Below are 57,671 nucleotides of genomic sequence, written 5' to 3' on the forward strand. Positions count from 1 at the left end.
AGAAAAACCGTGCGGCCATCCGTGCATCACCAAGTTCAGGCCTGCCCGAATTGCAGGTGAGCTTTGGAAGGTGGAGGGCGGCTGGGTGATCAACTTCATTTGCACCTTGGGCCTTAAGCTAATGATCATTCTTGGATATGATAGGCGCGATTTGCTGGCCGCCAATGGCCCGCATTCTCACTTATTTTCCAGGTCCAGGCCATACAGCTGGCAAACGCTCCCCCGAGCCGCCGGCTTCTGAGCTTTTCCAACACAGTTAGTGGAGAGATCACCTTGGTAGAGTACGTAGTTTCCCTCGATAAGCTCGGCGTCCATGATGTAGAGCACGTAGGGGGCAAGAACGCATCCCTGGGCGAGATGATCAGTAACCTTGCAGGTGCCGGTGTATCGGTGCCCGGTGGCTTCGCCACGACAGCTCAGGCTTATCGTGATTTTCTGGAACTGAGCGGCCTGAACGATCAGATCCACGCCGCCCTCGACGCCCTGGACGTCGATGATGTCAACGCCCTGGCCAAGACCGGCGCCCAGATCCGCAAATGGATCATGGAAGCCGAATTCCCCGAGAAGCTCAACGCCGAGATCCGTACCGCGTTCGCCACGCTGTCGGCCGGCAACCCTGACATGGCCGTGGCCGTGCGCTCTTCCGCTACCGCCGAAGACCTGCCGGACGCTTCTTTCGCCGGTCAGCAGGAAACCTTCCTGAACATCCGTGGTGTCGAAAACGTCATTCGCGCCGCCAAAGAGGTGTTCGCCTCACTGTTTAACGATCGCGCGATTTCCTACCGCGTGCATCAGGGCTTCGACCACAAGTTGGTAGCCCTGTCGGCCGGCGTACAGCGCATGGTCCGCTCCGAAACCGGCACTGCCGGCGTGATGTTCACCCTCGATACCGAATCGGGTTTCCGTGACGTGGTGTTTATCACCGGCGCCTACGGCCTGGGTGAAACCGTCGTTCAGGGCGCGGTGAACCCCGACGAATTCTACGTCCACAAGCACACACTGGCCGCTGGCCGTCCGGCGATCCTGCGTCGCAACCTGGGCAGCAAAGCCATCAAGATGATCTACGGCGAAGTCGCCACGGCCGGTAAATCGGTCAAGACCATCGACGTCGACAAGGCCGATCGCGCACGTTTCTGCCTGAGCGACGCCGAAGTCAGCGAACTGGCCAAACAAGCGATGATCATCGAAAAGCACTACAAGTGCCCGATGGACATCGAATGGGCCAAAGATGGCGACGACGGCAAGCTCTACATCGTTCAGGCCCGTCCTGAAACCGTGAAAAGCCGCACCCAGGCCAACGTCATGGAACGTTACCTGTTGAAAGAAACCGGCACCGTGCTGGTTGAAGGTCGCGCCATCGGCCAGCGCATCGGCGCCGGCAAGGTCCGCATCATCAAGGACGTGTCCGAGATGGACAAAGTCCAGCCGGGCGACGTGCTGGTATCCGACATGACCGACCCGGACTGGGAACCGGTCATGAAGCGCGCGAGCGCCATCGTCACCAACCGTGGCGGCCGTACGTGCCACGCGGCGATCATCGCTCGCGAGCTGGGCATCCCGGCCGTGGTCGGTTGCGGCAACGCGACCCAGCTGTTGAAAGACGGCCAGGGCGTGACCGTGTCCTGCGCCGAAGGCGACACCGGCTACATCTTCGAAGGCGAACTGGGCTTCGACATCAAGAAGAACTCCGTGGACGCGATGCCTGATCTGCCGTTCAAGATCATGATGAACGTCGGCAACCCGGACCGCGCCTTCGACTTCGCGCAACTGCCGAACGCCGGTGTGGGCCTGGCCCGTCTGGAATTCATCATCAACCGCATGATCGGTGTTCACCCCAAGGCGCTGTTGAATTACGACGGCCTGCCGCAGGACATCAAGGACAGCGTCGACAAGCGCATTGCCGGTTACAACGACCCGGTCGGCTTCTACGTCGAGAAACTGGTCGAAGGCATCAGCACCCTGGCAGCAGCGTTCTACCCGAAAAAGGTCATCGTGCGTCTGTCGGACTTCAAGTCCAACGAATACGCGAACCTGATCGGCGGCAAGCTCTACGAGCCGGAAGAAGAAAACCCGATGCTGGGTTTCCGTGGCGCGTCGCGTTACATCAGCGAATCGTTCCGTGACTGCTTCGAACTCGAGTGCCGCGCCCTCAAGCGCGTGCGCAACGAGATGGGCCTGACCAACGTTGAAATCATGGTGCCGTTCGTTCGCACCCTGGGCGAAGCGAGCCAGGTCGTCGACCTGCTGGCCGAAAACGGTCTGGCCCGTGGTGACAACGGTCTGCGCGTGATCATGATGTGCGAACTGCCGTCCAACGCGATCCTGGCGGAAGAATTCCTCGAATTCTTCGACGGCTTCTCCATCGGTTCCAACGACCTGACTCAGCTGACGCTGGGCCTGGACCGTGACTCCGGGATCATCGCGCACTTGTTCGACGAGCGTAATCCAGCGGTCAAGAAGCTGTTGGCCAACGCGATTCAGGCGTGCAACAAGGCAGGCAAGTACATCGGCATTTGCGGTCAGGGCCCTTCGGACCACCCGGACCTGGCCAAATGGCTGATGGAACAGGGCATCGAAAGCGTGTCGTTGAACCCGGATTCCGTGCTGGAAACCTGGTTCTTCCTGGCCGAAGGTCAGGCTCAGGCTTGATCGGTGAGTGAAGGGGCCGGTCACTGACCGACCCCTTTTGATTCATGTAGGGCGGGCTCCTCTGGATGCCGCCCTTTTTTGTGCAAGAGCATTATGCAAAGCAGCAGCAACCTATTTCCTGTCGCCCTGATCAGCGCCGAACGACGCGGTGATCTGAGCGAAGATGTTTACCGTTTGAAACCGGGCAACAGTCCTGACGGCACCGTCGAGCTGGCCGTCACGCGCCTGGGCATGGCGGACGGCTCCGAGGCGCGCGGCGTTCCGGTCATTTTGCTTCACGGCAGTTTCTCCAATCGCCGTTTCTGGTTCTCCCCGAAAGGGCTGGGGCTGGGCGCCTACCTGACGCGGTTGGGATTCGATGTGTGGATTCCGGAAATGCGCGGTCATGGCCTGTCCCAGCGCAATCAGAATTACCGCAAGAATCGCGTTGCCGACTACGCTCGTTACGACCTGCCGGCCATTGGCGCGTTCGTGCGTGAGCAGAGCGGCCAGATCCCGCACTGGCTCGGCCACTCGCTGGGCGGGATTACGCTGGCGGCGGCATTGGGCGGCGAATACATCGGCGAGCCAGTGGTGGCGTCTGCGGCATTCTTCGGCACGCAGGTCAGCCGCACCTATTGGCCGCTGAAGATTCCGCCGGTGGAATGGAGCGGACGCTTCATTCTCAAGCGCTTTGCGCAGCTGTCGGGTACACGACTCAAGCGCGGCCCGGAGGACGAGCCGATTGGCCTGGCCCTGGAAAGCATGCGCTGGTACGGCCTGTTCGGGCGTTTTGGCGATGCCGACAAGGATTGGTGGGCGGGTTTGGCCAACGTCCAGATGCCGATTCTGGCGGTGAGTGCGGTCGGCGATCATCAGGATCCAGCGTGGGCGTGCCGCAAGTTGTTCGATCAGCTCGGCTCCGAGCACAAGCAATTCATCAACCTGGGCCGCGAACGGGGCTTTGGCGATAATTTCGGCCACGTGGAAATGCTGGTCAGCAAAGCCGCGCAAACGGACGTCTGGCCGTTGGTGGCGCGTTGGCTGGCCGATCAGCAAACGCCGCTGCTGGGAGAAAACCCGGATTTGGCGGCAGCCGTCTGAGCGCGATGCCCTGACAAGGGCATTTCGCTCTGATCGGCATGCGGCTAAGATATGACGCCTTGAGCTGTTCTGGTCACTTTGCGACACACTCGATTGTCTTCCTCTTTACAGGAGTTTCTCGATGAATCATTACCTCACGCCTGACCTGTGCGACGCCTATCCGGAGCTGGTGCAGGTGCTGGAACCGATGTTCAGCAATTTCGGCGGCCGTGATTCGTTCGGCGGCGAAATCGTGACCATCAAGTGCTTCGAAGACAACTCACTGGTCAAGGAGCAAGTCGAGCTCAAAGGTGACGGCAAGGTACTGGTCGTCGACGGCGGCGGTTCATTGCGCCGGGCGTTGCTGGGCGACATGCTCGCCGAGAAAGCGGCGAAAAACGGTTGGGAAGGGCTGGTGATTTACGGTTGCATTCGCGACGTCGACGTCATCGCGCAAACCGACCTCGGCGTTCAGGCGCTGGCCAGCCATCCGATGAAAACCGACAAGCGCGGCATCGGCGATCTCAACGTCGCCGTGACCTTTGCCGGCGTGACGTTCCACCCGGGCCACTACATCTATGCGGACAACAATGGCGTGATCATCTCGCCCAGCCCGCTGAAAATGCCTGAATAAGCGATAACCGACCAAGGGATGCGGATGTTCGAGGAAGAAAACGCGCAGTGGGGCCTGGTGCATGCCCTGGTGCTGGACGGTAGCGGCGGTGCGCGTTCGATAGCCCGGACTGAACTCGATGACTTGCAGCTACAGGCGCATGAAAGCCTGTGGCTGCACTGGGATCGCAGTCATCCACAAACCCAGACCTGGCTGCGTAAATCCAGCGGTCTGAGCGAATTTAGTTGCGACCTGCTGCTCGAAGAAAACACCCGTCCGCGACTTTTACAGCTTTCGGACAGCGAACTGCTGCTATTTTTGCGCGGGGTGAATTTGAATCCGGGTGCAGAACCGGAAGACATGGTCTCGGTGCGGATTTTCGCGTCGGCGCAGCGGGTTATTTCCCTGCGTTTGCGTCCGTTGCGTGCCACCGATGAATTGCTGGTGCAGCTTGAGGCCGGAAAAGGGCCGAAAACGGCTTCCGAACTCATCCTTTACATGGCGCAGAACCTCACCAACAAGGTGCAGGATCTGATCACTTGCCTCTCGGAAATCGTCGACGAGGAAGAAGAAAAGCTGGATGCCGACGAACGGTATACACCGGAGCATGGCGCCATTTTGCAGATCCGTCGCAGGGCGGCAGCGTTGAAACGTTTTCTGGCGCCGCAGCGGGAAATTTTCGGACAACTGACGCGGATAAAACTGCCCTGGTTTGTCGATGACGATGGTGATTACTGGAACGAATTGAACAACAGCCTGACCCGCTATCTCGAAGAGCTGGAATTGACGCGGGAGCGGGTGGGGTTGGTCCTCGAGGCCGAAGACAGACGTTTGAGCGTGCGCATGAACCGCACGATGTACCGCTTCGGAATTATCACCGGGATCTTTTTGCCGATGAGTTTTCTGACCGGTCTTCTGGGGATAAACGTGGGGGGGATTCCATTCTCTGCCAGCCCGTATGGCTTCCTGATTGCGTGCCTGATGATGGTCTCGGTGGCGCTCGGGCAGTGGTGGTTATTCCGACGTTTGCGTTGGGTCTGACAATGCGCCATGTGACCCGGGCAAAATTTGCCGCGTCTTTCACAGACATCACGAGAGGTGCGTATGCACGATCCGTTTGAACAGTCTTTGCGTGACATGCTGAACGCCTCGCCGTCCACCCGCGACGACGATGCCTGTTTGGGGCGTGTCCTGAAAACCGCCAACCGTCAGGTCGGCGCTGGTGATCTGTTCAGCCTGCTGGGCCGCTGGTTGCCCGCGCTGATGATTGCCTTGAATAACGGATCGGCCCATGTCTCGCCGGTTTCCCGTCACCGTAAACCTACCGTTCGCACTGCTGATAAGGCTGATTGAATATGGAACTTGATCTCTGGACACAGAGCCTCGTCACTGCAATGACTGCGTTATGGACAAAGGTTGCGAATTTCATCCCGAACCTGTTCGGCGCACTGGTGGTGCTGCTGTTGGGTTTTGTGGTGGCGAAACTTCTGGACACTTTGCTGTCGAAGTTGCTCGCCAAGCTGGGCCTTGATCGCCTGATGGGTGGCACCGGTCTGACCAAATTGCTGTCCCGTGCCGGCCTGCAAGTCCCGATCTCGACCCTGATCGGCAAAATCGTCTATTGGTTCGTCCTGCTGATTTTTCTGGTTTCGGCCGCAGAATCCCTTGGGCTCGAACGAGTTTCAGCTACGCTGGATATGCTTGCGCTGTATTTGCCGAAAGTATTTGGCGCCGCGCTGGTGTTGTTGGTGGGCGTGTTGCTCGCGCAATTGGCCAATGGCCTGGTGCGCGGGGCCGCCGAAGGGGTAGGGCTGGATTATGCGTCGGGTCTGGGGCGAATCGCCCAGGGCCTGGTGATCATCATCAGTATTTCGGTCGCGATCAGCCAGTTGGAGGTCAAGACTGATCTGCTCAACCACGTGATCGTCATCGTATTGATTACCGTTGGTCTGGCGGTTGCGCTGGCCATGGGGTTGGGAAGCCGGGAAATTGCCGGTCAGATTCTCGCGGGAATCTATGTGCGTGAGCTGTATGAGGTTGGGCAACAAGTGCGTGTTGGTGAGGTCGAAGGTCAGATCGAGGAGATCGGCACGGTTAAAACCACATTGCTGACCGATGAGGGTGAGCTAGTCTCTCTTTCCAATCGGATCCTGCTGGAACAGCATGTGAGTAGCCGCTAATCCGGCAAACCCTGCTAATGTATGCCGCCGCAAAATGCCCTGAAAGGGCTGCGGCGGACATTGACCTGACTGTCGGCCCGACTTGTTTTGAATAAAGCTCAATCGCTCTCCACGCGCTACGACCCCCGCGAGCTCTCTGATGAGGAGTTGGTCGCGCGCTCGCATACCGAGCTGTTTCACGTGACGCGTGCCTATGAAGAACTGATGCGGCGTTACCAGCGAACATTATTTAACGTCTGCGCGAGATATCTTGGGAACGATCGCGATGCAGACGATGTCTGTCAAGAAGTGATGCTTAAGGTGTTGTATGGCTTGAAGAACTTCGAGGGGAAATCGAAGTTCAAGACATGGCTATACAGCATCACGTACAACGAATGCATCACGCAGTATCGGAAGGAACGGCGAAAGCGTCGCTTGATGGACGCTTTGAGTCTGGACCCCCTCGAGGAAGCGTCCGAAGAAAAGACGCCGAAGCCCGAGGACAAGGGTGGACTCGATCGCTGGCTGGTGTATGTGAACCCGATTGACCGTGAAATCCTGGTGCTACGATTTGTCGCAGAACTGGAATTTCAAGAGATCGCGGATATCATGCATATGGGTTTGAGTGCGACAAAAATGCGTTACAAACGTGCTCTTGATAAATTGCGTGAGAAATTTGCAGGCATTGCTGAAACTTAGTTCGGCGCAAATATCTCTTACGTGTAGGCAAGTTCTGATAGACTTGCCGCCGAGTTGTCCCCCGGTTTGCGGGACTGCTTCACAATCACCAGATGGGGATTTAACGGATGAAACTGAAAAACACCTTGGGCTTGGCCATTGGTTCTCTTATTGCCGCTACTTCGGTCGGCGCATTGGCACAAGGCCAAGGCGCAGTTGAAGGCGAGCTGTTCTACCAGAAGAAGTACAACGACAGCGTAAAGCACGTTGAAGACGGTCAGAACCCTGGCGCCCGTATCGGTTACTTCATTACCGACGACGTGCTGGTCGGTCTGGGCTACGACAAAGGCAACTACACCCGTTCGAACGACGGTACCGGTAGCCAGAAGATCAAGAGCGATAACTTCAAACTGTTCTCCCAGTACCACTTCAACAACCCAGGCGACATGCTGCGTCCATACGTTGAAGGTAGCGTTGGCCACAAGAGCATGACCAACGTTGAGGCCGACGGTCACAGCGGTCGTGATCAGTCGACCTTCGTAGGCGTTGGCGCTGGCGCCAAGCTGTACTTCACTGACAACTTCTACGCCCGTGCTGGCGTTGAAGCTGACTACAAACTGGACAACGGCAAGTGGGACTACGCTCCTACCGTCGGTCTTGGTGTGAACTTCGGTGGCGGCTCCAAGCCTGCTGCTGCACCAGTTCCAGCTCCGGCTGAAGTCTGCTCCGACAGCGACAACGATGGCGTGTGCGACAACGTTGACAAGTGCCCAGACACCCCAGCCAACGTAACTGTTGACGCTGATGGCTGCCCGGCAGTTGCTGAAGTTGTTCGTGTTGAGCTGGACGTGAAATTCGACTTCGACAAGTCGGTAGTCAAGCCTAACAGCTACGGCGACATCAAAAACCTCGCTGACTTCATGAAGCAGTACCCATCGACCACCACTACTGTTGAAGGTCACACCGACAACGTCGGTCCTGACGCTTACAACCAGAAACTGTCTGAGCGTCGTGCAAACGCCGTTAAACAAGTTCTGACCAACCAGTACGGTGTTCAACCTTCCCGCGTTCAGTCTGTTGGCTACGGCGAATCCCGCCCAGTTGCTGACAACAAAACTGAAGCTGGTCGCGCTGTTAACCGTCGCGTAGAAGCGCAGGTTGAAGCTCAAGCTAAGTAATTAGCCCGCAGCTCTGAGAAAAGCCCGGCCTAGGCCGGGCTTTTCTTTGTCTGCGATTTGCTAACCAGAGCCGCATCAGAGCCGTTCAGGCCGATTGATCGACCGTCATCGCGGGCAAGCCACGCTCCCACAGGGGGAAGCGGCGCAAGCCAGCACCGCGCCAATCTCCAGGATCGTCGGGCTCTTGAGTTCGAAGCTGCCATCGCTCGCTGATTTTGCCGCGCGCCTCGCTTGCACCGCCGATGCCCGGCTATAATCGCCGCCTCTTTTTACGCCAATCGAGTCAAAACCGCCCATGTACACCCTGGCCCGTCAGCTGCTGTTCAAACTCTCCCCGGAAACCTCCCACGATCTGTCTCTGGACCTGATCGGCGCGGGCGGGCGTTTGGGCCTCAACGGGTTGCTGTGCAAAGCTCCGGCGAAAATGCCGGTGAGCGTCATGGGTCTCGAGTTTCCGAACCCGGTAGGGTTGGCGGCCGGCCTGGACAAGAACGGCGCGGCCATCGACGGTTTTGCGCAGCTGGGTTTTGGTTTTGTCGAAATCGGCACCATTACCCCGCGTCCGCAGCCGGGCAATCCGAAACCACGGATTTTCCGCCTGCCGGAAGCCGAGGCGATCATCAATCGCATGGGCTTCAACAACCTTGGCGTCGATCACCTGCTGGCCCGCGTGGCGGCGGCCAAGTACAAGGGCGTGCTGGGTATCAACATTGGCAAGAACTTCGACACGCCGGTTGAGCGCGCGGTCGACGATTACCTGATCTGCCTGGACAAGGTTTACGCCCACGCCAGCTACGTGACGGTCAACGTCAGCTCGCCCAACACGCCGGGCCTGCGCAGCCTGCAATTTGGTGATTCGCTCAAGCAATTGCTGGCCGACCTGGCGACCCGTCGTGCCGAACTGGCGTTGCGACACGGCAAACATGTGCCGCTGGCGATCAAGATCGCACCGGACATGACCGATGAAGAAACCGCCCAGGTCGCGCAAGCATTGATCGACACCGGGATGGACGCGGTCATCGCCACCAACACCACCCTCAGCCGCGTAGGCGTCGAAGGCATGGAGCACGGTGACGAGGCGGGCGGTTTGTCCGGCGCGCCGGTGCGTGACAAGAGCACCCACACCGTCAAGGTGCTGGCCTCGGAGCTGGCGGGTCGTTTGCCGATCATTGCTGTGGGCGGCATCACGGAAGGCAAGCACGCGGCTGAGAAAATCGCTGCGGGCGCGAGCCTGGTGCAACTGTATTCGGGCTTCATCTACAAGGGCCCGGCGCTGATTCGTGAGTCCGTCGACGCCATAGCTGCCTTGCGCTAAACCGCTGTGGCAGCGGGCTTTGGAGGCAGGGAGGCTTTTGTTGCCAGGGGCCTTTTGTGGTGAGGGGGCTTGCCCCCGTTCGACGGCGAAGCCGTCGCAAAACCTGTGTGCGAGTTATGCCTGAAGGAATCCATGGGGCGGCTTCGCCACCCAACGGGGGCAAGCCCCCTCGCCACAGGGGTTCAGCGTACGTTTCACGGCCATAAAAAAGGGCACCTCGAAGGTGCCCCTGGGCCGGAGCCCGCCGCCCGGATGGGACGTGCGTGGTTAATTCATGCAGCCATCAGATTGTCGTGTCGGAGTGTGTTAGCCCTTTCATTAGCCGACGGCGTGAAGTTCGTTGAGTCTGTGGATTCCCGCAGTGCCGGTCATACCGTCCCAGTTGTCGCCGCGTCCTTCTCGCCAGCCGTTAATCCAGGCTTGGCGTACCGACGGTAGAGTAAATGGGCAAAGCTCACGGGATTTGCCACCAACGCCATATTGATATCCGCGCAAAAATGCTCTTTCCAACGGATCACGCTTAAGTCTTCTCATAGGGTGTTGCCCTCACTTGTTGACTGTATTTATCGCGTTGACCTCAATCGAGGCCAAGCAGAAAAAAACTTCTGCTGTTGGGGCTCGCTGCCGGCGTCGCGAGCCAAGGTGTTGACGCCGTTGCGGCGTCAACCTGTGTTGATTTCTAACCAATGCGTCACATCGAGGGAATGATCGTTTTGTCATAAGGACGTAACCATAAAGATGCTATGGCCATAAGTAACGCGATGTAAGTCCCGTATTTATTGGTCAAAGCCCTGTATGATCAGCCCCCCGCAGGATGATGGGGTTAATCCTTTAGTGAGAATGCCTCGCGTTGTAGCGGTGCATTATTCGACGAAGGGTCGAGTTATGACATTTTGTGACATCAACTTTTTTATCTGCCCGTGCATCTAAGCTCTTCTGACCTGAGCAGCACGGGTGGGACGGCACACCTTCGTGCCACGCGGGCGCTCTCTTAGAAAAGCGCCTGATTGAAAACCGGGCCGGCAATGCGTTGTCGGTTCACTTAGCCAAAGGCTCTGAAATTCCCATGTCCGATCAATTCGAAATCTTCCTCACTTGCCCCAAAGGCCTCGAAGGCCTGCTGATCGAGGAAGCCGTCGGGCTTGGCCTTGAAGAAGCACGTGAGCACACCTCTGCCGTGCGCGGCATGGCGACCATGGAAACCGCTTATCGCCTGTGCCTGTGGTCGCGTCTGGCGAACCGGGTGCTGCTGGTGCTCAAGCGTTTCCCGATGAAGGACGCCGAAGATCTGTACCACGGCGTGCTCGACATCGAGTGGCAAGACCACATGCTCAACGACGGCACCCTGGCCGTCGAGTTCAGCGGCCACGGCTCGGGCATCGATAACACCCACTTCGGCGCATTGAAAGTCAAAGACGCCATCGTCGACAAACTGCGCACGCCGCAAGGCGACCGTCCGTCCATCGACAAACTCAACCCGGACCTGCGCATCCACCTGCGCCTGGACCGTGGCGAAGCCATTCTCTCCCTCGACTTGTCGGGCCACAGCTTGCACCAGCGCGGCTATCGCTTGCAGCAGGGCGCCGCGCCGCTCAAGGAAAACCTCGCGGCGGCGATCCTGATCCGCTCCGGCTGGCCACGTATCGCGGCCGATGGCGGCGCACTGGCTGACCCGATGTGCGGTGTCGGTACGTTCCTCGTCGAAGCCGCGATGATCGCCGCCGATATGGCGCCGAACCTGCGTCGCGAGCAATGGGGCTTTACCGCTTGGCTCGGCCACGTCCCGGCGCTGTGGAAAAAACTCCACGAAGAAGCCACCGAGCGCGCCGCTGCCGGTCTGGCCAAGCCACCGCTGTGGATTCGCGGCTACGAAGCCGACCCACGCCTGATTCAACCGGGCCGCAACAACGTTGAACGCGCCGGCCTGAGCGAGTGGATCAAGATCTACCAGGGCGAGGTCGGTACGTTTGAGCCGCGCCCGGACCAGAACCAAAAGGGCCTGGTCATCTGCAACCCGCCCTATGGCGAGCGTCTGGGCGACGAGGCGAGCTTGCTCTACCTCTACCAGAACCTGGGCGAGCGTCTGCGTCAGGCGTGCTTGAACTGGGAAGCCGCGGTGTTCACCGGCGCCCCGGACCTGGGCAAGCGCATGGGCATTCGCAGCCACAAGCAGTATTCGTTCTGGAACGGCGCGCTGCCGTGCAAGTTGCTGCTGATCAAAGTCACGCCGGACCAGTTCGTCACCGGCGAACGTCGCACCCCCGAACAGCGGCAGGTCGAGCGTGAACAAGCTGAAGTCGAAGTCACCGACAACGACGTCGCACCGGGTAAATACGAGAAGTACAACAAGAACGGCAACCCGATCAAACCGGCTCCGGTGGTAATCGAACAACCGCGCTTGAGCGAAGGCGGGCAGATGTTTGCCAACCGTCTGCAAAAAAACCTCAAGGCGCTGGGCAAGTGGGTCAAGCGTGAAGGCATCGACTGCTATCGCGTGTATGACGCCGACATGCCGGAATACTCGATGGCCATCGACCTGTACCAGGACTGGGTTCACGTCCAGGAATACGCCGCGCCGAAATCCATCGACCCGGAAAAAGCCTCGGCCCGCATGTTTGATGCCCTGGCCGCGATTCCGCAAGCCTTGAACATCGATAAGAGCCGCGTGGTGGTCAAGCGCCGCGAGCGTCAGAGCGGCACCAAGCAGTACGAACGCCAGGCCGCACAGGGCAAGTTCGTCGAGGTCAACGAGGGCGGCGTGAAGCTGCTGGTCAACCTGACTGATTACCTCGACACCGGCCTGTTCCTCGATCACCGCCCGATGCGCATGCGCATCCAGAAAGAGGCGGCCGGCAAGCGCTTCCTCAACCTCTATTGCTACACCGCGACCGCCAGCGTTCACGCGGCCAAGGGCGGTGCGCGCAGCACCACCAGCGTCGACTTGTCGAAAACCTACCTCGACTGGGCGCGGCGCAACCTGTCGCTGAACGGTTTCTCCGACAAGAACCGTCTGGAGCAGAGTGACGTAATGGTCTGGCTGGACGCCTGCCGTGACGAGTTCGACCTGATCTTCATCGACCCGCCGACGTTCTCCAACTCCAAGCGCATGGAAGGGATCTTCGATGTGCAGCGCGATCAGGTGCAGTTGATTGACCTGGCCATGGCGCGGCTGGCGCCGGGCGGCGTGCTGTACTTCTCCAACAACTTCCGCAAGTTCGAACTGGAGGAAAACCTGACCACGCGTTACGCCGTTGAAGAGATCACCGCTCAGACCCTCGATCCGGATTTCGCCCGTAACGGCAAGATCCACCGCGCCTGGAAAATCACGGCCCGTTGACCTTTGAGGCGATTGGATCCACAGAGCCTTGATTTTTAAGGCTCGTGGCTCCTTTCTCTGCTAGCCAAATTAGTGGCTAATGGCTATAACTCAACCATGGCCAATGGGCTTTTCCGGCACCTGGCATTTTGAGTTGCCTCTATGTCGTTACCGCCCGTGCGCCCCAAGATTTTGGGTTTTATCAGTGAAGATGCGTCGGCCTGGCTGGTCGCGCTGCTGGTATTGCTCGTCGGCGGGATTCTCACCGGATTGCTGGCCTGGTCGACGCTTGATGTGTTCCACCATCAGTTGCGCCAACGTTTTCAACTGCTCGCCAGTGAACGTTACAGCCGTATCGAAGAACGTTTCGAAGATCAGGAGCAGCGCCTCGACGGTCTGCGGCGGTTCTTTGCCAATTCCGATTCGGTCTCCCGCAAGGAGTTCGACGGCTACACCAAACCTCTGCTGTTGCGCACCCAGGCGTATTCATTCGCGCCGCGAGTGACGAACGCCGAGCGCGCGCAGTTCGAGCGCAAGGTGCAAGCCGAGGGCCTGAGCAACTTCACCCTTCGCGAACTGAATGCCGACGGTGAGTTGCAACTGGCTGCCGAACGGGACGAGTACGTGCCCGTGCTGTACAGCCAGACGCAAAGCCGACTCGGCTCGCCGCTGGGTTACGACTTGCTGGCCCAGCCGATGCGCCGTTCCACCCTTGAGCGAGCAGATAAACTCGGCAGCCTGGCGGTGTCGCAGCCAATGTACCTGGTCGGCATCGAGCCGGCTTATGCGCGCGGTGTGTTGCTGGTGGCGCCGGTGATGCCGCGTGATACACCGATGACGGCGGGGGCCAAGCCTTCGGGCTATGTCATGGCGGTGATCAGCATGCGCCAGTTGCTGGCGGACGGCCTGCCGGAAGCCGATTACGACTACCTCACGGTGCGCATTCTCGATTTGTCCATCGACGATCAGCATGAGGTGCTTTACGAATCCTTCAATGGCGCCGCCAAAAGCGATCTGTCCGCGACCCGGTTGCTGCGCATGGCCGACCACGATTATCAGGTCGACATCACGCCGAGCGAAGCTTTCGTGCAAGCCAACCATTCTTCGGTGACCACGTTGGTGGTGCTCGGTGGCCTGCTCAGCCTGCTGTTGAGTGCGTTGCTCTACGTGCTGGTCAGCCAGCGCCAGCGTGCGCTGAAAATGGTCGAGCAGCGCACACAGGAGCTGCATGCCCGTGAGCAAGAGTTGCGCGGCACCCACGGCCAGTTGCGCGGCGTACTGAACGCTGCGACTCAGGTCGCGATCATTGCGACCGATCTGCGCGGGGTCATCAGCACCTTCAACGCCGGGGCCGAACAGATGTTGGGCTACGCCGCGGTTGAGGTGGTGGGCCACATGACCCTGGAAAACCTGCACTTCCCCCGTGAACTCGCCGCCCGCTCGGCGGAGTTGAGCGCACGGTACGGCAAGCCGATACCCACCTGCCAGGCGATGCTGGTCGAAGGCGGCGAGCAGGGCGGCAACGAGGCGCGGGAATGGACACTGGTGCGTCAGGACGGCAGCCATTTAACGGTGAACATGCTCGCGACCCCGGTCCTCGACGAGCAAGGTTTGTGGGTCGGGCACCTGGCGATCTGCATCGACATCACCGAGCGCAAACGCGTCTACGAAGCGCTGGCGGCGCGGGACCTGTTGCTGAAAAAACTCAGCGCCCATGTGCCCGGCGGCATCTATCAATTCAAGATGGAGTTCGACGGCCGCTTCAGCGTGATCTACGCCAGTGACGGCATTCGCGAGATCTACGAACTCGAACCGGACGTTTTGCTGCTCAACGCGGAAGCGATTTTCACGCGGATTCATCCACAGGACACGACGCGGGTTCGCGCCTCGATTCGGGCATCGGCGGACACCCTCAGCCCGTGGCGTGAGGAATACCGGGTGCTACTGCCTCAGCGCGGCCTGCGCTGGGTGCGCGGCGAGGCCACGCCCGAAGAATTGCCGGGCGGCGGCGTGCTGTGGCATGGCTACATCTCGGACATTTCCGACCTCAAGCGCGTGGAAGAAGAACTGCGCGCGCTGTCGGTGACCGATTCCCTGACTGGCATTCACAATCGCCGCTATTTCCAGGAGCGCCTGACCACCGAAATGGCGCGGGTCGAGCGCGGCGGCGGCGAGTTGTCGGTGATCATGCTCGATATCGACCACTTCAAGCGCATCAATGACCTGCATGGCCATGCCGTCGGCGATCGGGTGCTGCAAGCCGTGTGCGAGCGTATTGGCCACCGTTTGCGGCGCACGGATGTGTTTTGTCGACTGGGCGGCGAGGAATTCATGGTGCTCTGCCCGGACATCGACGGCGAACAGGCGCATGTGCTGGCCTTGCAGCTGTGGCAAGGACTGCGCAGTTCACCGATCGAAGGCGTGGGGACGGTGACCGCCAGTTTCGGGATTGCCAGTTGGCAAGTCGGGGAGGGCGCGGACGCGCTGTTGCTGCGGGCGGATTCTGGCGTGTATGCGGCGAAACAGGCGGGCCGTGATCGGGTAGAGGTGCAGAAGCTCTAAGCCCGACGCGGTCTCTTGTGGGAGCGGGCTTGCTCGCGAATGCGCTGGGTCAGTTATACAAGTGTTGACTGATCCACTGCATTCGCGAGCAAGCCCGCTCCCACATTTGAGTTTCGGTGAGCTGTAGATCGGGTTACAGCGCCGACGCCGTATCCGGCAGTTTCGGCTGGCGATACAGATCCAGCAGCACCTGATCCAGCACCGACGACGCGCCAAACGGTGCCTTGTCGTTGAGAATCGCCACCACTGCCCAGGTGTTGCCGTTGACATCGCGGCTGAAGCCGGAGATTGCGCGCACGGTGTTCAGGGTGCCGGTCTTGACGTGGGCTTCGCCGCGCATCGCGGTGGTCTTCAGGCGTTTGCGCATGGTGCCGTCGGTGCCGGCAATCGGCATCGAACTGATGAACTCGGCCGCGTATGGGCTGTGCCATGCGGCTTGCAGCATCGCCGCCATTTCACGGGCGCTGACACGTTCGGCGCGCGACAGCCCGGAGCCGTTCTCCATCACCAGGTGCGGCGCGGTGATGCCTTTCTTCGCCAGCCACTGACGCACCACGCGTTGGGCGGCTTTGGCGTCGTCACCGTCGGCATCGGTGCGGAACTTCTGGCCCAGGCTCAGGAACAGCTGCTGCGCCATGGTGTTGTTGCTGTACTTGTTGATGTCGCGAATGATTTCCGCCAGATCCGGCGAATAGGCGCGGGCCAGCAACTTGGCGTTGCTCGGCGTTGGGGCGAGACGGTCCTTGCCCTGGATGCTGCCGCCCAATTCTTTCCAGATCGCCCGTACGGCGCCGGCGGTGTAGGTCGCGTGGTCGAGCAGCGACAGGTAGGTCTGCGAACTGCAGCCGTCACCCAACTGGCCGCCGACCGTGACGGTCACGCTGCCGTCGGCCTGAGTCACCGGGTTGTAGCGCACGCCGCCGGTGCATTGCTTGGAGTTGATCGCCTTGACCTGGTTTTCGATGTTGATGCTGGCAATCGGCGGTTCAACGGAGATCAACACCCGACCGTTGTCATTGCGCGCCACAAAGCGCAGGGCCTTGAGGTTGACCATCAGCGAATCGGGTTTGACCAGGAATGGTTTGTTCTCGTCATTGCCGTCATCGTTGAACTCGGGCAATTGCGGCTGCACGAAGAAACTGCGATCCAGCACCAGGTCGCCGGTGATTTGCGTCACGCCGTTGGCGCGCAGGTCGCGCATCAGCAGCCAAAGTTTTTCCATGTTCAGTTTCGGATCGCCGCCACCCTTGAGGTAGAGGTTGCCGTTGAGGATGCCGCCGCTCAGGGTGCCGTCGGTGTAGAACTCGGTTTTCCACTGGTGGTTGGGGCCGAGCATTTCCAGCGCCGCGTACGTGGTCACCAGTTTCATGGTCGAGGCCGGGTTGACCGAAACGTCTGCGTTGAAAATGGTCGGGGTGCCAGGCCCCGTGAGCGGGATCATCACCAGCGACAGGGCGTTGTCCTGCAGCTTGCTGGCCTTGAGGGCTTTTTCGACGTTGGGGGTCAGCGCGGTATTGATCGGGGCGGCGGAAACGGGGAGGGCCAGCGGGAGAAGAAAACTGGCCAGCAACAAGGGACGCAAAGATTTGATCATCTGAAATAGAACCCTACAGCCGAGGGGAAAAAAGACGAGGGCATGAAGATAAATTCCCTCAGTGGTCATGAAAGTGTCGGCATTATGCCCCAAGGTGTAACGCGTTGGGCCGTACGTCGACCCCCTAATCCGCTATTTTTTTACCGACGGTAGCCGCAGGCGTCCAGAGAGTCGGGCAATTGGCGGCTTAAACTGCTAAAGTGCCGCCCGTTATTACTTATGAGGATTGTTCCAATGGCGACTAACCGTTCCCAGCGTCTGCGCAAAAAACTGTGCGTCGATGAATTTCAAGAGCTGGGTTTCGAGCTGAACCTGGATTTCAAAGAAGATTTGGCTGATGAAGCCATTGATGCTTTCCTCGACGCATTCCTCAAAGAAGCCATGGAAGCCAACGGTCTGGGCTATGTGGGCGGCGATGACTTCGGTCTGGTTTGCCTGATCAAGCGTGGCTCGGTGTCCGAAGAGCAGCGCGCCGCTGTTGAAGCCTGGCTCAAAGGCCGCAGCGAACTGACTGAAGCAACCGTCAGCCCGCTGCTGGACGTCTGGTACCCGGAAAAGCCGATCAATCCGGTAGCTTGATGTCATAAAAGAAACGGCGACCCAAGGGTCGCCGTTTTTTTATGCCTGTTTTTTGTCGGTCATCAGGCCTTGCGCCAATTCAGAATGAGCAACGTCAACAGCCCCGCGACAATTCCCCAGAAGGCCGAACCGATGGAAAACAGCGTCAGCCCCGACGCCGTGACCATGAAGGTGATCAGCGCCGCTTCACGTTCTTTCACCTCGGTCATGGCAATGCTCAAGCCATTGATGATCGAGCCGAACAGCGCCAGCGCCGCAATCGACAGCACCAACTCTTTAGGCAGCGCGGCAAACAGCGCCGCCAGCGTCGCACCGAACACCCCGGCGATCCCGTAGAAAATCCCGCACCAGACCGCCGCTGTGTAGCGCTTGTTGCGATCTTCGTGGGCGTGCGGGCCGGTGCAGATCGCCGCGCTGATGGCGGCCAGGTTGATGCCGTGGGAACCGAACGGCGCCAGTAGCAGCGAGGCGATGCCGGTGGTGGTGATCAGCGGCGAGGCCGGCACCGTATAGCCGTCGGCGCGCAATACGGCGATGCCGGGCATGTTCTGCGAGGTCATCGCCACCACAAACAGCGGGATGCCGATGCTGATGGTCGCGGCGAGCGAGAAGTGCGGCGTGGTCCAGATCGGTGTCGCCACTTCCAGGTGAAAACCGCTGAAGTCCAGCAGGCCCATCAAGCCCGACAGCGCGGTGCCGATCAGCAAAGCCGCGAGCACCGCATAACGTGGGGTCAGGCGTTTGACGATCAGGTAGGTGAAGAACATTCCCAACACCAACCCGGTGCGATGCTGGGCGGCGACGAAAATTTCACTGCCGATCTTGAACAGAATCCCCGCCAGCAACGCGGCGGCCAACGACGCCGGAATCTTTTTCACCAGCCGTTCGAAGCTGCCGGTCAAACCGCAAATCGTCACCAGCACCGCGCAGGTGATGTAGGCGCCGATGGCCTCGCCGTAACTCACGCCACCCAGGCTGGTGATCAGCAACGCCGCGCCGGGCGTCGACCAGGCGATGGTGATGGGCGTGCGATAGCGCAACGACAAACCGATCGAGCACACCGCCATGCCAATCGAGATTGCCCAGATCCACGATGAAATCTGCCCGGTGGTCAGGCCCGCCGCCTGGCCGGCCTGAAACATCAGGACCAGCGAGCTGGTGTAACCGGTCATCATCGCGATAAACCCGGCGACGATGGCTGACGGCGACGTGTCGGCCAAGGGGCGGAGCTGCGTGCGTGTGGCGTCGTTCATGACAGCGGTGTTCCCTGTTGTGATGAAGATATCCGAAGCGCCGCTAAACCCTGTGGGAGCGGGCTGCGTTCAGGCGGATTCTGCGATCAAGCCTAAACTCAAAAGTAACGAATCGTTGCAATACAGCGGCAGCGACAAACAGCCGTACAGTCGTGTTGCCACTATCCATTGTGTACAATCGCGATGTTTTTCTACGCGATACTTGCCAGCGACCCACTGTGCCGTATTACAGTCACGGTCAATTCGCCGCAGTTCTTCCGACTCGAGTGCCCATGAACGAACAGTTGCAGCCCCTTAAGAAACAACCGCGAGCAGGCAAAGCCGGCCGCAGCGGTACCCAGGACGATATGGTCTACGCGCATATCTTCGAGGCCATCCTCGAACAGCGTCTGGCGCCCGGCACCAAGTTGAGCGAAGAAGCGCTGGGGGAAATTTTCGGGGTCAGTCGCACCATCATTCGCCGCGCGCTGTCACGCCTGGCCCATGAAGGCGTCGTGCTGCTGCGTCCGAACCGTGGCGCTGTCGTCGCCAGCCCGAGCGTCGAAGAGGCCCGTCAGGTGTTTCTGGCGCGGCGTCTGGTGGAGCGGGCGATCACTGAACTGGCCGTTCAACACGCGACCGCCGAACAGATCGCCGAGTTGCGGCAGATGGTCAACGACGAACGCGACAGCTTCTCTCGTGGCGACCGTGGCGCAGGTATCCGTCTGTCGGGCGAATTCCACCTGAAGCTGGCCGAAGCGGCGAAGAACGCGCCGCTGATCAGCTTCCAGCGCAGCCTGGTGTCGCAGACCTCGTTGATCATCGCGCAGTACGAAAGCGGCAACCGCTCGCACTGCTCCTACGACGAGCACACCCAGTTGATCGACGCGATCGAAGCGCGCAACGGGCAGCTTGCGGTGGACTTGATGATGCACCACATGGACCACATCGACAGCAAACTCAACCTCGACGAAGAAAGCGCGTCGGATGATTTGCATGCGGTGTTTTCGCATTTGTTGCAGACCAAGAAGCCGGGGCGTTCGACCGCGAAACTCTGATAGACCGCGGCGCGGCCTTCGCGAGCAAGCCCGCTCCCACATTTGACCTGTGTCGTTCACAAGTCCCCTGTGGGAGCGGGCTTGCCCGCGAAGGCGATCTGACCGGCAATAAAAATCCCCCGGACTGAAGAGTGCGGGGGATTTTTTTCATGCCCGAAAAACCTCAGCGCTGATGCACCTGATTCCCCGCCGCATACGTCTGCAACACCGTCCGGTCGTCCCCCAGCGTCATCAACACAAACAACGTCTCGGCAATGTTATTCGCCTGCTTCAAGCGATAGCTCAGCAGCGGCGTGGCGTTGTAGTCCAGCACCAGGAAGTCGGCGTCGGTGCCGGGTTTGAGCGTGCCGATCTTGTCTTCCAGGCGCAGTGCCCGCGCACCGCCGAGGGTCGCCAGGTACAGCGACTTGAACGGGCTCAGTCGCGCACCTTGCAGTTGCATGACCTTGTACGCCTCGTTCAGCGTTTGCAGCAGCGAGAAACTGGTGCCGCCGCCAACGTCCGTGCCCAAGCCCACGTTCAACTTGTGCTTCTCGGCCATCGGCAAGTTGAACAGGCCGCTGCCGAGGAAGAAGTTCGAGGTCGGGCAGAAGGCGATGGCCGAGCCGGTCTGGGCCAACCGCGCGCACTCGTCGTCGCACAGGTGCACGCCGTGGGCGAATACCGAGCGCTCGCCGAGCAATTTGTAGTGATCGTAGACGTCCAGATAGCCTTTGCGCTCCGGGAACAGTTCCTTGACCCACTCGACTTCCTTCAGGTTTTCGCTGATGTGGGTCTGCATGTACAGGTCGGGGAATTCGCTCAACAACTGCCCGGCGAGGGTCAGTTGTTCCGGGGTGCTGGTCGGGGCAAAACGCGGGGTGACCGCATAGTGCAGACGGCCCTTGCCGTGCCAGCGCTCGATCAGCGCCTTGCTTTCGACATAGCTGGATTCGGCGGTGTCGGTCAGATAGTCCGGCGCGTTGCGGTCCATCATCACTTTGCCGGCGATCATCCGCAGGTCCAGCTGTTCGGCGGCTTCGAAGAACGAGTTCACCGATTGCGGGTGCACGCTGCCGAATACCAGCGCGGTGGTGGTGCCGTTGCGCAGCAATTCCTTGATGAAAATACCCGCGACTTCGTCGGCGTGAGCCTTGTCGGCGAACTGGCTTTCGCAGGGGAAGGTGTAGGTGTTCAGCCAATCCAGCAGTTGCTCGCCATAGGCGCCGACCATGCCGGTTTGCGGCAAGTGGATGTGGGTGTCAATGAAGCCGGGAGTGATCAGCGCGTCCTGATAATGCGCGATCTCGATGTCGGCCGGCAGGGTGGGCAGCAAGTCGCTGGCGTGACCGAGCGCGCTGATCTGGCCGTTATCGACCACCAGCAAACCGTCTTCGAAATACTCGTACGAGGCTTCGATGCCGACTTCGGCAGGGTCGGCAATGCTGTGCAGGATGGCGGCGCGGTAGGCTTTGCGAGTCAAAGGCATGTGATTCTCGGTGGTTAGTTCGTGGCTTGGCTGCGGCGTGAAACAGGCAGCAGTCGGGCAATCGATGATCCGGCGCTGGCGGTCTGCTGGCCGAAATTCGCGTTATAGGTGGCGATGATTTCGCCAGCGATGGAGATGGCGATTTCCACAGGCAATTTGCCTTTGACTTCGCCGATGCCCATCGGACAGCGCATGCGTTGCAGCGAGGCGCTGTCGAAACCACGGTCACGCAAGCGGTGTTCGAACTTGACCCGTTTGGTCTTCGAGCCGATCAGGCCGAAGTAGGCGAAGTCGTTGCGCTTGAGGATCGCGGCGGTGAGTTCGAGGTCGAGCTGGTGATTGTGGGTCATGACGATGCAATAGCTGCCGACGGGCAACTCATCGATTTCATCCAGCGGTTCTTCGGCGACGATTTTACGTACGCCGTGGGGGATCTGTTCCGGGAACTCGGCGTCCCGCGAGTCGATCCAGCGCACGCGGCAGGGTAGGCTGGCGAGCAACGGCACCAGTGCGCGACCGACATGGCCGGCGCCGAATACGGCGATCTGCGCCTGGACCTGGCCCATCGGTTCGAACAGCAACACCGTCGCGCCGCCGCAGCACTGGCCGAGGCTGGCGCCGAGGCTGAAGCGCTCCAGATGCGTGTCCTGCTTGCCGCTGGCGAGCATTTCGCGGCCGATCTGCATGGCCTTGTATTCCAGATGCCCGCCACCGATGGTGTCGAAGGTCTGGTTGGCGCTGATGACCATCTTCGAACCGGCATTGCGCGGCGTCGAGCCGAGCTCTTCGATGATGGTCACCAGCACGCAGGGTTCACCCTGGGATTGCAGGTCGGCGAGGGCGTCGATCCAGTTGTACATGTTTCACCTCGACATCTGTGTTGTCTGTTCGGGCCTCTTCGCGAGCAAGCCCGCTCCCACATTTGGAATGCATTCCCCTGTGGGAGCGGGCTCGCTCGCGAAGGCCGCACCTCGGTCCTTAAAGCGAAGCCAACTCCGCCGGCTCAGCCTCAACCGCCTTCGCCACCTTCAACTGGCGCATCTGCTCACACCCCCACAACACCCGCTCCGGAGTCGCCGGGGCGTCGATGTTCGGTTGATGCTGGTAATCGCCGAGGCTCGCCACGGCGTCCTTGATCGCACACCACGAAGCGATGCCGAGCATGAACGGCGGCTCGCCCACAGCCTTGGAATGGAACACCGTGTCTTCGGGGTTCTTGCGGTTTTCCACCAGCTTCACCCGCAGGTCCAGCGGCATGTCCGCGACCGCCGGGATCTTGTAGCTGGCCGGGCCATTGGTCATCAGTTTGCCTTTGTTGTTCCACACCAGTTCTTCCATGGTCAGCCAACCCATGCCCTGGATGAAACCGCCCTCGACCTGACCGATGTCGATGGCCGGGTTCAGCGAGGCGCCGACGTCGTGGAGGATGTCGGTGCGCAACATCTTGTACTCGCCGGTCAGGGTGTCGACGATCACTTCGCAGCACGCCGCGCCAAACGCGAAGTAGTAGAACGGACGACCACGGGCCTGGCTGCGGTCGTAGTAGATTTTCGGCGTCTTGTAGAACCCGGTGCTCGACAGCGACACCTGGTTGAAATACGCCTGCTGGATCAACGCTTCAAACGTCAGGATGTGATCACGAACCCGCACGTGGCCGTTGTGGAACTCCACGTCTTCTTCGCTGACCTTGTAGTGACGCGCAGCGAATTCGACCAGCCGCTGCTTGATGATTTCGGCGGCATTCTGCGCCGCTTTGCCGTTCAGGTCGGCGCCACTGGAGGCGGCGGTTGGCGAGGTGTTCGGCACCTTGTCGGTGTTGGTCGCGGTGATCTGCACCCGGTCCATTTCCACCTGGAACACTTCGGCCACGACTTGCGCGACTTTGGTGTTCAGGCCCTGGCCCATCTCGGTGCCGCCGTGGTTCAGGTGGATGCTGCCGTCGGTGTAGACGTGGATCAGCGCACCCGCCTGGTTAAGGAAACTGGCAGTGAACGAAATGCCGAATTTGACCGGGGTCAGCGCCAGGCCTTTTTTCAGGATCGGGCTGTTGGCGTTGTAGCGACGGATCGCTTCGCGGCGCTCGGCGTACTGGCTGCTTTCTTCCAGTTCGGCGGTCATTTCCTCGAGCATGTTGTGCTCGACGGTCTGGTAGTAATGGGTGACGTTGCGCTCGGTCTTGCCGTAGTAGTTGGCCTTGCGCACCGAGAGCGGATCAAGCGCCAGATGGCGCGCAATCGCGTCCATCACTTCTTCAATCGCGACCATCCCTTGCGGGCCACCGAAACCACGGTACGCGGTGTTCGAGGCGGTGTTGGTCTTGCAGCGGTGGCCATTGATCGTCGCATCGCCGAGGTAGTACGAGTTATCGGCGTGGAACATCGCGCGGTCGACAATCGAGGCCGACAAGTCTGGCGAGCAGCCGCAGTTGCCGGCCAGTTCCAGCGCGATGCCGTGCAGGCGCCCGGTGCTGTCGAAGCCGACGTCGTATTCGACGTAGAACGGGTGACGCTTGCCGGTCATCAGCATGTCTTCGACACGCGGCAGGCGCATCTTGGTCGGCTGGCCGGTGAGGTGCGCGATCACGGCGCACAGGCACGCCGGGCTCGCCGCCTGGGTTTCCTTGCCGCCGAAACCACCGCCCATGCGGCGCATGTCGACGACGATTTTATTCATCGACACGTCGAGCACTTCGGCCACCAGTTTTTGCACTTCGGTCGGGTTTTGCGTCGAGCAGTAGACAATCATGCCGCCGTCTTCAGTCGGCATCACCGAAGAGATCTGGGTTTCGAGGTAGAAGTGTTCCTGGCCGCCGATGTGCAGCGTGCCCTGGATGCGATGTTCGGCGGTGGCCAGTGCGCCGGCCGAATCGCCGCGCTGGTGGGTGTGGCTGTCGAGCACGAAGTGGCGTTTTCGGAGTGCCTCGACCACGTCGAGCACAGGCTCCAGATCTTCGTATTCGATGATCGCGGCCATCGCCGCCTTGCGCGCGGTTTCCAGGTCCTTTGCTGCAACGGCGAGCACCGGTTGACCGACGAATTGCACATCATCGATGGCCAGCAACGGATCGCCCGGCAGCAGCGGACCAATGTCTTTCAAGCCCGGCACGTCTTCGTGGGTAATGGCGATGCGCACGCCGTCGAAGGCGTAGCACGGCTTGGTGTCGATGCTGATGATTTTCGCGTGGGCACGGTCCGACAGTCGCGCGTACACGTGCAACTGATTCGGAAACTCCAGCCGGTCGTCGATGTACTGCGCTTCACCGGACACGTGCTTGGCGGCGCTGTCGTGCTTGACGCTGCGGCCGACACCGGTGGTCAGGTCCTTGGCGAACAGTGCAGCCAGTTCGGCTTGGGTCTTCTCTACAGCGTGATGATTAGACATAAGCGGTCACCCGAGTCTCGATGTGCGGTGTTTGCAGCTCGATGAAGTATTTGCGCAGCAGGTTTTGCGCGCTGAGCAGGCGATATTCCTTGCTGGCGCGAAAGTCCGAGAGCGGTGTGAAATCTTCGGCCAGGGCGGCGCAGGCGCGTTCGACCGTGGCGTTGTTCCACTGGGCGCCAAGCAGCACGGCTTCGCAGCTTTTCGCGCGTTTTGGCGTGGCGGCCATACCACCGAAAGCGACGCGGGCATCGGCGATCACACCGTTTTCAAGGCGCAGGTTGAACGCGGCGCAAACAGCGGAAATGTCATCGTCCAGGCGCTTGGACACCTTGTACGCACGGAACAGCTGTTCGGCGCTGGCACGCGGCACGATGATCTTCTCGATGAACTCGCTTTCCTGACGCGCGGTGACCCGGTAATCGATGAAGTAATCTTCCAGCGCCATGGTGCGGCGGGTTGCGCCTTTGCACAGGACGATTTGCGCGCCCAGTGCGATCAGCAGCGGCGGTGAGTCCCCAATGGGCGAGGCATTGCCGATGTTGCCGCCCAGCGTGCCCTGGTTGCGGATCTGCAGCGAGGCAAAACGCTGCAGCAGTTCGCCGAAATCCGGGTATTCGGTTTTCAGCGCGTCGTAGCAGTCGGAGAGGGCGGTGGCGGCGCCGATTTCCAGGCGATCGTCGAAGCGTTCGATGCGCTTCATTTCAGCGACGTTGCCCACGTAGATCATCACCGGCAAGGTGCGGTGGAACTGCGTGACTTCCAGCGCCAGATCGGTACCGCCGGCCAACAGGCGCGCCTGTGGATAAGCGTCGTAGAGGTCGGCCAGATCGGCGACGGTCAGCGGCACCAGGCAGCGTTTGTCGCCACTGTTGAGTTCGCCGATGTCGGTGGGTGCAATGGCTTTCAGGCGGGCGATGGTGTCGGCTTCGCGAGTGTCGAACTGGTCCGGCTGCCTGGCGCAGCAGGATTGCTCGGCGGCTTCCAGAATCGGTCGGTAGCCGGTGCAGCGGCACAGGTTGCCGGCCAGCGCTTCGTGGGCCTTATGGGAATCCGGTGCATCGCTGTTTTTTTGCAGCGCGAACAGCGACATCACGAAGCCTGGGGTGCAGAAGCCGCATTGCGAGCCATGGCACTCGACCATGGCTTTTTGCACGCTGTGCAGTTCGCCGTTGTGCTTGAGGTCTTCAACGCTGATCAGTTGTTTGCCGTGCAATGACGAAACGAACGTCAGGCACGAGTTGAGGCTGCGGTAGCGAATGTGTTCGTGGCCATCGTCATCCGTTTGCAGCTCGCCGACCACCACAGTGCAGGCGCCGCAGTCACCGCTGGCGCAGCCTTCTTTGGTGCCGGGTTTGCCCACATGGTCGCGCAGATAATTGAGCACGGTCAGGTTTGGGTCCAGGGCGTGCTCGCTACGGAGTTCCTGGTTGAGTAAAAACTGGATCACGGAAGGCCTCGCAGACTCATTATTGTTGTTAACCGATGTGAACCGAATTTATCAGGTCTGACTTTTCGGTCAATGATTTTCTGACTTAAAGGTCAGGAAAATACATTTTGTCGATCAACAACACGTTCCTTCATTATTGACCCTCGCGGGATAGCCTGCTTTTTGCTTGAATCGTGCCAAAAACCGCCGAGTGGGCACTCCGCCATGACCCTTCATCTGCGCTACACTGCGCCGCTTGTGCAGATCGATAGAGTTTGAAGGACAACCATGACGTTCAAGGCGCCGGACAGCCTCGCCGAGCAAATCGCTCACCACCTCGCCGAACGCATCATCCGTGGCGAAATGAAGCCCGGGGAGCGCATTCAGGAACAGAAGGTCACGCTGGCGCTCAATGTCAGCCGCGGTTCGGTCCGCGAAGCCTTGCTGATTCTTGAGCGTCGCCACCTGATCGCGATCCTGCCGCGACGGGGCGCGCACGTCACCGAACTCACGGCTCACAAGGTGCAGAGCCTGTGCACGCTGATGAGTGAACTCTACATTCTGCTCGGCAACGCCGTGGCGAACGGCTGGCGGGTGCAGGCCGACATGGCGCCGTTCGTGCAGATCCAGCAGCGCCTGCGCGCCAGCTACGAGCGTCAGGACATCCGCACGTTCGTCGACGACAGCTTCAACGTGATGCGCGCCGCGTACCCGTTCGCCAATAACCCGTATTTGCAGGAAACCGTCGAGAATCTGCAGCCGGCCATGAGCCGCGCGTATTTCCTCGCCCTCGATCAGCGCAAAGCGTCGATGAGTGAGTTCCTCGAACTGTTTGAACGCTTGCTCGCTGCCGTGCTGGCCCGTGATTTGCCGCTGATCCGCGTGGTGCTGACGGCTTATGCCCAGCGCAGTTGCGATCTGGTGGTTTCTGCCCTGACGGACGCTTAAGCGTGCGGCTCAAGTGCATCAAGCTGGCGGGGTTCAAATCCTTCGTCGACCCGACCACGGTGAACTTCCCCAGCAACATGGCGGCAGTGGTCGGGCCCAATGGCTGCGGCAAATCGAACATCATCGACGCCGTACGCTGGGTGATGGGCGAAAGCTCGGCCAAGAACTTGCGCGGCGAGTCGATGACCGACGTCATCTTCAACGGCTCGACCAGCCGCAAACCAGTGAGCCAGGCGAGTATCGAACTGGTGTTCGACAACTCCGATGGCACCTTGCTCGGCGAGTACGCCGCCTATGCGGAAATATCCATCCGCCGCAAAGTGACCCGCGACAGCCAGACCACCTATTACCTCAACGGCACCAAATGCCGGCGCCGCGACATCACCGACATTTTCCTGGGCACCGGCCTGGGGCCGCGCAGCTATTCGATTATCGAGCAGGGGATGATCTCCAAGCTGATCGAGTCCAAGCCCGAAGACCTGCGCAACTTTATTGAAGAAGCGGCGGGCATCTCCAAGTACAAGGAGCGCCGGCGCGAGACCGAAAACCGCATCCGCCGCACCCACGAAAACCTCGCGCGCCTCACCGACTTGCGCGAAGAGCTCGAGCGTCAGCTTGAGCGCTTGCACCGCCAGGCAGAAGCCGCCAAGAAGTATCAGGAATACAAAGGCGAAGAACGCCAGCTCAAGGCCCAGCTGTCAGCCCTGCGCTGGCAGGCACTGAACGAACAGGTCGGCCAGCGCGAAGCGGTCATTGGCAATCAGGAAGTCACCTTCGAAGCGCTGGTCGCCGAGCAGCGCAACGCCGATGCCGCCATCGAACGCTTGCGTGACGGGCACCATGATCTGTCAGAGCGCTTCAATCTGGTGCAGGGGCGCTTCTATTCGGTCGGCGGTGACATCGCCCGGGTCGAGCAGAGCATCCAGCACGGCCAGCAGCGTTTGCGTCAGCTGCAGGACGATCTGAAAGAAGCCGAGCGCGCGCGCCTCGAAACCGAATCGCACCTGGGCCTCGACCGGACGCTGTTGCAGACCCTCGGCGAAGAGCTGGACATGCTCACGCCGGAGCAGGAAGTCACCAGCGCTGCCGCCGAAGAAGCGGCCGCCGCGCTGGAAGAATCCGAAACCACCATGCACGCCTGGCAGGAGCAGTGGGACACGTTCAACCTGACGGCCGCCGAGCCGCGCCGCCAATCCGAAGTTCAGCAGTCACGCATCCAGCAGCTGGAAACCAGCATGGAGCGTTTGGCCGATCGCCAGAAGCGCTTGGGCGAAGAGCGCGCGTTGCTCTCGGCGGACCCGGAAGATGCGGCGATCATGGAGCTTGGCGAGCAGTTGGCGGCGTCCGAAGCCACGCTCGAAGATTTGCAGGCCAGCGAAGAAGCGCAGGTCGAACGCCTTGAGCAACTGCGTCAGGAACTGCAACTGGCGCTGCAAAATCAGCAGCAGGCGCAAGGCGATTTGCAGCGCCTCAACGGTCGACTCGCATCCCTTGAGGCCTTGCAGCAAGCCGCGCTCGATCCGGGCACCGGCACTGCTGAATGGTTGCGCGAGCAAAATCTGGCGGACCGCCCGCGTCTGGCCGAAGGCCTGAAAGTTGAAGCGGGTTGGGAGCTGGCGGTGGAAACCGTGCTCGGCGCCGACCTGCAAGCGGTGCTGGTGGACGATTTCAGCGATTTCGATCTGGGCGGATTTGCCCAGGGCGATTTGCGCCTGCTCAGCCCGGACGGCGACGGCGTGCGCGTGGCGGGCAGCTTGCTCGATAAAGTCGAAGCGCAGATCGATCTGTCGCCCTGGCTGGGGCAGGTCAAACCGGTCGACAACCTTGAGCAAGCGTTGGCGTTGCGCAGTCAATTGACGGCCGGCCAGAGCCTGATCAGCCGCGACGGTTATTGGGTCGGTCGACACTTTTTACGCGTACGCCGTGCCAGTGAAGCGGAAAGTGGCGTGTTGGCCCGAGGTCAGGAAATCCAGCGCCTGAGCGAAGAGCGTGAAGAGCGCGAAGCCACGGTCGAGACCCTTGAAACTCAACTGCAAAATCTGCGCGCGCAACAGCGTCAGCAGGAAAACGGTCGCGAGCATTTGCGCCGGTTGCTGCAAGACGAAGCGCGTCAGCAAGGTGAATTGAAAGCGCAGTTGTCCGCCGGCAAAGCTAAGGCTGAACAACTGACGTTGCGGCGTACGCGTCTCGACGAAGAGCTTGTCGAGTTGGGTGAGCAGCGCGCACTGGAACACGAAAACATCGGCGAGGCGCGTTTGCAATTGCAGGACGCCCTCGATGCGATGGCGCTCGACACCGAGCAACGTGAGTTGCTGCTGGCCCAGCGCGACAGCTTGCGCGAGCGACTCGATCGCGTGCGTCAGGAAGCCCGGCAGCACAAGGATCACGCGCATCAACTGGCGGTGCGTCTGGGCTCGCTCAAGGCGCAACACGATTCGACGCGCCAGGCGCTTGATCGGCTGGAGATGCAGTCCGAACGCCTGACCGAGAAGCGCGAGCAACTGAGCCTCAATCTGGAGGAGGGCGAGGCGCCGCTGGAAGAGCTGCGGCTCAAGCTCGAAGAGTTGCTCGACAAGCGCATGACCGTCGATGAAGAACTGAAAACCGCGCAAATCGCGCTGGAAGACGCTGACCGCGAACTGCGCGATGCGGAAAAACGGCGCAACCAGGCAGAGCAGCAATCGCAGTTGATTCGTGGGCAGATGGAAACGCAACGCATGGAATGGCAAGCCCTGACCGTGCGTCGCAAGACCCTCGAAGATCAATTGCTCGAAGACGGCTACGACCTGCACGGCGTGCTTGCCACGCTCACGGCCGAGGCCAGCGAGAAAGACGCCGAAGAAGAACTTGAACGCATTGCCGCGCGCATTCAACGCCTCGGCGCGATCAACCTCGCGGCCATCGACGAATACACGCAACAATCCGAGCGTAAACGGTATCTGGATGCGCAGAACGACGATCTGGTGGAAGCACTGGACACGCTCGAGAACGTGATTCGCAAGATCGACAAGGAAACCCGAAACCGCTTCAAAGATACCTTTGATCAGATCAATGGCGGTTTACAAGCGCTTTTCCCGAAAGTTTTCGGTGGCGGGCGCGCGTATTTGGAACTGACGGGCGAAGATCTACTCGATACAGGGGTAACGATCATGGCGCAGCCGCCAGGGAAGAAGAACAGCACCATCCATTTGCTCTCCGGTGGCGAAAAAGCCCTGACCGCATTGGCCCTGGTTTTTGCGATCTTCAAATTGAACCCGGCGCCGTTCTGCATGCTCGATGAGGTTGACGCTCCACTGGATGACGCTAACGTTGGACGCTACGCACGACTGGTCAAGGAGATGTCGCAGACGGTGCAGTTCATCTACATCACCCACAACAAGATCGCCATGGAAATGGCCGATCAACTGATGGGGGTGACGATGCACGAACCGGGTTGCTCGCGTCTGGTGGCAGTGGATGTCGAAGAAGCGATGGCGATGGTGGATGCCTGAGCCGACGCTCGTAGGGCAAGTAATTTTGGTCTGTAAGACTTTTTTTACTTCCCGCTGATTGCTGGCCAATCGACATATTCGCTCAAGCCATGGTGACAGACGGTGTAAAGTTACCTTTGGTCGTGCTAGTTTAATGTCAATTTTTCGTATACGTGGGCAAAACGCCTGTCAGAACATAGAGTTGGCGCCACGTTTTAAAGCGGTTTGCGAGTTGTAAACCCCTTATTTTTCAGCATTTTTTATAGAGGCACGGGATTACATGGAAATCGGTCTGCGCGAGTGGCTGATCGTCATCGGCATTATTGTCATTGCCGGTATTCTTTTCGATGGCTGGCGTCGCATGCGCGGCGGCAAGGGAAAACTGAAATTCCGTCTTGACCGAAGTTTGTCCAATCTGCCGGACGAGGACACCAGCGCCGAGCTGTTGGGCCCGCCTCGCGTGCTGGATACGCACAAAGAACCGCAGCTCGACGAGCATGATCTGCCGTCGGTGAGCATGCCGGCCCGTGAACCCCGTGAGTCGGGTTCCAAACGCGGCAAGCGTGGCCATGGCGAACCCTCGCAAGGCGACATGAACCTCAGCCTTGACCTGGACGGCGGCCCGAGCTTCAGCAGTCGTGACGACGATTTCCCGGACGACACCAAGCCTGCGCCGACGGTCAGTGATAAAGATCAGCCGCAAGCCGAAGAAGTGTTGGTGATCAGCGTGATCTGCCGCGACGCGGCCGGCTTCAAAGGCCCGGCGCTGTTGCAGAACATTCTGGAAAGCGGTCTGCGTTTCGGCGAGATGGATATTTTCCACCGCCACGAAAGCATGGCCGGCAACGGCGAGGTGCTGTTCTCGATGGCCAATGCGGTCAAGCCGGGCATCTTTGATCTGGACGACATCGACCATTTCAGCACCCCGGCGGTGAGCTTTTTCCTCGGTCTGCCAGGCCCGCGTCATCCCAAGCAAGCCTTCGACGTGATGGTGGCCGCAGCGCGCAAACTGTCCCAGGAGCTGAACGGCGAACTGAAAGACGACCAGCGCAGCGTGCTGACCGCACAGACGATCGAGCACTACCGTCAGCGCATCGTTGAATTCGAGCGCCGCGCCCTGACCCAGAAGCGTTGATTCAAATGGCTGTTGTGGCCAGGGGCTAGCCCCCTGGCTACATAGTCCAAGCCTTTAGGCTATCGTGATTAGAAGATTGAGCAGCCTCGGCTGCTCTTTTGCTTTATGAGAGAACACCCATGACCGCCGCCAAAAACCGCATTCTAGAGCTGCGCGCTGAGCTCGATCAGCACAACTATCGTTATCACGTGCTGGATGAGCCGAGCATTCCGGACGCCGAGTACGACCGGTTGTTCCACGAGCTCAAGGCGCTGGAAGCGGCCAATCCCGAATTGATCACCAGTGATTCGCCGACCCAGCGTGTCGGCAGCGCAGCGCTGTCGGCGTTCACTCAGGTGCGTCATGAAGTGCCAATGCTCAGCCTCGGCAACGCCTTTGAAGAAACCGACATGCGCGAGTTCGACCGTCGCGTGACTGAAGGTCTGGACCTGCCGGCTGGCGATTTGTTTGGCGGCGGCGCAGCGGTGGAATACAGCTGCGAACCAAAACTCGATGGCCTGGCGGTCAGCTTGTTGTATCAGGACGGCGTGCTGGTGCGCGGTGCGACGCGCGGCGATGGCACGACCGGCGAAGACATCAGCGTCAACGTGCGCACCGTGCGCAATATCCCGCTCAAACTGCAAGGCAGCGGCTGGCCGGCGACCCTGGAAGTGCGCGGCGAAGTGTTCATGTCCAAGGCCGGTTTCGAGCGCCTGAACGCCACGCAACTGGAAGTCGGCGGCAAGACCTTCGCCAACCCGCGCAACGCGGCGGCCGGCAGCTTGCGGCAGCTGGACTCGAAGATCACCGCCAACCGTCCACTGGAATTCTGCTGTTACGGCATCGGCCAGATTTCTGCCGATATTGCCGACACGCACATTGGCAATCTGCAGCAACTTCAAGCCTGGGGCATGCCGATCAGTCGCGAGCTGAAGCTGGCGCACGGCATCGACGAATGCCTGGATTACTACCGCGACATCGGTGAGCGCCGTAACGCATTGGCCTATGAAATCGACGGCGTGGTGTTCAAGGTCAACAGCATTGCTTCCCAGCGGGAATTGGGCTTCCGCGCACGTGAACCGCGCTGGGCCATCGCCCATAAATTCCCGGCCATGGAAGAACTCACTGAATTGCTCGATGTGGAATTCCAGGTCGGTCGTACCGGCGCGGTGACACCGGTGGCGCGCCTGAAACCGGTGAAAGTCGCTGGCGTCACCGTGGCCAACGCGACTTTGCACAACATGGACGAAGTCGCGCGGCTGGGCCTGATGATCGGCGATACGGTGATCATTCGCCGCGCCGGCGACGTGATTCCGCAAGTGGTGCAAGTGGTCATGGAGCGGCGCCCTGAGACCGCGCGTGCGGTGCAGATTCCCGAGAAATGCCCGGTCTGCGGTTCGCATGTCGAACGCACGCAACTGGTCAAACGCAGTAAGGGTCGCGAGACCGTCAGTGAAGGCGCGGTGTATCGCTGCGTCGGTCGTCTGGCCTGTGGGGCGCAACTCAAGCAGGCGATCATTCACTTCGTCTCGCGCCGTGCGATGGACATTGAAGGCCTGGGCGAGAAGAGCGTCGAGCAGTTGGTGGATGAAGGTCTGGTCAATTCTCCGGCGGATCTGTATGCGCTGACGTTCGAGCAAATCGTCGACCTCGAAGGCTTTGCCGAGTTGTCGAGCAAGAATCTGCTGAGTGCCATCGACGACAGCAAAAAACCAAGCCTGGCACGCTTCATCTACGCCCTCGGCATTCCCGATGTCGGCGAAGAGACGGCCAAGGTGCTGGCGCGATCCCTGGGTTCGCTGGAGCGGGTTCAGCAAGCGTTGCCGCAGGTGCTCACGTACTTGCCGGATGTCGGGCTGGAAGTGGCGCACGAGATTCACAGCTTCTTTGAAGACGCGCACAACCGGCAGGTGATCAAGGACCTGCTCACGCATGGCATGCAGATTCAGGATCAGGGCGAACTGGGCGCCGAGTTTGCGGCAAGCACCACGCTGGGTGGCTTTCTCGACAAGCTGCACATTCCATCGGTAGGGCCGGGCGGGGCGCAGAAACTGGCTGAGCGGTTCGGTTCGCTGGAAGGGGTTTTCGCTGCCGACTGGCTGGACATGCGTCAGGCATTGCCGGAGAAACAGGCCAATTCGGTTCGCGAGTTCTTTGCTGTCGAAGAAAACCGGCAGCTTGCCGAGGCGGCCGAGCAGCAATTGCGCGACTTCGGCATGCACTGGCAGAGCGAGAAAAAAGTCGTCGAAGGCTTGCCGCTGGCCGGGCAAACGTGGGTGCTGACCGGTTCGCTGGAGCTGATGAGCCGCGACGTTGCCAAGGACAAGCTCGAAAGCTTGGGCGCCAAGGTCGCCGGTTCAGTGTCGGCCAAGACCCATTGCGTGGTGGCCGGGCCGGGCGCCGGCTCGAAACTGGCCAAGGCCAATGAGTTGGGGTTGAAGGTGCTGGATGAAGAGGCGTTTGTGCTGTTCTTGAAGAATCACGGTATTTCGGTGTGATGTCTGCGTGAACCCTGTGGGAGCGAGCTTGCTCGCGATAGGGTCGCTGCATTCAGCATTGATGTTCACCGATCTGCTGCTATGGCGAGCACGCTCCCACATTAAGACCTGACCACACAATGTTGGAACGATCCCTGTGGCGCAATGATCTAGTCTTGGCAAGCCCCAGGGAGAGATCGCCATGTACCGCTTCTTCGAACAGCTCAGCTCGCGTATCGCCGCGCCCTTCATCGGCGAGAGCTCGCGCAACAGCAAGGTCTGGCAGTGTCGCTGCGGGCAGTCGCTGTTCTTCGGCAACAGCCAGTGCCTGGCCTGTTCGGCGGCATTAGGCTATCAGCCGGAGCACAGTCGTTTGTCATCGCTGCAACCTGGTCCGGTTATCGATACCTGGCTGCTCGACGCCGATCCCGAGGCCGGATTGTTGCGCCGCTGCGCCAATCTGGACTCCCCGGCCGCGTGCAATTGGTTGCTCCCCGCCAACGACCACGATGCGTTGTGCATCGCCTGTAGCCTGAATCACACCATCCCAGACCTGTCGATCCCGGAGAATCACGAGCGCTGGCGCAAGGTTGAAACCGCCAAACGGCGGCTGGTCGCGCAATTGCTCAGTCTGGGTTTGCAGGTGATTCCCAAGTCCGTCGACGAACAGACTGGCTTGGCGTTCGATTTCATCGGCGTCGACCTCGAAGGCAAGCCGCCGACCACCGGGCACGCCAACGGCCTGATCACCCTCGACATCAAAGAAGCCGACGACGCGCATCGCGAGCAGGTGCGCGTGCAGATGCACGAACCGTATCGCACGTTGCTCGGGCATTTTCGTCACGAGGTCGGCCATTACTACTGGGACCGGTTGATCGCCAACAGCCATTGGCTGGAACCGTTTCGTGGGCTGTTCGGCGACGAGCGCGCCAGCTACGCCGAGGCGCTGGAGCGGCATTACCAGGAAGGCGCGCCGCTGGACTGGCAGCAACATAACGTCAGCGCTTACGCGACCATGCACCCGTGGGAAGACTGGGCGGAAACCTGGGCGCATTACCTGCACATGATGGACGCGGTGGACACGGCGTTGGGGTTTGGCATGAGCGCGCGGGAAATGGATTTCGACTATCAGCCGTTTCCATCGAGCACCCTTTACGATCCGCAGCATCCCGGCGGCGCGGCATTTCTGTCGTTCGTCAACGCCTGGATCGAACTCGCCGGCATGCTCAATGAACTGTCGCGCAGCATGGGGCAGCCGGATTTCTATCCGTTCGTCCTGCCACCGTCGGTCATTGCCAAACTGCACTTCATCCACTTGGTGATCCAGCAGGAGGGCGGCAGGGCGGATGAGGTGTTGCAGGACTTATAGCCGCCGAGCTTCAAGGTCTGCGCATGTCCTTGAACCCGCTCATATTTTTTAATCTGCCCGAACGGTTGTAACTTCGTCTCAGACAGGTACAATGGCGCGGCTCGCCGTCAGGTGAGCGTCGTTATGGTGACCCCATCGGTCCCCCCGCAACGATTACCCGTGAACCTGGTCAGATCCGGAAGGAAGCAGCCACAGCGGGAACATTGTGTGCCGGGGTGTGGCTGGTGGGGTTACCACCTATCTCTAAGTCCTTGAATCTGCAAGGATTTGTCAGTCAAAACACTCGAAGTGTGACAGCGGTTAGGTACACCTAAGTGGTGCACCATAAGCGGCATATTATCGTGCTTGCATCAATCTCTCCACCGTTTGGCAGCGATCACAGACTCATGCCGGTAGCAGCGAATGCGTAAAGCATTGGAAAGACGTGCTCTGTGAACCACAGGCGACAGGAATAGCCGGGAAGCTTAGACTTGTCCCGCAGGCTTTCGTCAGTAAGATCAGTGGCATGCGCGATAAAGCCGACTCATGAGGCTTCGCGGACGGTGCTTCCTATCTCAACAGCCGAACGCTTAGGAAGAAACGCTGCACACATGTCCGCCATCGAGCCGGTTTCGTTAGTAGGAGAGCCGACGAAGCCCCACTAATCAACTCATCCTTTGCCGCAGAAAAACGTAGATGCCTTCTTGGCAAATTGCGCGCAGAAGCAACGAGGAAATGAATTGTCATGACGCGCGACACTGATAAATGGGTGAAGCAGGCTGAGAAGGAGGTGCATGCATGCCTCAACTATGGCAGCGTTTTTCATGACAAGAAGCCGACAAGCAAAGAGCTTGAGTTGGCCTACGGGCATGGTGACTTGAGTGGCCAAATATCGTACATGCGCCGATTTGCAGCGGCTTTAAACGAGCTTGCAGAAGCACTAGAAGCACAAGACGACACCGACGACGAACTTGCATTTGTTCTTCAGATTTACCAGGCACCTTCTGGCCTGTGGGCTGGGCGGCTCTTGTCAGGCGCTGAAGAGGTAGGGGTCTGTGCCGCGTGCACATCACCCGAGGCTGTGTCATATAAAGCCCGACAAAGTGGGATTATTCCTGATCGAATAGAAATTCTGGAGATGGCGCCAGCTAGCGAGGTTGAAGTGGGGCATGCTTCACCGCCTGGCATTGAGAGATAGTGGAAAATGGATGAAATGGACAACTTGACCCGAGAAAAGATTCGGGAGTGGCAGATTCGTCGTTTGGAGATCAAGGACCAGATGCAATTGCATCCGGAGAAGACTCTGGAACTATCGAGGGTGCTGGACCTCATGGATGATGAGCATGCTGCAATTCTCGGTGGGTCGACGATCAATCAGGTTGAAGAACGTCCGGCTTTTGATCGGGCAGCATTTCCCGAGCATTCACTGCGCCATGTTCCTGGCAGGTTTGATCTGCAATTGCACGTGGCTGCACATAGTCCCGAAGACCTTAGTAAGCTACTCGAAATAGCAGTTTATGAGTTGCAGAAGCTAATCAATGCGAAAGGTACTGAAGTAACGGGCGATGACAGGAGATACCCGGGAGGCATGTCGGGTACTTTGGGTGACTATCACTTCGAGCTTCGCGTCAACGACGAGGGCGGCCATGAGTGACTCAAGTGGTGCAGAGATTTCGCAGTGGATGGTAAAGGAAACGCTTGCGGAGCATCTGAGGCCGCTGCTTGCGCGTTATGACGTCAAATGGCGTGGGCATGGGGTCATCTATGTCGACCATGAGCAATACAACATCATCACCGCCCACAGGATCCTTGCGGACTTAAGTGCCAGTCTCGGTGTGCCCATTCAACTGGTCCGCTCCAGGTTGGTCGATTTAGGTTGGTTCAACGATGTCCGCCGTACCTTCCCGGTCCGTGATGGCGTCGCGCGCGTCATTGATAAACTGGCGTCATGGGAGGCGGATGAGCCAGAGGAAGATGACCCTGAAACGAATGAAGAGTATGACCAGGATTGATCTTTTGATGTGTTCTGTCTTGGCTATGAGGTTGTATGCACCCGGAACATTTTGATTTATCTAGCCCTGTGTTCTTGCCCATTACAGATGAAACCTGTGCGGGCTTGTTGCTTGCCGATGGTGCAAAAGCGCTTGGCGTTCTGACGGATCCAGAGCTAGCAGCGATGTTGGTCATACAGAATCTGGCTCAAGCGGCAGAAAAAGACCTTAATGCGGGCGCAGTAGAGCGGGTCTTGGCCAAGCTCATTGCATGGGCCGTCGATTCCCGGCAGTCGGCAGCTGTAGGTTTGTTGTCAGAGGCGCAGCGGCTGTTCGATCCGCGGAAGTTGTACTTCGGTCTGAATGCCATTAAAAGTTTGAACTTACGTTTTCTTCTCGCCGATGAAGTATCGGCACGGGATTACCTGCTACCCGATGGCAAATGGGACGTCGAGTTCAAGGTTCGCCACCATACGGATAACAATCCCTTCAGTCAGCAGATGGTGACGCCCAGACACCGTGAGCGTTGGTTGAGCCCTGCACAAGACAAGCTAGTGAGAACCTTTCGTGCCAATCTGGACGAAGACCTGCATGTTCAAGGGTACGCGGGTATAGGCAAGAGCCACTTGTTAGTTGCGTTGATGGAGCATCTGCGACCCGAAAGGACGTTGCTGCTGGCGCGCACACCTGCAAAGCTGGAAACACTCCGAGAGCGTATGGCGGGAGGACGTGACAGAAAAGTAGGCCTGACTTTTCAGGTGTTAGCCCAGACTCTGTTGTATGGGCCGAGGCCAAAACCTGCGAATACGCCGTCGAGGATTCTGAGCAAGCAAGCACTTTCGCGCGAGCTAAACATCCTCGGTTTTCGTCGTCACGATGCGCAAACGACATTGGATGTCTGCCTCAAGGTGCTTGAGCATTTTTGCCGCTCTAGGGATCGCAGTCTTTCGTCCAAGCATCTGCCTCATTTTAAGCAGGCGTTGTCTAGTCTGGATGCAAGAGTACTTCTTGAGTATTCGAGCCGACTGTGGGGCTATCTTGAGGCAAACCTTGTATGGGGAAGCCAAACCGGGTTTGAAGGTTTGTTGATGATTAAGCGAGCAAGCTTGGCAGGCTGTATGGTTGACGCTCGTTATACGCACGTGCTCATTGACGAAAGTCAGGACATTCCCCCGTCGCTGATGCAAATTCTCGAGCGGGGTCGCCAAGTTCTAATCACCTTGGGAGATGAGTATCAAAAGACCCGTGGTGTGCTGGTCAAAAGGAAACGTGAGGTCCGACAAAGCGAAATCAGCTACTCGGTGCGTTCCGGCCGTAATGTCGAGCGGTTAGTCAATCCGTTGATTTCTCTGCACTCGGAGAAGAGCAAGGTTCCCTTCGAAGGTGCTCGTAATGCTGACGTGGGTATCCAGCTTTACCCACAAGGTTTTGTTCCGCCCGAAGGATGCGTGGTGCTAACCGCGTCTCGCTGGGACATGATGAAGTGGGCCATTCACCTGCACGATGCCAACTGCGCGTTCAGTTTTCTGGGTAAGGAGGCGCAGGATGATCTCAAGCATTTCATGGGCACAGCCATTGAACTGTCCAAGCCGGACTTTTATAGTGCCGAGCACAGTGAAAAGGGGCCTCATCCTTACTTCAGCGACATGACAGACTGGCAACAGGTGCGTGATGCCAACCAGTACGATGAGTCCTTTCTTTGGGTTGATACCAAGCTAGAACAAGGCTTCAACGTTGCCGATTTGACCCGGTTGAACAGGATGGACGGCCGCCCCGGAAAACGCTGCGTATTGTTGATGGCGGAAGAAGCGGGTGGGATGGAGTTCAATCAGGTATTACTGACGCCCGAGCTGCTCACCAATGTGAGTTTCCAGGATGCCTATGAGTTTGATGAGCGAATCTGTGCTGTGTATATCGCAATTTCCCGCGCCAAGCTTCAGCTTTACATTCCATATGATGTGGTTGAATGGATCGACTATCACAAAAACCAGGGGTTCAGAGAGTCGCATGGTTACTGATTATTCCGACCTTCACAGCCATCGGTTTACGTCTGGAGTAGCCAGCATCGAATTTTCCAACAACCATAATCCTGAGTTGCATGCTTCGTAACGATTAGCCATGTATCTGTGGCTAATGGGGTTGCCACCTATCTCTAAGTCCTTGATTTTACAAGGATTTGTCAGTAAAAAATCTCAAAGTGTGACAGCGTGTAGGTACACCTTAGTGGTGCACTGTGCTGACGATCTTACCGTGACCATTTCACTCTCGCGATCCTTGCCGTTCAGGTAGCATCGTTTACGCGAGCATCCTTGGGTGATGCGAGGGAAGTCGAAGTACTTCCGCGATCTCCTCGGCCTTTAATGGCACATCGACATATCTGATTGCCAAGCGACTTGGCGAGGGGTATAAGGAAGTCGCTGGGCGTACCGTCCAGGTGCTCTTTAAACATGGTGAATATTCTCTGGGCTTGCAGTTGGTGGTCGGGAAACTGACCGGCTTTGGTGTTCTTCAAAGCTACCTCTCCGCAACAACTCAGTCCCTTAGGTCGTCCTATGTGTGTGTCCCGTGCTTGGACCGCGCGTTGTCGAGGTGTTCCGCGTTAGCGTTTGCTTTATGCGCTGGCGAAGTGTTTCTCGTTAACGTAAAGCTGTTCGGTTTACGCAATTGGCATGTGTTGACGGATGAATTCTACGGTGACGATGTTTTTGGCGGCGACGGCTTATCGATATTGATAAATCAATATCAATAAGCAGAACTGTGGTTTGTAGTGGTGTCTTGGAAGTTCCATTCGGCCCGGAATGCTTTGGCGGCGGCAATTTCGCCGGCGAAGGAGCTACAACCATGCGTAAGAAGAAAGCAGTCCGTTCTCGGACTATTCTGAAAAAGCACAATATCCAAGACACCCGCGTTACAGTTGATAGTGAGCGTTCTCATAGCAACGAAGGAAGAAGCAGTCGGTTGAAACGAATCCGCTATGCGGTGGAGGGGCTTCTGATTCGCCAAGCGCTTTTGGAGATTTGGGAACGTAAGCAGGAATACTGGGATGGAGCCTGCGAGGTTGTAGGCAAGCTCCTTGAGGTTATTTTCTCATGACGCAACAAATCACATCATTCGAATTCTGAAAGGCCGATCTGAGTATCGGCCTTTCTTCATTTTAGGGATCGGAATATGGATGCTCCTACGTACCCTTTCAAGCCTATTCACAGTATCCAGGCATTAGCCTTGGCGCTGGGCGAAAGCGAACGTCTGCTAGAGCGCCTTGCGATCCGTGCTGACCGAATGTACCGCCACGTACCTCAAGAGAAGAAAGGTAAGAAGCGGGATACTTATGATGCTCACGAGCCACTCAAGCGGGTTCAGCGAAAGCTTGTTGACCGGGTGTTATCCAAAGCTATCTTCCCCGCGTATCTTCACGGAGGCATAAGGGACCTTAAGTCCCCACGGAGCATTCATAGCAATGCGAATGCGCATGCGGGAGCAAGGTACGTCATCCTCCAAGATATCCGTAACTTCTACCCGTCCATATTGAAAAGCCAAGTGGACGCCTTATTTCGCGGGCTGTTTGGCTTTGGAGCGTGTGTGGCGGCCCTGCTGTCGTTAATTTGTACCCGCGACGGGAGTGCGCCCCAAGGGGCTAGCACGAGTGGCTACATCGCCAACCTGATTTTCTGGGATATTGAACCAAAGATTGTGCAGGACTTCTTGGCCCGAGGCTTCCAGTACTCTCGATTCGCTGACGATATCACTATCTCCTGTAGCCGCGAGCCATCGTCGAGCGAGCTTTCCGGCATTGTTTCGACCATCACCGGGATGTTGGCCGCTAAAGGCTGTCATCAGAAGCGTACAAAGCTCCACATGCGTGTTCGTGGGCAAGGCATCAAGACTGATGACGCTACTTACCAACCGCTCACGGTAACAGGGTTGAGCGTCTTCAATAGCACTCCAAGCCTAACCAAATTGGAACGTAAGCGTATACGTTCAGCGGTCAGGGAGTTGGAAGTGATGAGCAAGTCGATTCCGGATTGGTCTGCCCTTGAACCGATGTATCACCGTGCAATGGGGCGGGTAGGAAGACTTTTGGCGTGCGGTCATCCAGACGGCGAGGCATTAAAGGCTCGCCTCAACGTGGTTAAGCGGTCGTACCAAACGCCGTTGCTCGAACGGTATCAGCAAACTATCACCGCTTGCTTGGCTGCGGCTTCTGATTCCCCCGGCAGCGCTTCTTCTTGTCCTGGCCAGTCCGCAGAGCGAAATGCTCCTTTGCCGTGGGAGAGTTGCCACCCATCACCCATGGATTGAACCGGATCGTATGTCAGTAGACTGTTTTTATATACAGTATTTGGTGTGCGGTGTGGTGGAAGACGATTTGATCGATGACACGGGTTTTGAATTGGGCATGCCCATCTTCGTAGAGGTGCTGGAGCACAGTGCGATTTGCTGTGTGTGAACTCGAAACGACACGCCTCGACTTGCGGAAGGCCCACCAGAACAATGCCAAGCTGATCATCATGCACCGGGATAGCCGACCGAGCTTGCTGTACTGAAAGTCTTACATCAGCGCCTACGATGGACACGCAGCCGTTGTACATCAGCCAGCCCCGAATCTTTCGTATCGAGTGAGTGCCGAGTTGCAGGCACATTTTCTCACCGACCGCCTTGAACACGTTGGTCACAGAGACGCGTCTTACTGGTTTGCACTGGGCCCGGTTGCTGTCCACTTCGAACAGATACGTCTGCGTGGAGTTATCAGCCTGTGGCTCCTTGGTATGGTTCGGAGGGAAGCAGGCACAGCGGGAGCATTGTGTGCCGGTCTCGAATTAGCCTTCTGTCCTAAATTCGTATCGTTTGCTGATCTGCTAATACCTTCGACATGGGCGATGCGAAAGGGAGTCTGTAGCTATAGATGAGTAGGTATCCTGAGCCTTTCGGAAATCCATGCTGCTCGCGGCACGCTTTGTTATAGTGCAGCTCGATCTTACGTGGTGCTCCCAAAGGCCCCAAGTCAGATAAGTAGCTAATGAAAGTATGTGATTTTGAGTTGATAAGCATTGAATATTTTACAAAAAGTTGATGACCTTAGAGTTCAAGCAAACGCTAAGTTGAATCCTGCCAAGAAATCTTCGTTGGGCCAGTTTTTTACTTCAGGGCCCATAAGCTTATATCTGGCAAGCTTGTTTGGTAAAATATCTGGTGATGTGAAACTGCTTGATCCTGGGTGTGGGCCGGGTTCGTTAACTGCCGCATTTGTTGATGAGGCTATTCATAGGGATCAATTGAACTCTTTGAGTGTGACGGCGTTCGATGTTGAAGGTGATATTCAGCCTTATATGCATGAAACATTGAGGTTTTGTAAAAGTGCCACTGAAAAAATTGGAGTCGGGCTCGAATCCGAGTTGATTATTGAAGACTACATCCTGTCAACTTTTTCAACGTTAGATCTCTTGGGTGGTCAGCGGTACACTCACGTATTGATGAATCCACCTTACAAAAAAATAGCGACTGCTAGCGAGCACCGTAAATGCTTGAGTGCTGCCGGAATTGAAACTGTTAATCTCTACTCCGGTTTTGTGTCCTTGGCAATTAAGCAATTGCACCAGGGTGGTGAGCTGGTGGCAATCATTCCGAGGTCATTCTGCAATGGGCCTTACTACCAGCCATTCAGGGAGTTGATCGTTCGTGAGACAGCTATTAGGCATATTCATATATTCGATAGTAGAAATGCAGCGTTCTCTGACGATGAGGTTTTGCAGGAAAATATTATAATTCACCTTGTTAAGGGGGAGCCGCAAGGTGTGGTTACAATCACGTCAAGTCCTTCTGCTGACTTCCATCTGCATGTGGAATCAGGAACTATCACAGCATCTGATATGACCACGAGGCAGGTTCCTTTCGAAAATATAGTTTATCCACAGGATAAACAATGTTTTTTTCATATTGCTGCGAATAATCGTGACTTGGCGATTATTAATAAATTGGCTGTATTTACATCTCGCTTGGCAGAACTCGGGATAACCGTATCTACCGGTCCGGTTGTCGACTTCCGTATGAGGGATGATCTGCGGCAGAATATTGATGATAGTTCAGTTCCTCTTTTGTATCCTATGCATCTTGGTTTGGAAGTAAGTTGGCCGAAAGACGCAAAAAAGCCAAATGCGATTGCTGTTTCAGATAAAACTAGATCATCGCTATGGGTGCATGAAGGTTCGTTTGTTATTACTCGTAGATTTAGCTCTAAAGAGGAGCGTCGTAGGATTGTAGCCACTCTTTATGAAAGTCATCTACCAGGTGATTTAATAGGTTTTGATAATGGTTTGAATGTATTTCATATAAAGAAAGTTGGTATCGAATCCTCGATTGCTAGAGGGCTCTTCGTTTATTTGAACTGCACATTGCTTGATAAATATTATCGAATGTTTGGTGGGCATACGCAAGTTAATGCCACTGATCTTCGAAACATTAATTATCCAAATATCGATTCGTTGCAGCGGATTGGGCGAAATGTTGACAGCGCTAATCTTAGTCAGACGCAAATCGACGACCTTATAGAAGAAGAGATTTATCATATGTCTGGACATATTACCGATCCACTTATCGCCCAGCAGAAAATTGACCAAGCGCTGAGTATTTTAATTTTTCTCGGCTTGCCACGTGCTCAGCAAAATGAGCGGTCAGCACTAACGCTGCTAGCTCTTTTGAATTTGAAACCAGACGGGGCATGGGCAGATATCGAACGACCACTGATGGGAGTAACCCCCATTATGGATTGGTGTCGAGATGTTTACGGAAAAGAGTATGCACCTAATACACGTGAAACATTCCGCCGCCAAACATTGCATCAGTTTGTTGATGGTGGGTTATGTTTGTATAATCCAGATCAGCCTGATCGGGCAGTGAACTCCCCATATGCCTGCTATCAAATTGCATCCGAGGTGTATGACGTCCTATCAAAATTCGGTACCGAAGATTGGAATCAGCATGTGTCGCAATGGCTGAGTGTTTCTAAGACATTGACCGAGCAATATGCAATGGGGCGGGAAATGGCCTTGATACCCTTGGTTCTGAATGGCAAGACTGAAATTCGGTTAAGCCCGGGTGCGCATAGCCAGCTAATTCACGATATTGTTGCCGAGTTTGGGCCGAGGTTCGCACCTGGAGCCGAAGTGATTTACTTGGGTGATACCGGAGCTAAGGAAGATTTTTTTGATAAGGACCGACTTGCTGAGCTAGGCGTTAAAGTAGACCGAAAAGGCAAATTGCCGGACGTGGTGCTTTATTGGCCAGAGAGAGATTGGCTGCTATTAATCGAATCGGTGACCTCTCATGGTCCTGTGGATGGTAAACGGCACAGTGAGCTGGCTAAACTTTTTAAAGAAGCCACCCCTGGTTTGGTCTATGTCACGGCATTTCCAGATCGAAAGACAATGGTAAAGTATTTGCCTGTTATATCTTGGGAGACAGAAGTGTGGGTTGCAGATGCTCCAACTCATATGATTCATTTCAATGGAGACCGTTTCTTGGGTCCCCACTGATACAATGTATTACGTATAGAATATTTGTTCGTAAGTTTTCCAGTTGTCAATATTGTTCATTTTTAAGCTGGTTTTTGAGGGGCGGTGAGTGAGCTACATGGATGCAAATATCGTAGATGCACAGTTAATTCTAAAGTCGTTGGGTTTTCCTCGCGGGCAGCAGAATATCCGGTCAGCTCTTACTTTACTTGCCCTTTTGGATCTGAAGCCAGGAACCACTTGGTCGAAAGCCAAAAGTCGTTTAATTGGTATATCGCCAATCATTGATTGGATGAGGGAACATTATGATCACGAGTATAGGCCTAACACTCGCGAGTCAGTACGAAGAGGGTCAGTAAAGCCATTTGTCTTGGCTGGAATTGCTTTAAAAAATCCAGATAAGCATCGAGATACAAATAGCCAAGATTATGTCTATCAAATCGATCTGGAAACCTTAAAACTTCTACGCTGTTATGGTAAGCCGGAATGGGAAAAGAATCTTGAGGTCTTTATTGCTCTGCGTGGGACTCTTATCGCTCGCTATGCAAAAGAGCGAGAAATGCAACGCATCCCATTGCAGATCGAATCTGGTTTGAATATTACCCTTAGTCCTGGCAAACACAGTAAGCTTATTAAAGATGTTGTAGATGAATTCGGTCCTTGCTTTGTTCCTGATGGGGATGTGATTTACGTCGGGGATACTGAAAAAAAATTTGCATATTTCAACGAGTCTTTACTAGCACCGCTCGGCGTCAAGATAGATGTTCATGGTAAAATACCTGATGTTATTCTTTACTGTAAAAAACGTAATTGGCTAATATTGGTCGAGGTTGTAACTAGTCACGGGCATGTAGATGGAATGCGGCACGAAGAGTTAGCGGCGATTTTTGCCGGATCATCGGCCGGAATCGTTTATGTCACCGCAATGCCGAGCCTTGATGGTTTTGGTAGATTTCTAACTAAGATATCTTGGGAAACAGAAGTGTGGGTGGCTGATGCCCCTACTCATATGATTCATTTCAATGGTGATCGCTTCCTCGGCCCTCACTAATTTAACGTTAGAAGCGTTAATAGTGGCTTGGGTGGCTTGTGACTTAGAATCGTTTTGTTCCTGCGCAGGCATATACTGCTGAGCTGGACGCCAGGTAGCCACTGGTGAGTTCAAGGCACTGCTCTTGCTGAAATACCCGTCAGAACGAAGCTCTATCTGTGGCTACAAACTTTTCCAGCGGTAAATCACCGACTATGCTCCGGCGGTTCATATGAATAGTTTTTTCATTGTGGCACGATGGTCAGTAAAATCAGGGGGTGTTTGGTTATGCCGTTAGTACAATTAAAGCCGGGCTCGGTCCCGCTTCGGTGTCCGCAATCATAATAAGTTTCTGTAGATCAAGTTTTGCGATTTTTTCTATTTTCGCATTGTACGTGGATGTTGTACTTAAATTTCGTAGTCCAAAATCTCGGAACGAAAAAAATATGCGCGGCGATTTTTTTGATTCGACAATACCGATAAGGTGGATCGATTTAGCCCCTTTAGCCCTTTCTGAGAGCGCGTAGTCGGCCCCGGTGTCATCCCTTTTTTAGCCGGTTAGTGATGTAGACTATGGATGTTGCAGCGAACTCAAGAAAAAACTCTGCTTCTGCCTTTGAAAGGCGAGATTCGATTGTGCCACCGTGCCTAACGAAATCTTTGTTACTCGCATAGCCATAGGCTTGGGTGATCAAGCGTTCAATATCAGGGTCGAGCTTTGCTTGCTTAATAATCTTGCCGAGCGTTCCGTTCGGCTCTTTCAGCAGCACCATGAGGCTTGACTCAACGGAGCTGATTGACTCCTTTATGGAGTTTTCGAAGTCAGGCGTTGCCGAGTAGATAAAGTTCTTCGCCTTTAGCCATTGCGCACGGATTGGGTCAGTTCATCGGCCAACGCTTCATTTGCTTTGCCCCAATTCTTAGATGATGGGGCGTGTCGTTGTATCCGTTTTAGGTCGAGCAAGACGTCTGCGTAGAGTTCCTGTACGTAGACACGTCGACTTGCGTAGGTGCTCATTTGCTGGAGCTTGCAAAATGCCATGAAGACTTCGAGAGATTTGTGCGGGTTGGGATTTGCATATTTCGCTTCTTCCAGATCAATCGTCACCCCCGCATATAGCTCGCGGTATTCGGCAGGTTGAGCAGAAGTTCGGCCATCGGTGGCATATGCGACCATTAACGTTTGTATTGCTATGACATTAGCGCCCAGTTCAATCGCCCGTTTACTATCCATAAAAATGCTCCTGGCTTCCTGGTGGTCATTACCCCCCAGCTTAGTCAGGGTTTGGGGGCTCTTTTAATTAGCTTTTGTTCCAGTGACGCTTGACCGTTGCAATGCCAATACCAAGTTCAGCTGCTGCCTGTGCCTGCGTCATATCTTTTGCCTTGAGGTGTTGCACTGATGCTGTCGTGCCTTTTGCCTCGGGTCTGCCCAGCCTTTTGCCTTCAGCCTTGGCTCGCTTCAGCCCTTGTTGAGTGCGTTCAATAAGCAAGTCACGTTCAAATTCAGCCACTGCCCCTAACACTTGCATGGTCATCTTTCCTGCGGCACTGGTAAGGTCTACGCCCCCAAGCGCGAGACAATGAACACGAATGCCAGTAGCTGCCAAGTGTTCGACAGTCTGACGGACATCCATGGCGTTGCGACCAAGGCGGTCAAGCTTGGTTACGATCAGCACGTCTCCCGATTCCATCCGTTCCAGCAGTTTCTGAAAGCCGAGACGTTCCTGGGCGGCTATGCTGCCTGAGATTGTTTCTTCGACTACTCGACTCGCCTGTACATCAAAGCCGGCGGCCTTCACTTCCTGCACTTGGTTCTCAGTGAACTGATTCGCAGTGCTGACGCGGCAATAAAGGAAGGTGCGTGACATGGCGGCTGACTCCTTGGGATCATTTAACGTGGTATCATTGTATCATGGTGTCATTAACTATCGACCTGTATTTAAATGATACCAAATACCAGCGGTCTGGAAGGTATCGTTTATCGGTCGTTTGGTGATGCCTTGGACTGATCAGGTGCCTAGCAGCGTCGGTGTTGCGTTGAGCGATCAAGTCTTGCGTTTTCATGGATGCGACGTAGTAGAAGGTTGGTGCAAATGACTTGCGGCGAACTGCCATCATTCAACCCCGTGTCCCCACCCGGTATTCTCCACCCACCGAATGACACGGAACACAGGGAACACTCAGTACGTCTTTTGGGATTTGTCCTACAGCAGGTGTTTGAGCTTCTCGGTAGAGTCATTTTGCCCCAGCTACAGGCTGGAACTCATCGTAACGATTCAAGGATGATTCATGATTTCCTCTGCACGACTGGGTGACAAGCATGTCTGCCCAATGCCAGGTCATGGCACCACACCGATTGCTTCAGCCAGCGCCGACGTAAATATAAACTTCATGGGCTCTGCTCGTGTTGGTGACGTGTGCGGATGCGGTGCTGTTATCACCACCGGATTTCCCTCGATTCAAGTGAATGGTCGCCCTATGGCTCATCTAGGTAGCCCTACCAGTCACGGCGGAACGATCATCACCGGATCAAGTGACGTCGGCGGCGGGTTTGTTATGGGAATTGCTCCCGGTTCTACGATCATCAACTTTGCTGTACTAGGTGCAATCCGTCCTGATGGAACGGTTGATGATGAGCGCATGGCGACTCTGCTGGCTGATCCAAATCTAACGGAGAAAGCTACAGCGGCGAATGCCTTGGTTGATCCGAATGCACCGAAAGAAGAGAAGACAGAACCTGTTGTTTGCAATGACCCGGACCAGATGGAAGGGCTGGCCAGCTATATAGCCGGTGAGATGAATCGCAACATCCAAGACCCGGCTGTGTTGGAGATGAAAAGGCTCATTGACTACGATCCCGACGTGGCGGCGAAACAGTTTGCAGAGCTCCCGCTGCTCGCACGCATGGGCGGACCACCAAACTTTGGCAGCATTGCAAAAGCCCACAAGGTTGCAGCGGCGACAATCTGGACTCAGAAAGTTGGTCAGAATAAGGAGTGGGATCACAAGCCGAAGCTTCGCAAGCTGTTTCCCGGCGTAAGGCACAAACGGGGGCTGTACGATTACTACTATGATATCTGGTCGAACATCCATTACGGGTACGTTGGAATCATTGGCGGGCTATCAGAGAGCGTTCTTCTAGATGGTGCCGGGGCTGAGCAAATCGTCTCAGACTCTGTAAGGAAGGCCGATGAAATGTGGGAGAAGCCGAAAACAGATTGGGAACTCCCCGGTCCACACTTGACGGCTAGTCTATCTGACGGACTGCGAGCATTTGATGATGTTGCAGACAGAGTATCGATCAGTATCGGTGTGAAGCTCGCCAACCAGCATCCCCACGGTGGGATAACGGCGAAGATGATCATGGATGAAGTGCTTGCCGTTGCACCGGAAAATTGGGGAGAAGGAATCAGTGTCCATATCTGCAAGTAAAGCCCGAACACGATACATACGATGGTTATGGATTCCGTTGCTACCTGTACTGGCGTTTGTCTTCTGGCGTAGCGCGCTGCCCACTGCGACTGTCCATTATCACAAGAATGGCCAGGAAGAATTGCGGTATGTCTGGAACGTCAACGACCGGATTTACAAGGGGCGGTTTACACCCGGTAGCAGCGTTATAGACAAAGGGCTTCTATCCCCAGATAGCGAGTTCTTCATGGAGTTTTCATGGCACACCGAGAAAGGCCGCTGGCATTGCATCAGCATCACACCGAAGTGGCCCAACACCGACATCTACCTAGATGCGGAGGGCAAGATTGATATGAGCAAGGGCAGCGGCACCGATGTAGACCGGTTAAAAGAATGTCAGTGGGACACAGCGAAACCATAACGGTGATATTTCCAGTCCCAGGCTCCGCCGCAGGAAAATCGATACCTTCGTAAACATCTGAGTTTCTGGCTGGAGAGTAAGCTGAAGGCCCACCCACACCAAAGGACTGTCATCCTGCACAACGATTAAACTGAAGGTGTGAGCGAGCGCCGGGGATTCTATCAGTAGCTACAAGGATATCAATTGGTGATTGCTTCTTGAAAATCATTCTTGACGAAGCATCTGATAACACTGGCTATCCCTTCGGCGTTTAAATCGAGCACTTGTAGAGCCGTGACTGCGTTATCTGCAACATCTACTGAACCTCGTTCCGCTACCCATTTGGCAAGTTCTTCGACGGCGGCACCTATACCATTTTGGTTGATTAGCAGCAGTTCAAGGGCGCTGGCTACAGCTTCGTTATCGGCTGACATGAAAATCTTCCTTGATGGTTAGTTTTCGATCATCTTGCCGATTCAATGCCGCCAACAAAATCTTGAATCAGCTCTACAAGATCGCACCCCAAGACCTTGCAAAGGTCGTGAATTTGAATAATGTCCAGCCGTCGCGTGCCCCGTTCGACATCGCTTATGAAGGACTGTGGCCGCCCCAAAGCTCTTGAGCATTCTAGTTGCGTTAACCCTGCATTGATTCGTCGGGCTTTCAGCAACGCTTGGAACACATCATATTCGGTGCGATAGATTGCTTTTGGCATGGGCTGTCCAGTCTTGAGCAGCCTTACAACCTATATCTGGTTTTCGGATATCTGAATTTCAGATATCTTGTCGATGCGCATGACGACTAACCTAATGTTGGGCGGCGCAACGGCCAAGGAAATGGGTATGAAGCTTTACGCTGCAATGTTCTTCGCAACGCTCAGCATGCCGTTAGCCAGTCTGGCGGGCATCTTGGCAATGGAACTCGGATACGTTTGGAGCATCCGCCAAGCCATTGGTGTTGGCGTTCTTGTGGGCTCAGTGATTTTGATAGTGTCTGTCATCACGTTCTTATCAAGCATTCCATCCACAGTCCGGCGTCTGCGACACCAGACCCGCGTCAGCAATGACACCAATTGAGTTCAGGAAATCATGGCAAAAACTGAAACGGGATTTTTTGAATGAAGCTGCCGTTGATCGTACTTCTTTCGTCCATCACGTCTATAGCCAACGCTGCCGAGCTTGACTCTGGTGCATGGGGTCAGTTCAACACTCGCATGCACGAGATGCTGGACACCACGGGCTGGCATTTCAATCAGGCGATGGACACCAAGCAAATCAACCAAGAATGGCAGTCCAATCAGGCTAGAGCCCAAATTAAATTCAGCCAGCCGGGCGTCTATCATGGGCGAATCAGCAAGGTAGTAGTGGATGGTCGCGGTACTTATTTTATCGTTGATCAGGGTAAAAGCACCGCTGTGACAGTGCTTTTAGACAATTATCAAGCGTGGCCGTGGAAGCTTGGCAGCAAGCCGGAAATAGGCGGAATCCAAACCGCCATGGAATTCGCTTCGAACTTTGATGCAAATCAAGAATTTTACTTTCAGTGTCGTCGTGTCGAATTTGGTCTGGGTACATACCTAACCAACTGCTTGGCTTTCCCGCCAGCCGTTGCAGCATCAAAATTCAGTCCTGAACTAATAAACGAGATTGATCCCGGCGTTGTTTTTGATGAAGTGATCAGGGCCAGAGCCTCCGAAGGCTGGGCTCGTCCACCATCCACACGGCAAAATATGTCGGTGACATTGAAAATTGGAATGACTGCTAATGGAACAATTACTTCGGCAGACGTCGAGAAATCGAGTGGCGATGTTCCTTATGATCGGTCGGTTGTCGCAACGATCAAAAATATTGGAAGATTACCGGAAATACAGAGAATGAAATCAAGTGATATAGAAAATTACCGTTCATTCAAGATGTCATTTACACCGGATGACTTGGAATTATGATTATAATTTTTCGGTAACGATTCAATCACTCGCACGGTGTTGGTTAAGACACCGGTGCTCCCGAGTTTTATTGTGCCTGGAAGCCTCTGGAATGGCTGCACAGCGACGAACTATTCATGTCCATGTCAGCCTTGCCATGAACCGGACGATGCGGCTGGGTGCTTGTATACTAGACCTAAAACGCTAGCGTCGTTGAACCGTATATGCCGATGACGTGTCGTATACGGTTGTGAAGCAGGTTCAGTCGTAATATATGCAATCAAATTGAATAAAATAACGGAGTTCATGCGAAGCCGATAGGCGAGTATGTCATTTCGATGTGCGATATTGCGTGGGGCTTTTTAGTCGATTGTATTGAGTTAAACGGTTAAAAGCGAGTATGGTCACAGTCCAAAAAAATAATTGACGCAGTCATGCGAAGCCGATAGGCGAGCATATGATTTAAATTATTCTAGTCCTTGGATGCTCCATACTCTGTTGTCATCCCTCGCTGAGCTTCGGGACCACCTTCGGTGGAGAACGTTTCGTGTAAACGGATACCTTATAGTTCTTAAGGAAACTGTTTACTTTTGAGTGTCGAAGGTTCTGATTTACATCCACTGTTCAAGATTGTGTGTGGTGTTGGAATGAGATTCTGCTGTAGCAATAACCCTAAGGGCTTTTGCATAATTACAGATGGTCATCGTACACAGCTTAGTTTCCCTTGCTACATGTACTTGTTTCATACCTGCCTTGAGCATGGTAATGGCTCTTTCTTTTGCAGGATCCGGTTTTGGCCCCGGCTTTTGCTTCTCCTTATAGGTTTTTGCCAGGCTTACATCGATATTCGCGTTGTGAAGATAGCAACCTTGCAAGAACCGAGCAGTTTCGCTGTCTTGAACAAACAGTTTCACTGGCTTGTCAGTTTTGTTATTTCGCAATGACGTGCGGAATACGTTCTGCAATGTCATTTCAAATTTGTGTGTAAATTTCCATGCCTTTTCCAGGTCTTCGGTTGAGCTATTATATTTTTTTGCGATGAATTCCAGTGATCTGCGCGCAATCGGGTTTGGATTTCCATGAAATGCAGTAAATGCGCAGTGCGTATCTGCCAAATTATTAAGACCCCGGCTATCAATTTTACACTGTCTAAATTTGATACTGTGTGAGTGTTGGCCCCAGTCGTATGCAAACATCAGGCATTTTTCCTGAGGTTCCAAGTGGCCGTCGATCAACTTTGTAATTGACTGTAAGACTTTGTGGCCTTCATTAGAGGCCGCATCCACGGAGTCCAAAACCCCACGAGAGCAATAGTTGTCGTCGGACAGCATTGGGTAGATGGTTACATTTTTATTGTTTTTAGTGTCGTTTGGGGCGAAGTAAGACTTACCATAGATAAATCCATTCGCCCTCGCAAACCAGTCAAACAGTGAGCCTTTCAAAGTGGCTGATAAAAGGTGTACTTCCCTCGCTGCATGAAAACGTTCAAAAAATCCATATTCTTCGATGATGCGAATTACGGTTTTTTGTTTTGAATGGTCATCATCACTGGTATTACTTTTGTCTACGTCGGCAAAAACGGAGTGTTTGTTTAAAATGGCTTTGTAGATATCTTGTGTGGGCGCGGCAAGGGTGCTGTCGATGTTGTTATTGTTCCCCAGTCGAGCTTTGTGAAACGTGTTAACTTCTGCTTTCAAAAGTTCTTGCATGTTTCGCTTGATCTTCATTCGGTCACCAATATTTTCGATGAGATCGAGCCGCTTGAGTTGTGTTTTATCGAAGGTGGAGTGCCTCAGGTTGATAGGCATAGGCAGTTCATCGATGATAACGGTCCAGCTTCCAAGATGCATGGTGGAGCATTTTTGGAAGGTCGCATGTTGGCAAATGATGAAATAAACGTGTTCTTTTGGATTCAACATTTTGTTCAGGGTTGCTTCCGCAGAACCACCGTTTCGCGAATCAATTTTCATTGGGCGGATGAATTCACTGATTTTAATGGCGTCATCAAATACTTGGTCTGCAAGTGCGAGGGTCGGTGATACGTAAAGGATTTTTTTCCCCAGGCTGAGCATTCCGGGGATTGCCGCCAAAGCTGCTTTGGTTTTACCAGCGCCGGGCATTGCGATTGTGGTATAGATAATTTTCTTGTTCATCATTGTATTCCAGAAGTTTATGTTTGGTATTCGAGCCGGCAGACTGCGCAAGTAGATGGTTTGAATCGTCTCGATGGGTTGCTGCTGGTTCGTTGAAGCTACCTTACTACTGTTTTTGGTGATGTTAAACATTGGGTAGAAGAAACTTGGATCAGTCGCACTGGTTGTGCAAATTCAGCTTAATGGCGTTTGTGTAGAATTTTCGTTTTAATGATTGATACAGTTTGCGAAGCGAATGATATAAATGGTTTAGCGGTTGGTTTGCAGTAGCGGAATGGTTTTTTGGTAGCCTTAAAAAATGTTTATCCGTGGTTTCGCGTACGACGTTACGTGTCGTGAATGGCGTAATCTGCACCAGAGCCACAGTCGTGCAAATTTTGTACGACTGTGTTGCTCGCGACTTTTCTATCGTATATGCGTAAGTGCTTGTAACATTGCTTGGATTGGCACTCTGCTTCCGTAGACGCCGAAGGTGACGCTGCTGTCTTCGTGTCCGACGAGCCGTTTGACCAAAGAATCTTGAATCCCTGCATCACGTAGGTCGTCGATCAGGGTATGACGGAAACTGTGAAAGGTTTTTTTGGGATCGGTAATCCCCATTTTAATCCGGTATCGGCTAAACCACTTCGATGGCGCGTGACCGAGCTTCCCTCGAACAGGTTCCAGCTCTGGGAATAAGCGGTCTGAGTTTTGAGTACGTTGCGTTTTCACATATTCGAGCAGGCCCAGTTGAATCAGGGCAGGATGAATTGGTAGCGTCCGACGACTGCTACTGTTCTTCAGTTTTTGAGATTCGTGACCATCGTCGATCCGTATACAGTCGATTCCTTGCAACTTGATGAAGTCTGTAACGTGCAACTGGCAAAGCTCTTCCAGACGTGCGCCTGTGAATCTTCCAAGCACGGGTAGCCAGTACCGCCATGGATACTTGCGAGCCTCAGCCTTGAGCACATCCAGATTGAGAAGGGTTGTCAGGTCATGCTGTTCAAATGAAAGCCTTGCTTCTTTGGCTGAACCGGTCATGACCTTGAGCCCCAGCAGCGGATTGTCCGCGACGTATCCGTTCGACTTGCACCAGTTCAGGAAGGCAGAGAGCTTGCGTAAGCGATTGTTCACGGTAACAGCGGTGATGGTCTTGTAAGTGGCGCCTGACTGAACGACCTGCTTTAGTGTCTTACCCTCATATTCAGGTCGAAGGCCGAAGTATTGCGGACACCGACTCAGACGATCTTTCAGCAGTCGGGCTTGCTGTACGTCGAATGCTTCAATGGGCATGTCACCCATCAGTTCGAACAGATCACGCAGGGCACGTTCCACCTCGAAGGTACTGACCTCCCGCCATGTACCACCGCGTTTTCCTTCTTCTATATAGAGTTTGGACAAGGTGGCGAGGGTAGGGCCGTCACTATTCCGCATCACTGTGTCGGTTGTAGGCTTCCGTGCGGCTGGTTGGGTTGTTGGTGAGGGGGCAGCCCCCCGCCACTCTGAACACAGCCTACGCAGTGTCTGAAGGTCTGCCATGGGGTGTTCGTACAGGTGAATGTGCACTTGCTGGGCGAGTGAAGTCGCCAGGAAGAGTGCGTGTTGACGATGTCGAATGTTCAGGCTCAAACGCAATGTGTGACACCTCGGGAAGAGATGCTTGGGTAGCCTGATATTCAGGTAATAGACGGGTCCACGGCGGGTTATGTAGGCCATGTTGTACACCTGTGTTGTACAGCGAAGTTGTACAGTGCTGACTACACCCCATTTTTTGACTGCCCGTGCAGCGAGTTAGAACGGAAGAAATATTGCACCCCCAAGGGCCTGAAACCCCGACCCCATCGGTCCCCCCGCAACGATTACCCGTGAACCTGGTCAGATCCGGAAGGAAGCAGCCACAGCGGGAACATTGTGTGCCGGGGTGTGGCTGGTGGGGTTGCCTCCATAACGCCCCGCGAGTGTTCTCTCGCGTCATCAATCAAAAAACTGTCTATTGCTCTGTCATGGGTGTGATCCCTGGCGGTGTTTTGTCGTTTCCGTTATTTGCGTGTGGAGACGGATCACGGCAGTTTGCGGTAGGATCCGACGGTTGGATCCAGTCTCAACATTTTCATCGGTACCACTGCTAGCAACAGCGAGCTGATTCATGGAAGAGAAGTACCGCAGGGCCGTGGATGCCGCCGCGATTTTTTCCGAGACCGACCTGAGCGGCCGGATCACCTACGTCAACGACCAGTTCTGCGCCGTGTCCGGCTACAGCCGTGAAGAGCTGATCGGCCAGAACCATCGCCTGCTCAACTCCGGCCAGCATTGCGCCGATTTCTTCGCGACGATGTGGCGCACCATCGCGCTGGGCAATGTCTGGAAGGGCGATATCTGCAACCGGGCCAAAGATGGCAGCCTGTATTGGGTCGACAGCACCATGGTGCCGGTGATTGATGAGCTGACTGGGCGGATTGACCGCTACCTGTCGATTCGTTTCGACATCAGCGAAAAACGCCAGCAACTGCACTCTCTGCAATGGCGCGTCGGGCATGACGTGCTGACCGGCCTGCCCAACCGCACGTTTCTCTCGGATTTGCTGGATCAGGCGCTGACGTTTTCCCGAAAGGAAAACATCCCGCTCGCGGTGTGCATGCTCGACCTCGACGGCTTCAAAGCCGTCAACGACGGTTATGGTCATGCCAGTGGCGATCAGTTGCTGGTGGAAGTCGCCAAGCGCTTGAGGGGTATCGTCCGCGGCGAGGACGTGGTCGCGCGCCTGGCCGGTGACGAGTTTGTGCTGGTGCTGCGTTACGTAAAAGACTTGCCGGAGTTGCGCGCAGCGCTGAATCGGGTGCTCGGCGCGCTGTCGGCGCCGTACTCGCTCAACGGCAAAGACCTCAAGATATTCGCCAGCATCGGCGTCACCTTGTTTCCCCTCGATAACGAAGATGCCGAAACCCTGCTGCGTCATGCCGATCAGGCGATGTACGTCGCCAAGCAGAGTGGGCGTAATCGCTTTTATGTGTTCGACGTGTCGCGCGATCAGGCGCTCAAAGCCACTCACCAGACCGTTGCGCGGGTCCGCCAGGCATTGGCCATGGGTGAGTTGTGCCTGCATTTTCAGCCCAAAGTGCACATGCGCCGTGGCGAGGTCGTGGGTTTTGAAGCGCTGTTGCGCTGGGAGCATCCGGAAAACGGCATGGTGTCCGCACGGGAGTTTCTGTCGCCGGTCGAGGAAACCGACCTCATCATCGATATCGGTGAATGGGTCATGGATCAGGTGCTCTCGCAGTTGGGTCGCTGGCAAAGGGAAGGGCAGTGCTGGCCAGTGAGCATCAATATTGCGGCCCGGCATTTTCAGCGGGCGGATTTTGTCGATCGGCTCAGTCAGGTGCTTGCCCGGCATTCGCAGGTGGCGCCGCAGATGCTCGACCTCGAGATCGTCGAATCGGTGGCCGTCGAGAATATCCAGCACGTCAGCGACTGCTTGCAGGCCTGTCAGGCCCTCGGTGTGCAATTTTCACTGGGCGACTTTGGCACGGGTTATTCGTCCCTGAGCTACCTCAAGCGCCTGCGCACCCAAACCATCAAGATCGATCGATCCTTCGTGCGCGACATTTTGCATGACCGCGATGACCTGGCGCTGACCACGGCGGT

The 57,671-nt window shown here is 56.1% G+C and carries 44 protein-coding genes, 2 other RNA genes and 1 pseudogene (1 of these 47 running past the window's edge); 33 read left to right on the plus strand and 14 right to left on the minus strand.

The features are described 5' to 3' along the window. Positions 1 to 273 precede the first annotated feature (273 nt). The 9 genes from ppsA (at position 274) to ACQKP4_RS12270 (ending at position 9,654) form a co-directional block, all read left to right on the plus strand. Positions 274 to 2,649 carry a phosphoenolpyruvate synthase gene (gene ppsA / locus ACQKP4_RS12230; RefSeq protein WP_427633414.1) on the plus strand — a complete coding sequence of 792 codons (2,376 nt, stop codon included), beginning with the start codon at positions 274 to 276 and terminating at the stop codon, positions 2,647 to 2,649. Positions 2,650 to 2,742: 93 nt separating this feature from the next. Then, positions 2,743 to 3,732 (plus strand): alpha/beta fold hydrolase, encoded by a 990-nt coding sequence (locus ACQKP4_RS12235; RefSeq protein WP_427633416.1) that lies wholly within the window; start codon positions 2,743 to 2,745, stop codon positions 3,730 to 3,732. 121 nt (positions 3,733 to 3,853) lie between these two features. Continuing rightward, positions 3,854 to 4,345, plus strand: coding sequence for a ribonuclease E activity regulator RraA (gene rraA, locus ACQKP4_RS12240; RefSeq protein WP_427633418.1), 492 nt, complete (start codon positions 3,854 to 3,856; stop codon positions 4,343 to 4,345). 24 nt (positions 4,346 to 4,369) lie between these two features. Further along, positions 4,370 to 5,365: a zinc transporter ZntB gene (locus ACQKP4_RS12245; protein ID WP_427633420.1), complete on the plus strand. Its 996-nt coding sequence runs from the start codon at positions 4,370 to 4,372 to the stop codon at positions 5,363 to 5,365. Positions 5,366 to 5,428: 63 nt separating this feature from the next. After that, the gene (locus tag ACQKP4_RS12250; RefSeq protein ID WP_007944521.1) at positions 5,429 to 5,677 is read left to right on the plus strand and encodes a hypothetical protein; all 249 of its coding nucleotides are present in this window, start codon (positions 5,429 to 5,431) and stop codon (positions 5,675 to 5,677) included. 2 nt (positions 5,678 to 5,679) lie between these two features. After that, positions 5,680 to 6,504 (plus strand): mechanosensitive ion channel family protein, encoded by an 825-nt coding sequence (locus tag ACQKP4_RS12255; protein ID WP_007944522.1) that lies wholly within the window; start codon positions 5,680 to 5,682, stop codon positions 6,502 to 6,504. 87 nt (positions 6,505 to 6,591) lie between these two features. Beyond that, positions 6,592 to 7,182: an RNA polymerase sigma factor SigX gene (sigX, locus tag ACQKP4_RS12260; protein ID WP_010456518.1), complete on the plus strand. Its 591-nt coding sequence runs from the start codon at positions 6,592 to 6,594 to the stop codon at positions 7,180 to 7,182. Positions 7,183 to 7,289: 107 nt separating this feature from the next. After that, entirely contained in the window at positions 7,290 to 8,339 is a 1,050-nt protein-coding gene (locus ACQKP4_RS12265; RefSeq protein WP_427633423.1) for an OmpA family protein, read from the plus strand. Positions 8,340 to 8,634: 295 nt separating this feature from the next. Next, entirely contained in the window at positions 8,635 to 9,654 is a 1,020-nt protein-coding gene (locus tag ACQKP4_RS12270) for a quinone-dependent dihydroorotate dehydrogenase (protein ID WP_427633425.1), read from the plus strand. A gap of 318 nt (positions 9,655 to 9,972) precedes the next feature. Here the strand turns inward: ACQKP4_RS12270 and rmf are convergent, their stop codons facing one another. Beyond that, positions 9,973 to 10,188 carry a ribosome modulation factor gene (rmf, locus tag ACQKP4_RS12275; protein WP_003223300.1) on the minus strand — a complete coding sequence of 72 codons (216 nt, stop codon included), beginning with the start codon at positions 10,186 to 10,188 and terminating at the stop codon, positions 9,973 to 9,975. A gap of 532 nt (positions 10,189 to 10,720) precedes the next feature. On the opposite strand from rmf, the gene rlmKL reads away from it, so the two are divergent. After that, on the plus strand, positions 10,721 to 12,991 hold the full coding sequence (gene rlmKL / locus ACQKP4_RS12280; RefSeq protein WP_427633427.1) for a bifunctional 23S rRNA (guanine(2069)-N(7))-methyltransferase RlmK/23S rRNA (guanine(2445)-N(2))-methyltransferase RlmL: 2,271 nt from the start codon (positions 10,721 to 10,723) through the stop codon (positions 12,989 to 12,991). Positions 12,992 to 13,132: 141 nt separating this feature from the next. Further along, positions 13,133 to 15,532: a sensor domain-containing diguanylate cyclase gene (locus ACQKP4_RS12285; RefSeq protein ID WP_427633429.1), complete on the plus strand. Its 2,400-nt coding sequence runs from the start codon at positions 13,133 to 13,135 to the stop codon at positions 15,530 to 15,532. A gap of 133 nt (positions 15,533 to 15,665) precedes the next feature. Here ACQKP4_RS12285 and dacB read toward each other — a convergent pair whose 3' ends face one another. Then, the gene (gene dacB / locus ACQKP4_RS12290) at positions 15,666 to 17,126 is read right to left on the minus strand and encodes a D-alanyl-D-alanine carboxypeptidase/D-alanyl-D-alanine endopeptidase (protein WP_427633431.1); all 1,461 of its coding nucleotides are present in this window, start codon (positions 17,124 to 17,126) and stop codon (positions 15,666 to 15,668) included. Between the two features lie 234 nt (positions 17,127 to 17,360). On the opposite strand from dacB, the gene ACQKP4_RS12295 reads away from it, so the two are divergent. After that, complete coding sequence (locus tag ACQKP4_RS12295; protein ID WP_201202105.1) at positions 17,361 to 17,705, plus strand: YggL family protein; 345 nt, start codon at positions 17,361 to 17,363, stop codon at positions 17,703 to 17,705. A gap of 62 nt (positions 17,706 to 17,767) precedes the next feature. On the opposite strand, the gene ACQKP4_RS12300 is transcribed toward ACQKP4_RS12295, so the two are convergent. Further along, positions 17,768 to 18,958: a benzoate/H(+) symporter BenE family transporter gene (locus ACQKP4_RS12300; RefSeq protein ID WP_427633433.1), complete on the minus strand. Its 1,191-nt coding sequence runs from the start codon at positions 18,956 to 18,958 to the stop codon at positions 17,768 to 17,770. Positions 18,959 to 19,230: 272 nt separating this feature from the next. Between ACQKP4_RS12300 and ACQKP4_RS12305 the strand changes: the two genes are divergently transcribed. Further along, positions 19,231 to 19,995 (plus strand): GntR family transcriptional regulator, encoded by a 765-nt coding sequence (locus ACQKP4_RS12305; RefSeq protein WP_427633435.1) that lies wholly within the window; start codon positions 19,231 to 19,233, stop codon positions 19,993 to 19,995. 163 nt (positions 19,996 to 20,158) lie between these two features. On the opposite strand, the gene guaD is transcribed toward ACQKP4_RS12305, so the two are convergent. The 4 genes from guaD to xdhA form a co-directional block, all read right to left on the minus strand. Continuing rightward, entirely contained in the window at positions 20,159 to 21,463 is a 1,305-nt protein-coding gene (gene guaD, locus ACQKP4_RS12310) for a guanine deaminase (protein ID WP_427633437.1), read from the minus strand. Positions 21,464 to 21,477: 14 nt separating this feature from the next. Beyond that, positions 21,478 to 22,323: a xanthine dehydrogenase accessory protein XdhC gene (gene xdhC, locus ACQKP4_RS12315; RefSeq protein ID WP_427633438.1), complete on the minus strand. Its 846-nt coding sequence runs from the start codon at positions 22,321 to 22,323 to the stop codon at positions 21,478 to 21,480. Positions 22,324 to 22,441: 118 nt separating this feature from the next. Beyond that, complete coding sequence (gene xdhB, locus ACQKP4_RS12320) at positions 22,442 to 24,844, minus strand: xanthine dehydrogenase molybdopterin binding subunit (RefSeq protein ID WP_427633440.1); 2,403 nt, start codon at positions 24,842 to 24,844, stop codon at positions 22,442 to 22,444. Then, entirely contained in the window at positions 24,837 to 26,291 is a 1,455-nt protein-coding gene (xdhA, locus tag ACQKP4_RS12325) for a xanthine dehydrogenase small subunit (protein ID WP_427633442.1), read from the minus strand. The genes xdhB and xdhA overlap by 8 nt, the downstream gene beginning before the upstream one ends. A 267-nt stretch (positions 26,292 to 26,558) precedes the next feature. Here xdhA and ACQKP4_RS12330 point away from each other — a divergent pair, with 267 nt between their 5' ends. The 14 genes from ACQKP4_RS12330 to ACQKP4_RS12395 all read left to right on the plus strand — a co-directional run bounded on the left by ACQKP4_RS12330 (position 26,559) and on the right by ACQKP4_RS12395 (position 46,177). Continuing rightward, on the plus strand, positions 26,559 to 27,218 hold the full coding sequence (locus tag ACQKP4_RS12330; protein ID WP_427633443.1) for a GntR family transcriptional regulator: 660 nt from the start codon (positions 26,559 to 26,561) through the stop codon (positions 27,216 to 27,218). Positions 27,219 to 27,220: 2 nt separating this feature from the next. Further along, positions 27,221 to 30,709, plus strand: coding sequence for a chromosome segregation protein SMC (gene smc / locus ACQKP4_RS12335; protein ID WP_427633445.1), 3,489 nt, complete (start codon positions 27,221 to 27,223; stop codon positions 30,707 to 30,709). A gap of 259 nt (positions 30,710 to 30,968) precedes the next feature. After that, positions 30,969 to 31,823 (plus strand): cell division protein ZipA, encoded by an 855-nt coding sequence (gene zipA / locus ACQKP4_RS12340; RefSeq protein WP_427633446.1) that lies wholly within the window; start codon positions 30,969 to 30,971, stop codon positions 31,821 to 31,823. A 119-nt stretch (positions 31,824 to 31,942) separates the two neighbouring features. Then, the gene (gene ligA, locus ACQKP4_RS12345; protein ID WP_427633448.1) at positions 31,943 to 34,300 is read left to right on the plus strand and encodes an NAD-dependent DNA ligase LigA; all 2,358 of its coding nucleotides are present in this window, start codon (positions 31,943 to 31,945) and stop codon (positions 34,298 to 34,300) included. A 181-nt stretch (positions 34,301 to 34,481) separates the two neighbouring features. Next, entirely contained in the window at positions 34,482 to 35,648 is a 1,167-nt protein-coding gene (locus ACQKP4_RS12350) for a zinc-binding metallopeptidase family protein (RefSeq protein WP_427633450.1), read from the plus strand. A gap of 133 nt (positions 35,649 to 35,781) precedes the next feature. Next, positions 35,782 to 35,878: signal recognition particle sRNA small type (ffs, locus tag ACQKP4_RS12355), an RNA gene on the plus strand. A 494-nt stretch (positions 35,879 to 36,372) separates the two neighbouring features. Continuing rightward, positions 36,373 to 36,825 carry a hypothetical protein gene (locus ACQKP4_RS12360; protein WP_427633452.1) on the plus strand — a complete coding sequence of 151 codons (453 nt, stop codon included), beginning with the start codon at positions 36,373 to 36,375 and terminating at the stop codon, positions 36,823 to 36,825. Between the two features lie 6 nt (positions 36,826 to 36,831). After that, the gene (locus ACQKP4_RS12365; RefSeq protein ID WP_427633454.1) at positions 36,832 to 37,281 is read left to right on the plus strand and encodes a hypothetical protein; all 450 of its coding nucleotides are present in this window, start codon (positions 36,832 to 36,834) and stop codon (positions 37,279 to 37,281) included. Continuing rightward, the gene (locus tag ACQKP4_RS12370; protein WP_427633456.1) at positions 37,274 to 37,639 is read left to right on the plus strand and encodes a hypothetical protein; all 366 of its coding nucleotides are present in this window, start codon (positions 37,274 to 37,276) and stop codon (positions 37,637 to 37,639) included. The genes ACQKP4_RS12365 and ACQKP4_RS12370 overlap by 8 nt, the downstream gene beginning before the upstream one ends. 35 nt (positions 37,640 to 37,674) lie before the next feature. Next, complete coding sequence (locus tag ACQKP4_RS12375; protein ID WP_427633457.1) at positions 37,675 to 39,636, plus strand: hypothetical protein; 1,962 nt, start codon at positions 37,675 to 37,677, stop codon at positions 39,634 to 39,636. Positions 39,637 to 40,459: 823 nt separating this feature from the next. Beyond that, complete coding sequence (locus tag ACQKP4_RS12380; protein ID WP_427633459.1) at positions 40,460 to 40,711, plus strand: hypothetical protein; 252 nt, start codon at positions 40,460 to 40,462, stop codon at positions 40,709 to 40,711. Positions 40,712 to 40,786: 75 nt separating this feature from the next. Continuing rightward, positions 40,787 to 41,917 (plus strand): reverse transcriptase family protein, encoded by a 1,131-nt coding sequence (locus ACQKP4_RS12385; RefSeq protein WP_427633461.1) that lies wholly within the window; start codon positions 40,787 to 40,789, stop codon positions 41,915 to 41,917. A 749-nt stretch (positions 41,918 to 42,666) separates the two neighbouring features. Next, positions 42,667 to 45,147: a BsuBI/PstI family type II restriction endonuclease gene (locus tag ACQKP4_RS12390; RefSeq protein WP_427633463.1), complete on the plus strand. Its 2,481-nt coding sequence runs from the start codon at positions 42,667 to 42,669 to the stop codon at positions 45,145 to 45,147. A gap of 97 nt (positions 45,148 to 45,244) precedes the next feature. Further along, positions 45,245 to 46,177: a BsuBI/PstI family type II restriction endonuclease gene (locus ACQKP4_RS12395; protein ID WP_427633482.1), complete on the plus strand. Its 933-nt coding sequence runs from the start codon at positions 45,245 to 45,247 to the stop codon at positions 46,175 to 46,177. Between the two features lie 518 nt (positions 46,178 to 46,695). On the opposite strand, the gene ACQKP4_RS12400 is transcribed toward ACQKP4_RS12395, so the two are convergent. From ACQKP4_RS12400 to ACQKP4_RS12410, 3 genes are all read right to left on the minus strand, one after another. Beyond that, positions 46,696 to 46,929 carry a hypothetical protein gene (locus tag ACQKP4_RS12400; protein ID WP_427633465.1) on the minus strand — a complete coding sequence of 78 codons (234 nt, stop codon included), beginning with the start codon at positions 46,927 to 46,929 and terminating at the stop codon, positions 46,696 to 46,698. An 83-nt stretch (positions 46,930 to 47,012) separates the two neighbouring features. Next, a complete protein-coding gene (locus ACQKP4_RS12405) occupies positions 47,013 to 47,390 on the minus strand; it encodes a hypothetical protein (RefSeq protein WP_427633466.1) in 378 nt (125 codons plus the stop codon). 67 nt (positions 47,391 to 47,457) lie between these two features. Beyond that, positions 47,458 to 48,027, minus strand: a complete 570-nt coding sequence (locus ACQKP4_RS12410; protein ID WP_427633467.1) for a recombinase family protein — start codon at positions 48,025 to 48,027, stop codon at positions 47,458 to 47,460. 421 nt (positions 48,028 to 48,448) lie between these two features. Here ACQKP4_RS12410 and ACQKP4_RS12415 point away from each other — a divergent pair, with 421 nt between their 5' ends. Further along, positions 48,449 to 49,591, plus strand: a complete 1,143-nt coding sequence (locus tag ACQKP4_RS12415) for a polymorphic toxin type 44 domain-containing protein (RefSeq protein WP_427633469.1) — start codon at positions 48,449 to 48,451, stop codon at positions 49,589 to 49,591. 37 nt (positions 49,592 to 49,628) lie between these two features. Continuing rightward, the gene (locus tag ACQKP4_RS12420) at positions 49,629 to 49,991 is read left to right on the plus strand and encodes a hypothetical protein (protein ID WP_427633471.1); all 363 of its coding nucleotides are present in this window, start codon (positions 49,629 to 49,631) and stop codon (positions 49,989 to 49,991) included. Between the two features lie 179 nt (positions 49,992 to 50,170). Here ACQKP4_RS12420 and ACQKP4_RS12425 read toward each other — a convergent pair whose 3' ends face one another. Both ACQKP4_RS12425 and ACQKP4_RS12430 read right to left on the minus strand, forming a co-directional pair. Continuing rightward, on the minus strand, positions 50,171 to 50,404 hold the full coding sequence (locus ACQKP4_RS12425) for a hypothetical protein (RefSeq protein WP_427633472.1): 234 nt from the start codon (positions 50,402 to 50,404) through the stop codon (positions 50,171 to 50,173). Positions 50,405 to 50,433: 29 nt separating this feature from the next. Further along, a complete protein-coding gene (locus ACQKP4_RS12430; protein WP_223523611.1) occupies positions 50,434 to 50,685 on the minus strand; it encodes a helix-turn-helix domain-containing protein in 252 nt (83 codons plus the stop codon). Between the two features lie 127 nt (positions 50,686 to 50,812). Here ACQKP4_RS12430 and ACQKP4_RS12435 point away from each other — a divergent pair, with 127 nt between their 5' ends. Both ACQKP4_RS12435 and ACQKP4_RS12440 read left to right on the plus strand, forming a co-directional pair. Beyond that, complete coding sequence (locus ACQKP4_RS12435; RefSeq protein WP_427633474.1) at positions 50,813 to 51,046, plus strand: hypothetical protein; 234 nt, start codon at positions 50,813 to 50,815, stop codon at positions 51,044 to 51,046. Positions 51,047 to 51,633: 587 nt separating this feature from the next. Beyond that, a pseudogene (locus tag ACQKP4_RS12440) lies at positions 51,634 to 51,915 on the plus strand (TonB family protein); the annotation flags it as partial. A gap of 590 nt (positions 51,916 to 52,505) precedes the next feature. On the opposite strand, the gene ACQKP4_RS12445 reads toward ACQKP4_RS12440, so the two are convergent. Then, a complete protein-coding gene (locus ACQKP4_RS12445; RefSeq protein ID WP_427633476.1) occupies positions 52,506 to 54,047 on the minus strand; it encodes a DEAD/DEAH box helicase in 1,542 nt (513 codons plus the stop codon). A 405-nt stretch (positions 54,048 to 54,452) separates the two neighbouring features. Next, positions 54,453 to 55,745 (minus strand): site-specific integrase, encoded by a 1,293-nt coding sequence (locus ACQKP4_RS12450; protein WP_427633477.1) that lies wholly within the window; start codon positions 55,743 to 55,745, stop codon positions 54,453 to 54,455. A 123-nt stretch (positions 55,746 to 55,868) separates the two neighbouring features. Here ACQKP4_RS12450 and ffs (ACQKP4_RS12455) point away from each other — a divergent pair. Further along, an RNA gene (gene ffs / locus ACQKP4_RS12455) (signal recognition particle sRNA small type) lies at positions 55,869 to 55,965 on the plus strand. A gap of 210 nt (positions 55,966 to 56,175) precedes the next feature. Beyond that, positions 56,176 to 57,671 carry the 5' portion of a putative bifunctional diguanylate cyclase/phosphodiesterase gene (locus tag ACQKP4_RS12460; protein ID WP_427633478.1) on the plus strand. 205 nt of this gene lie beyond the right edge of the window, so 1,496 of the gene's 1,701 nt are visible here — the first part of the coding sequence; it begins with the start codon at positions 56,176 to 56,178; its stop codon lies off the right edge, out of view.

This window comes from Pseudomonas sp. NPDC086278 (assembly GCF_050280905.1).
Taxonomy (GTDB): domain Bacteria; phylum Pseudomonadota; class Gammaproteobacteria; order Pseudomonadales; family Pseudomonadaceae; genus Aquipseudomonas.

Excerpts from the sequence above, each read along its gene's own strand:
- ACQKP4_RS12235 (WP_427633416.1), top strand. The coding sequence starts at position 2,743 with ATGCAAAGCAGCAGCAACCTATTTCCTGTCGCCCTGATCAGCGCCGAA.
- rraA (WP_427633418.1), top strand. The coding sequence starts at position 3,854 with ATGAATCATTACCTCACGCCTGACCTGTGCGACGCCTATCCGGAGCTG.
- ACQKP4_RS12245 (WP_427633420.1), top strand. The coding sequence starts at position 4,370 with ATGTTCGAGGAAGAAAACGCGCAGTGGGGCCTGGTGCATGCCCTGGTG.
- ACQKP4_RS12250 (WP_007944521.1), top strand. The coding sequence starts at position 5,429 with ATGCACGATCCGTTTGAACAGTCTTTGCGTGACATGCTGAACGCCTCG.
- ACQKP4_RS12255 (WP_007944522.1), top strand. The coding sequence starts at position 5,680 with ATGGAACTTGATCTCTGGACACAGAGCCTCGTCACTGCAATGACTGCG.
- ACQKP4_RS12265 (WP_427633423.1), top strand. The coding sequence starts at position 7,290 with ATGAAACTGAAAAACACCTTGGGCTTGGCCATTGGTTCTCTTATTGCC.
- ACQKP4_RS12270 (WP_427633425.1), top strand. The coding sequence starts at position 8,635 with ATGTACACCCTGGCCCGTCAGCTGCTGTTCAAACTCTCCCCGGAAACC.
- rmf (WP_003223300.1), bottom strand. The coding sequence starts at position 10,188 with ATGAGAAGACTTAAGCGTGATCCGTTGGAAAGAGCATTTTTGCGCGGA.
- rlmKL (WP_427633427.1), top strand. The coding sequence starts at position 10,721 with ATGTCCGATCAATTCGAAATCTTCCTCACTTGCCCCAAAGGCCTCGAA.
- ACQKP4_RS12285 (WP_427633429.1), top strand. The coding sequence starts at position 13,133 with ATGTCGTTACCGCCCGTGCGCCCCAAGATTTTGGGTTTTATCAGTGAA.
- dacB (WP_427633431.1), bottom strand. The coding sequence starts at position 17,126 with ATGATCAAATCTTTGCGTCCCTTGTTGCTGGCCAGTTTTCTTCTCCCG.
- ACQKP4_RS12295 (WP_201202105.1), top strand. The coding sequence starts at position 17,361 with ATGGCGACTAACCGTTCCCAGCGTCTGCGCAAAAAACTGTGCGTCGAT.
- ACQKP4_RS12300 (WP_427633433.1), bottom strand. The coding sequence starts at position 18,958 with ATGAACGACGCCACACGCACGCAGCTCCGCCCCTTGGCCGACACGTCG.
- ACQKP4_RS12305 (WP_427633435.1), top strand. The coding sequence starts at position 19,231 with ATGAACGAACAGTTGCAGCCCCTTAAGAAACAACCGCGAGCAGGCAAA.
- guaD (WP_427633437.1), bottom strand. The coding sequence starts at position 21,463 with ATGCCTTTGACTCGCAAAGCCTACCGCGCCGCCATCCTGCACAGCATT.
- xdhC (WP_427633438.1), bottom strand. The coding sequence starts at position 22,323 with ATGTACAACTGGATCGACGCCCTCGCCGACCTGCAATCCCAGGGTGAA.
- xdhB (WP_427633440.1), bottom strand. The coding sequence starts at position 24,844 with ATGTCTAATCATCACGCTGTAGAGAAGACCCAAGCCGAACTGGCTGCA.
- ACQKP4_RS12330 (WP_427633443.1), top strand. The coding sequence starts at position 26,559 with ATGACGTTCAAGGCGCCGGACAGCCTCGCCGAGCAAATCGCTCACCAC.
- zipA (WP_427633446.1), top strand. The coding sequence starts at position 30,969 with ATGGAAATCGGTCTGCGCGAGTGGCTGATCGTCATCGGCATTATTGTC.
- ligA (WP_427633448.1), top strand. The coding sequence starts at position 31,943 with ATGACCGCCGCCAAAAACCGCATTCTAGAGCTGCGCGCTGAGCTCGAT.
- ACQKP4_RS12350 (WP_427633450.1), top strand. The coding sequence starts at position 34,482 with ATGTACCGCTTCTTCGAACAGCTCAGCTCGCGTATCGCCGCGCCCTTC.
- ACQKP4_RS12360 (WP_427633452.1), top strand. The coding sequence starts at position 36,373 with ATGACGCGCGACACTGATAAATGGGTGAAGCAGGCTGAGAAGGAGGTG.
- ACQKP4_RS12365 (WP_427633454.1), top strand. The coding sequence starts at position 36,832 with ATGGATGAAATGGACAACTTGACCCGAGAAAAGATTCGGGAGTGGCAG.
- ACQKP4_RS12370 (WP_427633456.1), top strand. The coding sequence starts at position 37,274 with ATGAGTGACTCAAGTGGTGCAGAGATTTCGCAGTGGATGGTAAAGGAA.
- ACQKP4_RS12375 (WP_427633457.1), top strand. The coding sequence starts at position 37,675 with ATGCACCCGGAACATTTTGATTTATCTAGCCCTGTGTTCTTGCCCATT.
- ACQKP4_RS12380 (WP_427633459.1), top strand. The coding sequence starts at position 40,460 with ATGCGTAAGAAGAAAGCAGTCCGTTCTCGGACTATTCTGAAAAAGCAC.
- ACQKP4_RS12385 (WP_427633461.1), top strand. The coding sequence starts at position 40,787 with ATGGATGCTCCTACGTACCCTTTCAAGCCTATTCACAGTATCCAGGCA.
- ACQKP4_RS12395 (WP_427633482.1), top strand. The coding sequence starts at position 45,245 with ATGGATGCAAATATCGTAGATGCACAGTTAATTCTAAAGTCGTTGGGT.
- ACQKP4_RS12400 (WP_427633465.1), bottom strand. The coding sequence starts at position 46,929 with ATGGTGCTGCTGAAAGAGCCGAACGGAACGCTCGGCAAGATTATTAAG.
- ACQKP4_RS12405 (WP_427633466.1), bottom strand. The coding sequence starts at position 47,390 with ATGGATAGTAAACGGGCGATTGAACTGGGCGCTAATGTCATAGCAATA.
- ACQKP4_RS12410 (WP_427633467.1), bottom strand. The coding sequence starts at position 48,027 with ATGTCACGCACCTTCCTTTATTGCCGCGTCAGCACTGCGAATCAGTTC.
- ACQKP4_RS12415 (WP_427633469.1), top strand. The coding sequence starts at position 48,449 with ATGATTTCCTCTGCACGACTGGGTGACAAGCATGTCTGCCCAATGCCA.
- ACQKP4_RS12425 (WP_427633472.1), bottom strand. The coding sequence starts at position 50,404 with ATGTCAGCCGATAACGAAGCTGTAGCCAGCGCCCTTGAACTGCTGCTA.
- ACQKP4_RS12430 (WP_223523611.1), bottom strand. The coding sequence starts at position 50,685 with ATGCCAAAAGCAATCTATCGCACCGAATATGATGTGTTCCAAGCGTTG.
- ACQKP4_RS12435 (WP_427633474.1), top strand. The coding sequence starts at position 50,813 with ATGAAGCTTTACGCTGCAATGTTCTTCGCAACGCTCAGCATGCCGTTA.
- ACQKP4_RS12445 (WP_427633476.1), bottom strand. The coding sequence starts at position 54,047 with ATGAACAAGAAAATTATCTATACCACAATCGCAATGCCCGGCGCTGGT.
- ACQKP4_RS12450 (WP_427633477.1), bottom strand. The coding sequence starts at position 55,745 with ATGGCCTACATAACCCGCCGTGGACCCGTCTATTACCTGAATATCAGG.